Origin of the sequence: Dongia sp. (assembly GCF_041906375.1) — a bacterium.
GTDB lineage: Bacteria > Pseudomonadota > Alphaproteobacteria > Dongiales > Dongiaceae > Dongia.
On record NZ_JAYRJJ010000006.1, the window covers coordinates 228,938 to 286,608 of the forward strand.

The 57,671-nt window shown below is 60.1% G+C and carries 41 protein-coding genes, 1 tRNA gene and 1 pseudogene (2 of these 43 running past the window's edge); 15 read left to right on the forward strand and 28 right to left on the reverse strand.

From position 1 onward, the window contains the following. The 4 genes in view from ACE3OA_RS18430 to ACE3OA_RS18445 are tightly spaced (at most 58 nt apart) and all read left to right on the forward strand, a layout consistent with a single transcriptional unit that may run on beyond the window. A protein-coding gene (locus tag ACE3OA_RS18430; RefSeq protein ID WP_133613898.1) for a P-II family nitrogen regulator crosses the window boundary here: on the forward strand, nucleotides 1-269 show its 3' portion. The gene continues 70 nt to the left of window position 1, outside the view; 269 of the gene's 339 nt are visible here — the last part of the coding sequence; its start codon lies beyond the left edge, outside the window; its stop codon occupies nucleotides 267-269. Nucleotides 270-317: 48 nt separating this feature from the next. Next, complete coding sequence (gene glnA / locus ACE3OA_RS18435) at nucleotides 318-1,727, forward strand: type I glutamate--ammonia ligase (RefSeq protein ID WP_374313451.1); 1,410 nt, start codon at nucleotides 318-320, stop codon at nucleotides 1,725-1,727. Continuing rightward, nucleotides 1,658-3,559: a methyl-accepting chemotaxis protein gene (locus tag ACE3OA_RS18440; protein WP_374313453.1), complete on the forward strand. Its 1,902-nt coding sequence runs from the start codon at nucleotides 1,658-1,660 to the stop codon at nucleotides 3,557-3,559. The genes glnA and ACE3OA_RS18440 overlap by 70 nt, the downstream gene beginning before the upstream one ends. A 58-nt stretch (nucleotides 3,560-3,617) precedes the next feature. Then, complete coding sequence (locus ACE3OA_RS18445) at nucleotides 3,618-5,291, forward strand: methyl-accepting chemotaxis protein (protein WP_374313455.1); 1,674 nt, start codon at nucleotides 3,618-3,620, stop codon at nucleotides 5,289-5,291. Between the two features lie 45 nt (nucleotides 5,292-5,336). On the opposite strand, the gene ACE3OA_RS18450 is transcribed toward ACE3OA_RS18445, so the two are convergent. The 4 genes from ACE3OA_RS18450 to rplM all read right to left on the reverse strand — a co-directional run bounded on the left by ACE3OA_RS18450 (nucleotide 5,337) and on the right by rplM (nucleotide 7,850). Then, nucleotides 5,337-5,870 carry a gamma carbonic anhydrase family protein gene (locus ACE3OA_RS18450; RefSeq protein WP_374313457.1) on the reverse strand — a complete coding sequence of 178 codons (534 nt, stop codon included), beginning with the start codon at nucleotides 5,868-5,870 and terminating at the stop codon, nucleotides 5,337-5,339. A 2-nt stretch (nucleotides 5,871-5,872) separates the two neighbouring features. Continuing rightward, on the reverse strand, nucleotides 5,873-6,793 hold the full coding sequence (argC, locus tag ACE3OA_RS18455; protein ID WP_374313459.1) for an N-acetyl-gamma-glutamyl-phosphate reductase: 921 nt from the start codon (nucleotides 6,791-6,793) through the stop codon (nucleotides 5,873-5,875). A gap of 92 nt (nucleotides 6,794-6,885) precedes the next feature. Then, nucleotides 6,886-7,383 carry a 30S ribosomal protein S9 gene (rpsI, locus tag ACE3OA_RS18460; RefSeq protein WP_374313461.1) on the reverse strand — a complete coding sequence of 166 codons (498 nt, stop codon included), beginning with the start codon at nucleotides 7,381-7,383 and terminating at the stop codon, nucleotides 6,886-6,888. A gap of 2 nt (nucleotides 7,384-7,385) precedes the next feature. Further along, nucleotides 7,386-7,850 (reverse strand): 50S ribosomal protein L13, encoded by a 465-nt coding sequence (gene rplM / locus ACE3OA_RS18465; protein ID WP_374313463.1) that lies wholly within the window; start codon nucleotides 7,848-7,850, stop codon nucleotides 7,386-7,388. Nucleotides 7,851-8,089: 239 nt separating this feature from the next. Between rplM and ACE3OA_RS18470 the strand changes: the two genes are divergently transcribed. Both ACE3OA_RS18470 and ACE3OA_RS18475 read left to right on the forward strand, forming a co-directional pair. Next, nucleotides 8,090-8,962: an alpha/beta hydrolase gene (locus tag ACE3OA_RS18470; RefSeq protein ID WP_374313465.1), complete on the forward strand. Its 873-nt coding sequence runs from the start codon at nucleotides 8,090-8,092 to the stop codon at nucleotides 8,960-8,962. After that, entirely contained in the window at nucleotides 8,959-9,765 is an 807-nt protein-coding gene (locus ACE3OA_RS18475) for a class I SAM-dependent methyltransferase (protein WP_374313467.1), read from the forward strand. The genes ACE3OA_RS18470 and ACE3OA_RS18475 overlap by 4 nt, the downstream gene beginning before the upstream one ends. Here ACE3OA_RS18475 and ACE3OA_RS18480 read toward each other — a convergent pair. Beyond that, a complete protein-coding gene (locus ACE3OA_RS18480) occupies nucleotides 9,762-11,255 on the reverse strand; it encodes a M81 family metallopeptidase (protein ID WP_374313469.1) in 1,494 nt (497 codons plus the stop codon). The two genes, ACE3OA_RS18475 and ACE3OA_RS18480, sit on opposite strands and share 4 nt — an antisense overlap. A gap of 135 nt (nucleotides 11,256-11,390) precedes the next feature. Between ACE3OA_RS18480 and ACE3OA_RS18485 the strand changes: the two genes are divergently transcribed. Further along, entirely contained in the window at nucleotides 11,391-12,437 is a 1,047-nt protein-coding gene (locus tag ACE3OA_RS18485; protein WP_374313471.1) for a GGDEF domain-containing protein, read from the forward strand. On the opposite strand, the gene ACE3OA_RS18490 is transcribed toward ACE3OA_RS18485, so the two are convergent. From ACE3OA_RS18490 to ACE3OA_RS18540, 11 genes are all read right to left on the reverse strand, one after another. Further along, nucleotides 12,432-13,046, reverse strand: coding sequence for a TPM domain-containing protein (locus tag ACE3OA_RS18490; protein WP_374313474.1), 615 nt, complete (start codon nucleotides 13,044-13,046; stop codon nucleotides 12,432-12,434). The genes ACE3OA_RS18485 and ACE3OA_RS18490 overlap by 6 nt on opposite strands. Continuing rightward, entirely contained in the window at nucleotides 13,040-13,825 is a 786-nt protein-coding gene (locus ACE3OA_RS18495) for a YgcG family protein (protein WP_374313476.1), read from the reverse strand. The genes ACE3OA_RS18490 and ACE3OA_RS18495 overlap by 7 nt, the downstream gene beginning before the upstream one ends. 3 nt (nucleotides 13,826-13,828) lie before the next feature. Beyond that, nucleotides 13,829-14,449, reverse strand: a complete 621-nt coding sequence (locus tag ACE3OA_RS18500) for a LemA family protein (protein WP_374313478.1) — start codon at nucleotides 14,447-14,449, stop codon at nucleotides 13,829-13,831. Between the two features lie 21 nt (nucleotides 14,450-14,470). After that, nucleotides 14,471-15,115: a glutathione S-transferase family protein gene (locus tag ACE3OA_RS18505; RefSeq protein WP_374313480.1), complete on the reverse strand. Its 645-nt coding sequence runs from the start codon at nucleotides 15,113-15,115 to the stop codon at nucleotides 14,471-14,473. Between the two features lie 220 nt (nucleotides 15,116-15,335). Then, on the reverse strand, nucleotides 15,336-15,818 hold the full coding sequence (locus tag ACE3OA_RS18510; protein ID WP_374313482.1) for a PAS domain-containing protein: 483 nt from the start codon (nucleotides 15,816-15,818) through the stop codon (nucleotides 15,336-15,338). Further along, nucleotides 15,815-16,453: a hypothetical protein gene (locus tag ACE3OA_RS18515; RefSeq protein WP_374313484.1), complete on the reverse strand. Its 639-nt coding sequence runs from the start codon at nucleotides 16,451-16,453 to the stop codon at nucleotides 15,815-15,817. Before ACE3OA_RS18515 ends, ACE3OA_RS18510 begins: the two co-directional genes overlap by 4 nt. Before the next feature lie 103 nt (nucleotides 16,454-16,556). Further along, complete coding sequence (locus tag ACE3OA_RS18520) at nucleotides 16,557-19,208, reverse strand: valine--tRNA ligase (RefSeq protein WP_374313486.1); 2,652 nt, start codon at nucleotides 19,206-19,208, stop codon at nucleotides 16,557-16,559. A 126-nt stretch (nucleotides 19,209-19,334) separates the two neighbouring features. After that, nucleotides 19,335-20,078, reverse strand: coding sequence for a DUF2497 domain-containing protein (locus ACE3OA_RS18525; protein WP_374313488.1), 744 nt, complete (start codon nucleotides 20,076-20,078; stop codon nucleotides 19,335-19,337). A gap of 209 nt (nucleotides 20,079-20,287) precedes the next feature. Then, complete coding sequence (locus ACE3OA_RS18530) at nucleotides 20,288-21,622, reverse strand: TolC family outer membrane protein (protein ID WP_374313490.1); 1,335 nt, start codon at nucleotides 21,620-21,622, stop codon at nucleotides 20,288-20,290. Nucleotides 21,623-21,707: 85 nt separating this feature from the next. Beyond that, the gene (locus ACE3OA_RS18535) at nucleotides 21,708-22,040 is read right to left on the reverse strand and encodes a rhodanese-like domain-containing protein (RefSeq protein ID WP_374313492.1); all 333 of its coding nucleotides are present in this window, start codon (nucleotides 22,038-22,040) and stop codon (nucleotides 21,708-21,710) included. Nucleotides 22,041-22,047: 7 nt separating this feature from the next. Next, on the reverse strand, nucleotides 22,048-22,743 hold the full coding sequence (locus ACE3OA_RS18540) for a protein-L-isoaspartate O-methyltransferase (RefSeq protein ID WP_374313494.1): 696 nt from the start codon (nucleotides 22,741-22,743) through the stop codon (nucleotides 22,048-22,050). Nucleotides 22,744-23,045: 302 nt separating this feature from the next. Here ACE3OA_RS18540 and ACE3OA_RS18545 point away from each other — a divergent pair. Further along, nucleotides 23,046-23,119: transfer RNA gene (locus ACE3OA_RS18545), tRNA-Cys, on the forward strand. A gap of 178 nt (nucleotides 23,120-23,297) precedes the next feature. Here the strand turns inward: ACE3OA_RS18545 and ACE3OA_RS18550 are convergent. The 5 genes from ACE3OA_RS18550 to ACE3OA_RS18570 all read right to left on the reverse strand — a co-directional run bounded on the left by ACE3OA_RS18550 (nucleotide 23,298) and on the right by ACE3OA_RS18570 (nucleotide 40,475). After that, a complete protein-coding gene (locus ACE3OA_RS18550; protein ID WP_374313496.1) occupies nucleotides 23,298-24,686 on the reverse strand; it encodes a TolC family outer membrane protein in 1,389 nt (462 codons plus the stop codon). A gap of 148 nt (nucleotides 24,687-24,834) precedes the next feature. After that, nucleotides 24,835-26,163 (reverse strand): HlyD family type I secretion periplasmic adaptor subunit, encoded by a 1,329-nt coding sequence (locus ACE3OA_RS18555; RefSeq protein ID WP_374313499.1) that lies wholly within the window; start codon nucleotides 26,161-26,163, stop codon nucleotides 24,835-24,837. Nucleotides 26,164-26,168: 5 nt separating this feature from the next. Then, nucleotides 26,169-28,676 carry a type I secretion system permease/ATPase gene (locus ACE3OA_RS18560; RefSeq protein WP_374313501.1) on the reverse strand — a complete coding sequence of 836 codons (2,508 nt, stop codon included), beginning with the start codon at nucleotides 28,674-28,676 and terminating at the stop codon, nucleotides 26,169-26,171. Between the two features lie 351 nt (nucleotides 28,677-29,027). Beyond that, a complete protein-coding gene (locus ACE3OA_RS18565) occupies nucleotides 29,028-39,542 on the reverse strand; it encodes a DUF5801 repeats-in-toxin domain-containing protein (protein ID WP_374313503.1) in 10,515 nt (3,504 codons plus the stop codon). 282 nt (nucleotides 39,543-39,824) lie between these two features. After that, entirely contained in the window at nucleotides 39,825-40,475 is a 651-nt protein-coding gene (locus tag ACE3OA_RS18570) for a ribbon-helix-helix domain-containing protein (protein WP_374313505.1), read from the reverse strand. A 249-nt stretch (nucleotides 40,476-40,724) separates the two neighbouring features. On the opposite strand from ACE3OA_RS18570, the gene ACE3OA_RS18575 reads away from it, so the two are divergent. Beyond that, nucleotides 40,725-41,051, forward strand: a complete 327-nt coding sequence (locus tag ACE3OA_RS18575) for a hypothetical protein (RefSeq protein WP_374313507.1) — start codon at nucleotides 40,725-40,727, stop codon at nucleotides 41,049-41,051. Between the two features lie 45 nt (nucleotides 41,052-41,096). On the opposite strand, the gene ACE3OA_RS18580 is transcribed toward ACE3OA_RS18575, so the two are convergent. Next, entirely contained in the window at nucleotides 41,097-41,414 is a 318-nt protein-coding gene (locus ACE3OA_RS18580) for a hypothetical protein (protein WP_374313509.1), read from the reverse strand. A 357-nt stretch (nucleotides 41,415-41,771) separates the two neighbouring features. On the opposite strand from ACE3OA_RS18580, the gene ACE3OA_RS18585 reads away from it, so the two are divergent. The 6 genes and pseudogenes from ACE3OA_RS18585 to sseA all read left to right on the forward strand — a co-directional run bounded on the left by ACE3OA_RS18585 (nucleotide 41,772) and on the right by sseA (nucleotide 49,433). Further along, entirely contained in the window at nucleotides 41,772-44,843 is a 3,072-nt protein-coding gene (locus tag ACE3OA_RS18585) for an EAL domain-containing protein (protein ID WP_374313511.1), read from the forward strand. 138 nt (nucleotides 44,844-44,981) lie between these two features. Further along, nucleotides 44,982-46,691 (forward strand): adenine deaminase, encoded by a 1,710-nt coding sequence (gene ade, locus ACE3OA_RS18590; RefSeq protein WP_374313513.1) that lies wholly within the window; start codon nucleotides 44,982-44,984, stop codon nucleotides 46,689-46,691. A gap of 98 nt (nucleotides 46,692-46,789) precedes the next feature. Next, nucleotides 46,790-47,788 carry a cysteine synthase A gene (locus ACE3OA_RS18595; RefSeq protein ID WP_374313597.1) on the forward strand — a complete coding sequence of 333 codons (999 nt, stop codon included), beginning with the start codon at nucleotides 46,790-46,792 and terminating at the stop codon, nucleotides 47,786-47,788. Between the two features lie 70 nt (nucleotides 47,789-47,858). Continuing rightward, nucleotides 47,859-48,080 (forward strand): annotated as a pseudogene (locus ACE3OA_RS18600) (alanyl-tRNA editing protein); the annotation flags it as partial. Nucleotides 48,081-48,448: 368 nt separating this feature from the next. Next, entirely contained in the window at nucleotides 48,449-48,565 is a 117-nt protein-coding gene (locus tag ACE3OA_RS18605; RefSeq protein WP_374313515.1) for a hypothetical protein, read from the forward strand. 13 nt (nucleotides 48,566-48,578) lie between these two features. Beyond that, entirely contained in the window at nucleotides 48,579-49,433 is an 855-nt protein-coding gene (gene sseA, locus ACE3OA_RS18610; RefSeq protein WP_374313517.1) for a 3-mercaptopyruvate sulfurtransferase, read from the forward strand. 67 nt (nucleotides 49,434-49,500) lie between these two features. Here sseA and ACE3OA_RS18615 read toward each other — a convergent pair whose 3' ends face one another. The 6 genes from ACE3OA_RS18615 to ACE3OA_RS18640 form a co-directional block, all read right to left on the reverse strand. Then, nucleotides 49,501-51,525: a CocE/NonD family hydrolase gene (locus tag ACE3OA_RS18615; protein WP_374313519.1), complete on the reverse strand. Its 2,025-nt coding sequence runs from the start codon at nucleotides 51,523-51,525 to the stop codon at nucleotides 49,501-49,503. A gap of 10 nt (nucleotides 51,526-51,535) precedes the next feature. Then, nucleotides 51,536-53,125 (reverse strand): ABC transporter ATP-binding protein, encoded by a 1,590-nt coding sequence (locus ACE3OA_RS18620; RefSeq protein WP_374313521.1) that lies wholly within the window; start codon nucleotides 53,123-53,125, stop codon nucleotides 51,536-51,538. A gap of 61 nt (nucleotides 53,126-53,186) precedes the next feature. Continuing rightward, nucleotides 53,187-54,071: an ABC transporter permease gene (locus tag ACE3OA_RS18625; protein WP_374313523.1), complete on the reverse strand. Its 885-nt coding sequence runs from the start codon at nucleotides 54,069-54,071 to the stop codon at nucleotides 53,187-53,189. A 24-nt stretch (nucleotides 54,072-54,095) separates the two neighbouring features. Further along, nucleotides 54,096-55,064: an ABC transporter permease gene (locus tag ACE3OA_RS18630; protein WP_374313525.1), complete on the reverse strand. Its 969-nt coding sequence runs from the start codon at nucleotides 55,062-55,064 to the stop codon at nucleotides 54,096-54,098. Nucleotides 55,065-55,195: 131 nt separating this feature from the next. Further along, nucleotides 55,196-56,782: an ABC transporter substrate-binding protein gene (locus tag ACE3OA_RS18635; protein ID WP_374313527.1), complete on the reverse strand. Its 1,587-nt coding sequence runs from the start codon at nucleotides 56,780-56,782 to the stop codon at nucleotides 55,196-55,198. Nucleotides 56,783-56,989: 207 nt separating this feature from the next. After that, nucleotides 56,990-57,671, reverse strand: the 3' portion of a protein-coding gene (locus tag ACE3OA_RS18640; RefSeq protein WP_374313529.1) for an alpha/beta hydrolase. Its footprint extends 281 nt past the window's final position; only the last 682 of its 963 coding nucleotides appear in the window; the start codon falls outside the window, past its right edge; its stop codon occupies nucleotides 56,990-56,992.

Here is a 57,671-nt window from a genome sequence, read left to right on the forward strand (position 1 = left end):
GCATCCAAGGCATCACCGTGACCGAAGCCAAGGGCTTTGGTCGCCAGAAGGGCCACACCGAACTCTATCGCGGTGCGGAGTATGTCGTCGATTTTCTGCCAAAAATGAAGATCGAAGTCGTGCTTGACGATGCCCTGGTTGAACGCGCCATCGAAGCCATCCGCCAGGCGGCCGCCACCGGGCGCATCGGCGACGGCAAGATCTTCGTCACCAACATCGAAGAAGTGGTCCGCATCCGCACCGGCGAACGCGGTCTCGACGCCATCTAAGCCTGACCAGAAACACCTTTAAAAAACGACATCGCAAGGAAACATCCCATGTCTGACATCAAGACGATCCTCAATCTGATCAAAGAACAGGACGTCAAATACGTCGACTTCCGCTTTACCGACCCGCTCGGCCAGTGGCACCACCTCGCCCACCACGTCTCGACGGTGAATGAGGACCTTCTGACGGAGGGCGTCATGTTCGACGGTTCGTCGATCGCGGGCTGGAAGGCCATCAACGAGAGCGACATGACGCTGGCGCCGGACCTCAGCACCGCCGTGCTCGACCCGTTTGCCGCGCAGACCTCGCTGATCATCTATTGCGACGTACTTGAGCCGCTGACCGGCCAGAACTACGGCCGCGACCCGCGGTCGATCGCCAAGCGCGCCGAAGCCTTCGTGAAGAGCTCGGGCGTGGGCGACACCATCTACGTGGGTCCGGAAGCCGAGTTCTTCGTGTTCGATGACGTGCGTTACACTGTCTCGATGCAGAAGACTTCGGTCGAGTTCACCTCGGAAGAAGCGTCCTATGTCAGCGACAAGAAGTTCGAGGAAGGCAACCACGGTCACCGCATGAAGGTGAAGGGTGGCTACTTCCCGGTAGCCCCGCTTGACTCGGCCGGCGACCTGCGCGCCGAGATGCTGACCACCCTCGCCGCCATGGGCGTCGAAGTTGAAAAGCACCACCACGAAGTGGCGCCGGCCCAGCATGAACTCGGCGTGAAGTTCGGCACCCTCGTGGAGTGCGCCGATGCCATGCAGAAGTATAAGTACGTCGTGAAGAACGTCGCTCACGCCTATGGCAAGACCGCGACCTTCATGCCGAAGCCGGTCAAGGGCGACAATGGTTCGGGCATGCATGTTCACCAGTCGATCTGGAAGAACGGCCAGCCGCTTTTCGCCGGTAACGGCTATGCGGATCTCTCCGAGACCTGCCTCTACTATATCGGCGGCATCATTAAGCACGCGAAGGCCCTCAACGCCTTCACCAACCCGTCGACCAACAGCTACAAGCGCCTGATCCCTGGCTTCGAAGCGCCGGTGCTCCTCGCCTACTCGTCGCGCAATCGGTCGGCTTCGTGCCGCATCCCCTACACGGCGAGCCCGAAGGGCAAGCGCGTCGAAGTCCGCTTCCCCGATCCGACCGCGAACGTCTATCTCGCTTTCGCGGCGATGGTGATGGCTGGCCTCGATGGTATCGCCAACAAGATCCATCCGGGCGATCCGATGGACAAGAACCTCTATGACCTTCCGCCGGAGGAGTTGAAGCAGGTTCCGACCGTCTGCGGCAGCCTGCGCGAAGCCCTCGAATCTCTGGCAGCAGACAACGCCTTCTTGCTGAAGGGCGATGTCTTCACCAAGGACTTCATCGACTCCTATCTCGAACTGAAGTGGGAAGAGGTCTACGCCCTCGAGCACACCCCGCATCCGATCGAATTCCAGATGTATTACTCGTCTTAAGAGAATCCTTGCGGCAGTACCCACTGAGCGGCTGGGGGAACCCAGCCGCCTTTTTTTGTGCTGCGCTTCGGGTAGTATTCCTATGCAGATTTAAGGAACAATTCACGGAATTCGCCGAGAATGTTGAAAAGCATTCCGGGGGGGGTTCCATGAAGAGCAAGATTTCACTTCGCACCCGGCTATTGGTCGCAGGTGTCGCTGCCGTCATCGCGCTCATCATCACAGCAGGCTTTGGCCTGTTTGGCATGCTGCGCAGCAACGTCGGCCTCGACATCTCGATTACGTCAACGAGCGCCGTTCTCAGCCAAAAGCAGGCCGACATGATGCACGATGCCCTTCGCGGTGACGTGCTCTTTGCCCTGGTGACCGGCCCCTACGGGGCGCCCGAAGACCAAGATGCCATCAAGACGGATCTGGCCGACCATGTCACCTCGTTCGAGGAATCCATCGGTCGCCTGCAAGCCCTGCCCCTTGCACCGGAAATTCGCAAGGCGGTCGAGGACGTGGTGCCACCGCTCAATGCCTACATCGCTGCGGCAAAGGAAATTGTCCCCCTTGCGTTGGCCGATACGGTTGCCGGACGCGAGAAATTCCCGCAATTCATGATTACCTTCACAGATCTCGAAGGGCGCATGGAGGAACTGGGTGAACTGATCGAAAAGCTCGGCAATACGGCTGGGGTCGAGGCACAAGCAACAAATCACAATCTGATCCTCATTATTGCCGGCGTCGCGCTCTTCTCGACGGCCGGGCTCATTCTGATCAATTGGCTCATCGCCGGCAGCATCGCCGGCCCCATTCGCGGCATGATTGCCGCGATGTCCAAGCTGGCCGCTGGCGACAAGGATATCGACGTTCCGGGACTCGATCGCGGTGACGAGGTCGGGCAAATGGCGCAGGCTGTCCAGGTTTTCAAGGATAATGCCATTCAGGCTGATGGCCTTGCGAACAGGCAAGCACAGGATCAACAACGTCGCGAAGAACGCACCCGCCAAATAGAAACACTCTGCCAGGACTTCGATAGACAGGTGACGGAGCGACTTCAAAGCGTTGTTGGTGCGGTTGCGGAAATGCAGACGACCGCGCAGTCGATGACCCAGGTCGCCGAACAGACGGCAACCGAAGTCGGGCATGTCAGCACGACCGCTGAAAGTGCCTCTGGAAATGTAAACTCCGTGGCGGCGGCTACCGAAGAGCTCGCCGCCTCGATCGGTGAAATCGGGGCACAGATGCTGCGCTCACGCGAGATCGCGGGCCATGCTGCAAGCCAGGCTGTGGCCACCAACACGCAGGTCAAGCATCTCGCCGAAGCGGCGCAAAAGATCGGCGCGGTGGTACAGCTCATTACCGATATCGCCAGCCAGACCAATCTGCTGGCGCTCAATGCGACCATCGAGGCGGCCCGGGCTGGCGAAGCTGGCAAAGGGTTCGCCGTTGTCGCTTCCGAAGTCAAGAACCTGGCCAACCAGACCGGCAAGGCCACTGAGGATATCTCGCAGCAGATCAACAATATCCAGAGCGAGACCGGCCAGGCGGTGCAGGCAATCGAAACCATCGCCAGCACGATCGAGGAGATAAATCAGATAACGGGGAGTGTCGCGGCAGCCGTCGAGCAGCAGAATTCCGCCACCAAGGAAATCGCCCGCAGCATCGAACAGGCGGCAAGCGGCACACGCGACATGTCGACGAGCATCCAGACGGTCACCAATGCCGCAAGCCAGACTGGAAGCGCCGCAGGCCAGATGCTCGGGTCCAGCAATTCGCTTTCCGCGGAGGCCACTGCCCTGAGGCAGGAAGTTGAACATTTCCTCTCCGCGATCCGCAGGCTATAGTACCGCAGTCCTAGCGGGCTCAGGGTAGCCAAACAACCGTAAAATCAAGGCTGCATTCATGACCATCAAACAGAAACTTCTCTGGTCGGGCGTCATCGCCCTCATCCTCGTCTTTGTGGCGAGCGCTGTCGGCATTGTCGGCATGACACGCACGCGCGATGGCGCAACAGATGTGTCGGCGGTGGCCAGCGCCTTACGCAGCCAACTAGAATCGGACCTGATGCGTGCAGCGCTCAGCGGCGATGTGCTGGCGGCCTTGCGCGAAGGGCGGGCCGGCCACAAGGACATGCAGCCCAAGCTGGAGGCCGCTGCCGCCGAACACCTCGACCGGCTGACTGCGCGCCTGCAGGAAATGGCCGGCAACAAGCAATTGCCGGCCGATATCCAGACGGAAGCCGAGACTGCGGTTGCGACACTTACGGATTACGGAGCACAGGCCAAGGCACTGGTGACGCAGAGCTTTACGGAGAACTACAAAGCCAACGATCTTCTCGCACCCTTCCTGAAGCTGTCAGATGGCATCGCCGCGCAAATGGGTGGCCTGACCGAGAAACTGGATGAGGCTGCCCGACATACGGACGCGACGGTAGAACAGGCCTATCGCGGCCAACTGTGGCTCGCGGGTGGCATCTCCGGCGCCGCTGCCCTGATATTGGGTGTCTGCCTGCTGTTGACCGCACGGTCCATTGTCAGACCGCTGGCAGAAATGCGCGGCGCGATGGCACGCCTTGCCGACGGTGAAACGGACATCGCCATTCCGGCCCTTGGGCGCACCGATGAAGTCGGCGCGATGGCGAGCGCGCTTGACGTCTTCAAGGAGAACGCCGTGAAGGCCCAAGCCTATGGCCGGCAGCAATCGGAGGATCGCGAACGGCGCGAGAAGCGCTCTGCCAACATTGAAAGCCTGTGCCGCGACTTCGACCATTTGGTGACGAGACGGCTCGAAACCGTCGTCAGCGCAGTTGCGCAAATGGAGCAGACAGCACAATCCATGTCTCAGGTCGCTGAGCAGACCGCAGCCGAAGCAACCCATGTCAGCACGACTTCGGAAACCGCGTCGGAGAGCGTAAACTCCGTCGCCGCTGCGACCGAGGAGCTTGCCGCGTCGATCAGTGAAATCGGGTCGCAAATGCTGCGCTCCCGCCAGATAGCAGGCGATGCCGCAAACCAGGCGGTCGCCACCAACGCCCAGGTTCAACAATTGGCCGACGCCGCCCAGAAGATCGGTGCCGTGGTTCAGATGATTACCGATATCGCCAGCCAGACCAACCTTCTCGCTCTCAATGCCACCATCGAAGCGGCGCGTGCTGGCGAGGCCGGCAAGGGTTTTGCCGTCGTCGCCTCCGAAGTCAAAAACCTGGCGACGCAGACCGGCAAGGCAACAGATGACATTTCGCAGCAGATCAACAGCATCCAGGGTGAAACCGAACAGGCAGTGAAGGCGATCCAGGGAATCGCCGGCACGATTGAGGAGATCAACCAGATTACGTCCGGCGTTGCCGCGGCTGTCGAACAGCAGAGCGCCGCCACGAAGGAAATTGCCCGTAGCGTCGAACAGGCGGCCAGCGGCACAAGGGACATGTCGGCAAGCATCGTTACCGTTACGAACGCAGCCGGCCAGACCGGCAATGCCGCAGGCCAGATGGTGGCATCGAGCAATGCGCTATCGAGTGAAGCCAAGGCTTTGCGTCAAGAAGTGGAGCAGTTTCTGTCGAACATTCGGGCTATGTGACCAATGCGTCGCCAGCCCTAATGAGGGCACGGATGGCGGGCCGGATCAGCCCTTCCGGTAGGTCGCTGCGACGTCGCAATAGTGTTTGGCGGAATAGGTGAAATAGGCCATTTCTTTTTCCGTCAGGAGCCGCATCATTTTGGCCGGCGAACCGGCCCACAATTCACCCTTGCGGATACGCTTGCCGGGCGTCACGAGCGCGCCCGCCGCCACCATTGCGCCGCTTTCGACATGAACGCCGTCCATAAGACAGGCCTTCATGCCGATAAACGCCCCATCCTCGACCGTGCAGGCATGCAGCAGGGCCATATGCCCCACGGTGACATCGGCCCCGATCGTCGTCTTGGTGCCTGCGGCCCCTTCCCGCTCGTGATTGACGTGAATAACGGTGCCGTCCTGGATATTGGTGCGCGCGCCAATGCGGATGCTGTTGGAATCGCCACGCAACACGCAACCGAACCAGATTGAGGCCTCCGCACCGATCTCAACGGCGCCGATCACGACAGCGGTCGAAGCAATGAAGGCATCCCCGGCAATCTGCGGTAGGATTCCCTTATAGGGCATGACAATACCGGACATGCTCAGACCCCCAGCATTAGACGAATGTTCTGAACCGCAGCTCCGGAAGCCCCCTTGCCCAGGTTGTCGAGCCGCGCCACCAATACGGCTTGTCGCTCCGCCTCATTGGCGAAAACACGCAGTTCAAGCTTGTCGGTGTCGTTGAGCGCTTCCGGCTCCAACTTCCCGGCGGCTTCGGCATCGAGCACAGAAACCAATTCCGAGCCGGCAAAATGAGCAGCAAGCGTTGCCTTGAGTTCGGCCGCCTTGGGTCGCCCTGGCAACGTATCAAGATGGAGGGGGATCGAGACCAGCATGCCCTGACGAAAATGCCCAACGGAGGGGACGAAGATCGGTCGGCGGGTGAGCTTGCCGAACGCCATCAGCTCCGGCACATGCTTGTGCGAGAGAGCGAGGCCGTAGAGTTCGAAGGCCGGCCCACCTACCCGTTCATGAGCCTCGATCATCGACTTGCCACCACCGGAATAGCCGCTGACCGCATTGATGGTGACAGGATAATCGGCCGGCATCTGGCCCGCCTCCACCAGCGGCCGCAATAGGGCGATGCCACCGGTTGGGTAGCAACCGGGATTGCTCACCTTGCGTGCCGCCGCGATTGTTGCAGCGTGGCCAGCCATCATTTCCGCAAAGCCGTAGACCCAGCCTGGCGCCACCCGGTGCGCCGTACTGGCGTCGAGGATCTTGGGCGCCCTGTCGCCGAGGGTATCGGCCAGCGCCACAGATTCCGTGGCAGCGTCATCGGGCAGGCAGAGGACTACCAGATCGACTTCGGCCATCATGGCGCGGCGCGCGTCTGGATCCTTGCGCTTGTCGCCGGTGAGGCTCTTGAGTTCGATACCCGGGACATGCAACAGGCGTTCGCGGATACCGAGACCCGTGGTGCCCGCTTCGCCGTCGATGAAGATCTTGGCTGATTTTGCCATGTGGTCCTCTTTGAATGCGGTCGGATTTTGCCCAAAGAAAAAGGGGTGCGCAATGCGCACCCCTTTTCGCCAAACCTGGCTGGTAGACGCGCTTAGCGCTTCGAGAACTGGAAGCTGCGGCGAGCCTTGGCTCGGCCGTACTTCTTACGCTCGACGGTACGGCTGTCACGGGTCAGGAAGCCCTCAGCCTTGAGCGGACCACGGAGATCCGGCTCGAAATAGGTGAGCGCCTTGCTGATGCCGTGACGGACGGCACCGGCCTGGCCCGAAAGACCACCACCGACGACGGTGACGGTGACGTCGAACTGGCCAGCGCGGTTCACGATGCCGAAGGGCTGGTTGATCATCATGCGCAGCACCGGACGGGCGAAATAGACCGTCACGTCGCGACCATTGACCGAGATCTTGCCGGTACCCGGCTTGATCCAGACGCGGGCAATGGCATCCTTGCGCTTGCCGGTCGCATAGGCGCGACCCTGGGCATCGACCTTGCGCTCATGCTTCGGCGCGGCAACCGTCTCAGCGACGACGCCACGGGCGGCCGTGCGGAGATCCTTCAGGTCGGTAATCTTCTGCGGTTCTTGCGCCATGATTACGCAATCCTCTTGTTCTTCGGGTTCATGCCAGCGACGTCGAGCGTCACAGGCGACTGGCCCTCATGCGGGTGCGCCGTGCCGGCATACACGCGGAGATTTTTCATCTGGGCACGGCCGAGCGGACCACGGGGGACCATGCGCTCGACGGCCTTGATGATGAGGCGTTCGGGGTGCTTGCTGCTGAGGATCTTGCCCCAGGCACGCTCCTTGATGCCGCCCGGATGACCGGTGTGGTAATAGAACACCTTGTCTTCCAGCTTGTTGCCGGTGACACGGACCTTCTCGGCATTGATGATGATGATGTTGTCACCGCAATCGACATGCGGCGTATAGGTGGTCTTGTGCTTGCCGCGGAGGTGGTTGGCGACGATCGACGCCAGTCGGCCAAGAACGACGCCTTCGGCATCGATCAGAACCCACTTTTTCACTACCTCGGCCGGCTTGGCGGAAAAGGTCTTCATGACACTTCACTCAAGCGTAATTGCCGTCGAAGGGACCGCCCCTTCGCTCTCGCAGCGGGTGATAATGGGTGGGCCGGAATGTGTCAACGGGAATGTTCTCGATGGTGTCAATCCACCTGAACAAATTCAATGAGTTAACGTACGGTATCCCGCTACCGTCACACAGTCATATGAACTTCTGGACTTTTTTGGCGCGCCTGTCAATTATGCTGCAAATCAATCACTTAAGGTAGGGAACGGTGCCGAAAGTGGACTTTGCGGCGCTCTCGGACGAGGTGCTGAACCAACATTTTATGCCCAGAATCGCAGTACCGGACCATGAAACATGGTTGAACAGCGATCTTGCGACCTCAGACGGGATCCGCCGGAAGCTGGCCGCAGACGGTCGCGGGCAACTCGACCGCCGCTATGGCCCCGGCCCGCGCCAGCTGCTTGATTTCTTCCCTGCTTCGAAGCCGAATGCACCGATCCTCGTCTGGATCCATGGCGGCTACTGGCGGGCGCTGTCAAAGGAACATTATACGAGCATCGCCCCCACCTTCCTCCAAGTGAGCGCAGCCGTCGTCATCATCGGCTATGACCTCTGTCCAACCGTCACCCTCGCGGAATTGCTGGCCCAAACTCGTGCGGCCCTGCATTGGGTGCGTAGCCATGCGGCGGAAATGCAGGGCGACCCTGATCGTATTGTTCTTGCCGGCAATTCAGCCGGCGCCCATATCTGTGCCATGGCATTGCAACATGACTGGTCTGGCGACGCATTCCCTCCGGAAAGCCTTCGCGCCGCCGCTTTGATCACCGGCATCTACGATCTCACCCCCGTCCAGCGTCTACCCGTACAGGCGGAAGTGAGGCTTCTGCCTGACGACATCGCCGCCCTTTCTCCGCAGATGCAGCCAATCCGCAGCAAAGCGCGCTGTCTGGTCGCCGTTGGCGCCGATGAGCCTGCAATGTGGATCGCGCAATCACGGGACTATCACGACAAACTGGTCACCGCAGGGGTCCCGAGCAATCTGATGGTTGTCCCAAATCGACACCATTTTTCGATTACCCGCGACCTCGCCGACGCTGCGACGCCGCTGGCACATGCCGTGATGGATCTGTTGAACGCATGACCGACTACACGCGGAAAAGCACGGCGATCTACGATCGTATCGGCAGCGGCTATGACCGGACCCGACGCGCGGACCCAACGCTCGCCAGCGAGATCGCCAAGCTGCTGGCGGTCACCTTCCCTGATCCGGTGCTCGATATCGGGTGCGGGACCGGCAATTACACGATTGCGGTCGCAGATAGAAACGTCGTCACGATCGGCCTCGATCAGTCGACTCTCATGTTGCGGCGGGCACGCGTCAAGGAACCACGACTCAATTGGATTGCCGGCGACGCCGAGGCCCTGCCCTTTGATAGCCAGACCTTCGCCGGCGTCTTTTGCACCATGACGCTGCACCATTTGCGCGATTTCGACGCCGTGTTTTCCGAGATCGCGCGTGTTTTAAAGCCCGGGGCGCGCTTTGTGGCTTTCACGGCCTTGCCCGAACAGGCCGAACAATTCTGGCTCAACGCCTATTTTCCCGAGCTCATGCGTCGCGCAGTCGAGCGCATGCCGGGACGCTCGCGCATTGAGGCCTCGCTCGAGAAGGCAGGACTGCGTCTCGCCGATCTCGTCCCATTCAACGTGCCGGAGCGGCCGGTCGATTTTGTTCTTTATTGCGGCAAGCACCGTCCGGAACTCTATTTTGACGCCAAGGTACGCGGCAATATCTTCGCCTTCACGGCCCTCGATCTCGCGCAGGAAGTTGGTGAGGGCCTGGCCAAGCTCGATGCCGACCTCAACAGTGGTCGCTTTGCCGAGGCAACGGCAGCCTTCAGCGACGCTCGCGGCGACTACGTGCTCTTGGTCGCCGAAAAGGCCTAAAAGGCCTCGCCAAGGGGCATGAGGCGCAAGCCTTTGCGCAGATGCCGATAGGGCAATGCGCGATTATCGACCGGATTATCCCCGGCTGCTGCGACAATCAGGATCTCCTCAGCAATCGGCTGAAAGTCCGCGCGGAAGTGCACGGAACTTTTCAAGGCAAGTATCTTAGCCTCGGTGGGCTCTACGCCCAGATGCCTCAGCATCGCCTGATCCGCCGCCTGCTGCTTGCGGCTGGTCACCACAATCCTGGACCCGCCGATACCGAGCAGAGCCATGGGTCCCAATTGCATATGGTTTCCACGGTAGAATGGGCCGGTCGCTTTGAAGCTGCCGTCGCCAAGAGCCAAGACCTTGAAGCGGCCGCGAAACTTCTCCAGTCCCGGCGAGCCGCACCAGGCGCCAATGCCGCGTTCGAACGACCCATGCAAGCCGACTTCATGGGCGATGCGCGCCGTTTCCGGATCATAGAGATTGGCGAAGACGGCGCCTTCCGCCCTCAGGCTCACCAGGGATTCCAGCAGATCGACGGAATCTGAATTGCCGCCCGCACCGGGATTGTCCTGCGTATCTGCGAGGATGATCGGTCGGGTCGATGTAACGCTCTTGGCCATCGCATATCGAACGGCTTCATCCTTCTGCCAGATCTTGCCGGCAAATTCTCTTTCGGCTGCATTTACCATGCCGATGAGGCGGTCGGCTTCGCTTTCAGCCTGTGCCGGAGTCTCGGCATAGGCCACGACAGCCGGACCGCATTCGGCGATGTCCGCGGGCGGGAACCCAAAGGCAAAGGAGGCGCTTGCCACCCTGCCCGGCCCCTCCGCCTCGGCCACCACGCGATAGAGAGAGGCGGCCGGGTTGATCAGTGTGCATTGCCAGGGCAACGGAACCAGGAAATCGGCGCGGCGCATCGCCTTGGCAAGCGGGCCATGGCGCAACAGGCGATCCATGAGTTCCGCCGACCGGGCGCCCGTCTCTGCCAGATCGACATGCGGGTAGGTGCGGCAAACCACGAGTGCCGACGCATGCCGCAGCATGCGCTGGGTGAGATTGGCATGAAGATCGAGACTGACGACGATCGGAAGATTTGGCCCGACGATTGCGCGAATCCTTTCCAGCAGCTCGCCCTCGCCATCATCGTGATGCTCGGTGACCATCGCACCGTGGAGATCGAGATAGAGCGCGTCGAGCTTCGGCAACTGGCGGATCATATGAATAAGGTCCGCAGAAATTCGTTCAAAGGCATCACGCTCGACATGAGCAGAGGGCGACGCCGAACACCACAGGAGCGGGATCAGATCGTGACCCATTGCCTTGGCCTGATCAATGAAGCCCGGCAGCGGCAGATTGATGCCGCGGAAGGTCTCAAACAATGCGTCACCGCGCGTGAGACCCGGCCACCCATCCGCCTGCTCGAAATCCTGGTAGCTTGCCCTCACTGGCGCAAATGTATTGGTCTCGTGCTGGAAGCCGCCGATTGCAATTCTAGCCATGCTTGTTGCCCGCCTCGGTCCTCTCAAGTTAGCGCCACTACCCAAGAGCATTTTGGGAAGATAATCAACACTTGGCGCAGCAAAACCTTTGTGAAATCCTCGCCCGCCATGGGGAATAGGGGATAGCGACTCGCGATGGCACAAGCACCGATTTTTATGATCGAGGATGTCGACACCGCAACGCAGCACGCGGCCACCGCTATTGCCGAAATGGCGATGCGCGAAATTTCGCCAACCCCAGGCAATTTCTGTGTCTGGTACAACTACCTCTCCGGCGCGGTACCGGAACTGCGCCGAGATCTTGACACCCTTCTATTGAGCGGCAAGACCGTTTCCTCAAGCAACATTCAGGAACTCTTCGACAAATATTTCCGCGAACCGGGTGCTGAAGAACGCCTGCAGCAGACCGGCGATGACTTGCAGCAGACTTTGGCCGAGGTCATTCGCCAGGTCGCACAGGCCGGGCTCGACGCCAATGAGTTCGGCAAGACCTTGAACAAGGCCAGCGGCTCACTTGGCGCTGGCCGCATCGATGCTCCAGCTATGAAAGACCTGGTCGGAGAACTGATCAACGCGACCAAGCTCATCGGACAGCGCAATCAGGCGCTGGAAGCGCAGCTTAAGCAGAGTTCGACCAAAATCACTGCGCTGCAATCGCGCCTTGAATCGGCACGCCGCGACGCGCTTACCGATGCGCTGACCGGCATCGGCAACCGCAAGAGCTTCGACCTCGCCATCCAATTCCGGGCCCAGCAAGCGACCGAGCAGCAGGGAGACCTCTGCCTGCTGATCATCGATATCGATCATTTCAAGAAGTTCAATGATAGCTACGGCCATCGGGTCGGCGACCAGGTTCTGAAACTTGTCGGGGCTAAATTGAAACAGGCGGTGACGGAAAACGACAGCGCCGCCCGCTACGGCGGCGAGGAGTTCGCCCTTCTGTTGCCTCAGACCAAACTGTTTGAAGCGGCCGACCGCGCCGACAAATTCCGTACCGGCCTTGGCGCCCACTCACTGAAGAACCGGACCACCGGCCAAGTCTATGGCGCGGTAACGGTTTCAATCGGCGTTTCTCGTTACCAACCGGGTGAGCCACTGGAGAGCTTCATCACACGCGCCGATCAGGCACTCTATCGTGCCAAGAACGATGGTCGCAATCGCGTAGCCACGGAAGTGTTATAGTTCAATCAGCCGATTGCCAATCTCGTTACGTCCAACGCCAATAGCTGGAAAGTGAGTGGCCAGAAGTTCTCCCAATTCGGCAATCGCGCCGCGATAACCCTCTTCCACACGCCCATGTTTCACCTTGGCAGCAAATTCATCGACAATAGCCTGCCATTTCCCGGGAGACACTTTTCCGTCGATGCCACGGTCGGCGATGATTTCGACGTGATGTTCGGCCAGGCTGACGAAGAACAGGACCGCGTTGCGCTCCTCCGTGCCAGCGAGGCCCTGCTCAAGAAATATCGCGCGGGCCAAACGCCGCGCCGCCTCCACTTTGAAATGGCCGGGGGTCAGGATGTCCCCGAGAGGCGTCAACTCCAGCAGTGCCAGAACCAACACAAAGGTGCCGAACTCGGCCAAAAGCACTTCACTCGTGCTCGACCAAGGCAGTGACAACCACACTACAATACCGACGATAAATGCGGCAGCAACGGAGATCGCCAAACCGGTTGCCCGATATTCTCCGGCCCGCTTGGCGATGACGGCGACGAGTTCCGCCCGCGAAGATTTCTCGGCTAAAGTGATTGCAGTTTCGATACGGTCGCGCATGTCATCCGTGATCACCATTTGCCGCTTGCTCCACCCCCGCCGAATGACCCACCACCACCCGAAAACCCGCCACTGGATCTGCCGAATGATCCGGAGCTGGAGCTGGAGCCAGATCCTGTGCTGTGGGCTATGTACCAGACATAGCGGTTCCGCTTCTTGTCCCATCTCCGGCGGAGACTCATGACAATGCCGATGCCAACGAAAGCCGTGACAAAGAAGATCGGAACGAGCGTGTCGAAAATCGGTGCATAATGTGCACTGCCCTCACTGAGGGTCAGTGGTGACGGTTGATAGCTCCCACCCAGAGCAGCGAGGATCGCATCCAGGCCGGCAACGACCCCAGCTTCCATGTCGCCTTGCTTGAAGTGCGGTATGATCTCGGACTGGATGATCTCGTTGGCAGTCGCATCGGGTAGGCTGCCTTCCAGACCATAACCCACTTCGATGCGCAACTCGCGATCGTTGGGTGCGATCAGGAAGACGATACCGTTATCCTTACCCTTTTGTCCGATCCCCCATCCGCGGCCCAGCATCAACCCCCAATCCTCGATCGGGCGCCCCATCAGGTCCGACAGGGTAACAATGACAATCTGGTCCGTTGTCGCTTTCTCATGCGCCTCGATCTTGGCCGCAAGCGCTGCTTCTGTGCTGGAAGACAGGATATCGGCCCGATCAACCACCCGGCCCGTCAGCGTCGGCAGCGGTGGGTCTGCGGCCAGGAGAGCGCCCGCGGGCAGCATCAGCCATAGGAGCGTGGCCAGAAGGCGACATCCGAAGTTGAACCAAGCCACGCGCATCAGCTAGTTCCCGCTGGTCGAACTGCCTGTGGTTCCGAAATCCACGGTCGGCACCTCCTGCTTGGCCGGTTCCACCTGCAACTGCTGCATGGGTTCCCGGTCAGCATAGAGGATGCTTTTCCAGACGACGCCCGGGAACGTCTTCAGCTCCGTATTGTAGACCCGAACGGCCTCGATATAGTCCTTGCGCGCCACGGCAATGCGGTTCTCGGTTCCCTCAAGCTGCGCCTGTAAGGTCTGGAAACCCTGCGTGGCTTTCAGATTTGGGTATTGCTCGGCAACGACCATCAGGCGGGAGAGCGCAGATGTCAGTGCTCCCTGATTGACTTCAAAGGCACGCATGGCCTCGGGATTGGTGAGAAGGTCGGCAGGAAGCTGCATGGATCCGACCTTGGCGCGCGCCTGAACGACGGCCTCCAGGGTCGACTTCTCGAAGTCAGCAGCACCTTTTACGGTGGCCACCAGATTGGGCACCAGATCAGCGCGCCGTTGATACTGGTTGAGCACTTGCGCCCAGGCGGCGCTGGCGCCTTCCTCCTTGCTCGGAATTGCATTGATGCTGGTAAAGCCCCACACGAGGAAGGCCGCCAGAATACCCAGGATAACAAGACCAACCATGCGCATCGGAATTCTCCTCAGATAAGGTTACGCTTTCCAATGCGGCGGTATGGTTCGCGCATAGTATGGCAAGGCTTCGATGCGGCCCAGCCAAGCCTGGATTTTGGCTGGCATAGCTGCCCGCGCAACGCCAAAGCCGGGCGCCCGTTCATCGGCTCGCTGCGCCATGCGCACATATGGATAGGCCGCATAGTCGGCAAGGCCGAGATTGCCCGCCAGGAAATCGCCGGTCAGGCAGTTTGCCAGCCGATCGAGTTCCTCCAACATCTGCTTTCTAGCCGTGGCCGATTTTTCTGGGTCACGCTCGGCAGGTGTCAGATAGACGGCCTGTTCGACCAGCTCATTGCTGGCGGCGGCAAGATAGTTGTCCGCCTCGTTCACCATGCGCCGCACGGTGGCACGCGCTTTGATGTCCTCGGGCAGCAAGGGCTTATCCGGATAACGCTCTTCGAGATATTCAATGATGGCTGACGATTCCCACAGGGCAAAGCCATCATCCAAAATCGCCGGCACTCGGCCGCGCGGGTTGATAGCCAAGAATTCCGGTGTCTTCGTGTCGTTATTGTCGAAGCTCAGGCGCTTGGCCTCGAAGGAGATTCCCTTATGTTCGAGCGCCAGCCACACTTTCCAGGCGTAAGGCGAACCGGAACCGAAATAGAAAGTCAGCGACATGCACTCGTTCCTTCAAATATCTGCAAAACATGGAAAATGGCCTTGCCATCCAGCTGTGTGAGGACACCCTTTACAGCCGTTCCGACAATCTAGGCGATTTCGACTTGTCGACGCTGGCTGACGCAAAGCATTGAGTTGCGAACAGGATAGTCGCGCATATTACCTTGGGCTATGCCTTATTTCTGCATGCACCGAAGTGCATCTGAGTGAGTTCACTGCATCAGATCACCATCTTGCCACTATCGCCCGGGCGGCCACCGGGTATGACCGCGACCATCAGGCGCTGCACGCTGCCATTTTTGCCCAAGGGCAGAATGATGGTTTCTTCCGAAAAGGAGGCCTTATCGAACGCGCCACGCTTCCGGTAGGCATAGGGTGCCTGCTCGTCAACCACCTTGTCATAAGTTGCCGCGACAAAGGCGCAGTATTCCGGCATCCCGAGCTGGTCCAGATACTTCCCCGTATAGTCCATGCCTGAGAGCGACGCCAGAATGGATCCATCCAGCCGGAACAGATAGCGTCGCGGGGCGCTTTCAACATCGACCAGTGTCAGATATCCCAGAATGAACTTGAATTCGGCGGGATCAATATCGGATGGCGCCGGCATGCCGACTTGTCCGCTCTTTGCACGCCAATACTCCAGCAGGCGCGTCAGTCGCTGATCCTGGAGCGTTTCCAGGCAGGATTCTGGTATCGAGATCATGGAATGGCCGACGCCCATTCTGACTCGGGCGTCTGTATCGCGTCCGAAAGCGGCTGCAATGGCAATTGCATCAGATAGAAAACCGATACCGGCGACATGTCGCTGACAATGAAGCTGAACTCCGCTTGCTGTCCCGGTGCCACATCGCCACCGCTGAATCCGAGCGTATCTTCAGGCTCGTCAAAGCGCTGAATGTTGGCAAAACTGCTGCGCGTATAGTTGCTGCCAATGAAGGAGTTCTGCCCAAAGCTCAAACCATCGCCATAGGGCGAATGGCGTGTCGTCACTTCTCGAAGCTCCATCTGGTAATTCTTCCAGACGCGGTTGCTCTTGTTGATGACAATCTTCTTCATCGCAAAGGCCGCAACATGTTGCGAGCCAATGCGATTGCCGAAATCACGCCCGAAATTACGAATGGTAAGAGCTACGGCACGATCACCCGTAATCTCCTCCACAACAACTATGGGGTCATCAAGCGTGCCGGTACCGCTGACCGAGACCAGATTGAACCCACCCAATTCGTCGGAGAAAACGAGGCCGCCATGAGATATCGGCGCAGCCAATCCTGTGGCTGGAAGGGCCAGCAACAAAAGAAGGAGGGCCGCTGGGCCCTGGGCTAGGCTGAAGCGCCGCATGACGCCATTATGGCGGCTCAGTGCGGTCCGGCAAGCCCCTTGCCGCCCCCTCTTTCATGTGCCCTGGCCCCGCCCAGAAAGCGGCCAGTCGCCCTGACGGTCGCTAAATGGCCGCCAAACGGACCATTGCCTGGGCGAGTTTGTCGCGGGTCTGCTCGATTTCGACGAGTCGCTGACGCTGCTCTTCCACCACTTCCGGGTCCGCCTTGGCGACGAACTGCTCGTTCCCCAGTTTGCGAGCGATTTTGTCAGCCTCGCCCGCGGCCATATCCAGGTCCTTTTTGAGCCGCGCGCGCTCCTTCTCAACATCGATGACACCAGCCAGGGGCAGCAGGATCGTCGCTTCGTCGAGCACGATTTGAGCCGCACCCTTTGGGCCTTCCCCACTCAGGAACTCGACACGGTCGATGCGCGCCAGACGCCGGATCAGGTCACCATATGCTGCGAGGCGCATTTTCGTCCGCTCATTGGCATCGCGCAGCAGAATCTGCACTTGGGCGGCCGGCGGCACGTTCATTTCGGCCCGCAAAGTGCGGATCTCGGAGACCAGGCGAATGACCCAGTCCAGGTCTGCTCCAGCCTCCTGATCCAAGGGAAGCTTCGTGAAGTCGGGCCAGGGTGCTCCGATCAACAGACTGGTGTTGGCGGCACCGAGCTGCGGCCAGAGCTCTTCGGTAATGAAGGGCATGAAAGGATGCAGCAGATGCAGCAATTGCCCCAGCACCCAGGCGGTGCAGGCCCGCGTCTCGGCCTTCAGCTTCTCATCATCGCCTTGGATGATGGGCTTGGTGAATTCCACATACCAATCGCAGAACTCGTTCCAGATGCAGCGATAGAGAGCGGCGGCCGCATCGTTGTAGCGATACTGACCCATGGCCTGATCGATGGCTTGGGCACAAGCTGCAAGTCGACCGATCATCCACCGGTTGACCGACGACGACACCTTGGCCGGATCGAACGCCGGGTCCGCCTTGCATTCATTCATCAGGCAGAAGCGGGTCGCGTTCCAGAGCTTCGTCGCGAAGTTGCGATAACCTTCGACGCGCTGCTCCGACATCTTGATGTCGCGCCCCTGCGCCGCCAATGCCGTCAGGGTGAAGCGCAGAGCATCACAACCGTACTTGTCGATGAGGTCGAGCGGATCGATGACGTTGCCCTTAGACTTCGACATCTTCTGGCCATGCTCGTCGCGCACCAGGGCGTGAATATAGACCGTGCGGAACGGGACATCCCCCATGAAATGGATGCCCATCATCATCATGCGGGCAACCCAGAAGAAGATGATGTCGAAGCCCGTGACCAGCACGTCGCCTGGATAGTAGCGGCCGAGTTCAGATGTCTTCTCCGGCCAGCCGAGGGTCGAGAACGGCCACAAGGCAGATGAGAACCAAGTATCGAGCACATCGGGGTCGCGCACCAGATCGACAGCCTTGCCGTAATGCGTCAGTGCGGCCGCCCTGGCCTCCATCTCGTCATGGGCCACGAACACCTCGCCGTCCGGGCCGAACCAGGCCGGGATCTGATGCCCCCACCACAGCTGCCGCGAGATGCACCAAGGCTGGATATTGCGCATCCATTCGAAATAGGTGTTCTCCCACTGCTTCGGCACGAAGACGGTCTTGCCCTCCTCCACCGCCTTGATGGCCGGCTGCGCCAAGGTATGAGCGTCGCAATACCATTGGTCGGTCAACCACGGCTCGATGACGACCCCGGAGCGGTCGCCGTAGGGCAGCATAAGCGTGTGATCGTCAATCTTCTCGATGAGATCGAGTGCGCTCAACTCCTCCAGCACCATTTCGCGCGCCTTGAAGCGATCGAGGCCCTGATATTTCTCGGGCACATTCTCGTTCAGCTTCGCATCGCGATCGAAGATATTGATCATCGGCAGGCTGTGGCGCTTACCGACCTCGAAATCGTTGAAATCATGGGCCGGCGTAATCTTGACGGCACCCGACCCGGTTTCCGGATCGGCGTGCTCATCGGCCACGACCGGGATGAGGCGGTCGCTGAGCGGCAACCGCAAGTTCTTACCGATCAGGTCCTGATAGCGCGAATCTTCCGCATTCACGGCGACGGCGGTATCGCCCAGCATCGTCTCAGGACGTGTCGTCGCCACGACGAGGAAACGCCCCGGCTGCCCATCTACCGGATAGCGGAGATGCCACAGCTTGCCCTTGGTTTCCTTCTGCACCACCTCAAGGTCTGAGATCGCCGTGTGCAGCTTCGGGTCCCAATTCACCAGACGCTTGTCGCGATAGATGAGGCCTTGTCGATAGAGTTCCACGAATACTTTGCGGACGGCGTTGTTGAGCCCCTCGTCCATCGTGAAACGCTCACGCGGCCAATCCGGCGAGGCGCCCAGGCGGCGCAACTGGCGGGTGATGGTGCCGCCCGACTCAGCTTTCCACTCCCAGACCTTCTCCAGGAACTTCTCGCGCCCCAAATCCGTGCGCTTGATGCCTTTTTCGCCAAGCTGACGCTCGACCACCATCTGCGTGGCGATGCCGGCATGGTCGGTGCCCGGCTGCCAGAGGGCGTCCTTGCCCTTCATGCGCTGGTAACGGATGAGAATATCTTGCAACGTAAATGTGAGCGCATGCCCCATATGCAGACTGCCCGTCACGTTGGGCGGTGGCATCATGATGGTATAGGGCGCTTTGTTGGAGGTCGCATGGGCGGCAAATGCCCCCGACTTCTCCCACGCATCGTAGTGCTTCTTCTCAACCTCGGCGGGTTGGAACGTCTTTTCCAGCATCGCTGGGACAACCTCTATATCTGACGGATTTCAATCGTTGCCGGGAGTTATAACGATCCGGGCGTCCCAGTCAAATTGGGCCAAAAAGCTGGGAAAGTCTGGGAAATAAGCCGGAAAGCGGCTCGATCAGCTCAGTTCGGCCTTGCGGGAAAGCCGTTCGACTTCACGACGTACCAAGCGCTCGACAATTTCCTGCAGATGCTCGTCGAGCCAATCCTTCAGCATAGGCTCGATCGCCTGACGCACGAGGGTCTCCACCAGGAGGCCATCAATCGATGTGGCCCGGGACTGGCCCGATTGGGGCTTGCGGGCCACGAGCTGGGCCATGGTGGCGGCACTGGCTGCGGCAACATCCGGTGATACCAACTCGCCCTCCGACGGAATGTCGGCCACGGCAATCGGTTCGACCGGCATGCCATCATCCATCTGACTATCCTGGTCGGCCGCGGGCTCCGGCTCAGGCTCAGGCTCAGGCTCTGCCGTTTCGGGCTCGGCAACGTCGAGCTCGATATCCGCGGCACTATCCTCAGGCACGGTGATGGCAGGCTCCGGCAAAGTCTCCGGTTCCGGTTCCGGCTCTGGCTCCGATGGCGGGGCCGGCGGAACGACCGGCGCAGCGGCTTGGGGCGATGCCGGTGCAGGCATCGCGACGGGGGCCGGCTCTTCCTTGAGTTCCACGACATTGCTGTCGCCGACGACCATATCGGTCAGAACCAAGGCATCGTCGTCCTCGGGCTCTTCCGTGGCATGACCATTGACGGCCGGTGCCGCAGGTTCTTCCTTCGGCTCGCCGTCTTCGGAGATGATACGCCGAATGGAGGCAAGGATTTCCTCCATCGACGGTTCTTGATTGCCCTTGGCGTCCGACATTCACCAATCCCTGACCGGGTCACTCTTGCCCGGCGCTGCAGTTTCGATTGCTTGCAAGCAATCGTCGTGCCGAACCGAGTCGCCCCCAGCGATGTCGGCTATCGTAACGTCTTTATTGGTATTTCTCAAGAAATGGGAAAGCGCCGCGCAGGTTCCACTAGATATGGCCCGACAAAGCCCCTCAAGGCGGCCTCGCGCGGGCCTACCTTCTATTCCACCGACGGCCCGGTGCCGATGAACTTGTTGCGAACGGCATCATAATGCTCCTGGGGGTTATAGACTCCCACATTGAGCGCCAGGTCCGTCGCGGTCAGTCGGCCAACAGCAGCCAGTACCTGATAGCGGGCGACCACCAGATTGGTCTGGGCCTGAACCAAGCTTACCTTGGCGTTGAGCGCTTCCAGTTCGGCGTCCAGCACGTCGAGCACGGTACGGGCGCCAACCTGCTGCTCCTGCTTCACGCCATCCAGTGCGACTTCGGTGGCACGGACCTGTTCCTTGAAGGAATCGATCTGCGCCAGAGCCGTCTCATAGGTCTGCCAGGCATCGACAGCCGTCTGCTCACCGGCACGGATGGCCTCGTCGATCTGTCTGCGGGTCTGTTGGTAAAGTTGCTTGGATTGGCGAACCCGCGCATCGGGGGCGCCAGCCTGATAGAGGGGCACGCGCAGCACGCCGAGGATCTGGCCCACATCGTTCGACTGATCTTCCGAGCTCTGTTCCTCGCTCCGCGTCCAGGACCCTTCGATCGACACCGTCGGCAGCAGTTCGGAGAACGCGACGTCGATGTCGTCCTTGGCCGCTTCCGATGCGAACTTTGCCGCAACGACCGTCGGTGTGTTGATCGACTGCGCCACGGCCTCATCCTTGCTGGCCGGCAAGTCGAATTTCGGCTCCGGCATCTGCAGGTCGGTCGGCTCTTCGCCGATGACCTGGCGATAGACGGCGATCGATGCCGTCAGATTGCCTTCCGCAGCGATGCGATCCGCGATGGCGCCCTGCAGGCGTGATTCCGCCTGGGCAACGTCGGTGCGGGTAACTTCGCCGGCATCGAAGCGATCGCGCGTGGCTTGCAGCTGCTGACCGATCACATTTTCGTTGTTCCGATTGAGTTCGAGCACGGCGCGGTCACGTACGACCTGCATGTAGGCCTGTACCGCCTGAAAAAGGACCTGCTGCTCGGTATTCGTAAGATTGGCTCGACCGGAGAGCACGCGCTTTTCCGCGGCGGAGGTCGACGACACCGTTTCGAAGCCGCTGAAAACCGGCTGCGAGACGGTGACTCCGAATTCGCGCGATTCCAGGTTCTGATCCAACAGCAATGGCGTGTTCTGTTCGATCCAGGTCTTGCCGCCTTGAACCTGGCCGACGACGGTCGGGCGCCAGCCGCTCAGCGCTTCCGGGACGCGCTCGTCAACAGCGCGCAATTGCGCACGGGCTGCTTCGAGGGTTGGATTACCGGCATAGGCCTGCGCCAGCGCTTCATTGAGATCGACCGCCAACGCCGGCGTCGCGAAAGCCCCACACAGCATGACTGCGAACATAGCCGTTGCCGTATTTCCGAGATATCGCCGCTGCATGATCGTCAACCGTCCCTTCTTACCGAAGTGTCTTGATTTCGTGATGTACTCAATAACGCGCCATGGTGGGCTCGATTTCGCGCGCCCAGGCATCGATACCGCCAGCCAGATTGACGGCATTGTCGAAGCCGTTCTGCCGAAGCCACAGCGTAGCATGGAAGCTGCGCATACCGTGATGACAGATCATGACCATTGGCCTCTCGGCCGACAATTCTCTGCTGCGCTGCTGCAACTCACCCAATGGAATGGCGCGGCTGTCGGCAATGCGACAGATCTCGACTTCCCAGGGTTCACGCACATCGACCAAGTCGATCGCCGTGCCAGCCGCGATAAGATCGCGCAGCTTTTTGACGTCTATCTGTGCGCCGTCGCCGTCCGCCATCTGGATGTCAGAATGCGAAGGAAGGAGCGCGCTCGAAGCCCGGCAGCAGCGGCGTGTTGGCATCAAACAGGATGCGCGTGGCCGCGGCACCAGCATCCGCGCGCGTCATCAATACTGCACGGCCGACCGAAGCTTCGCTGTCGCGCAGAACCGTTACCAGCTTGCCACCCTGCTTTAACTGCTCGATCAGGCGTGCCGGCACTTCTGCGACCGCACCCTCAAGCAAGATCCCATTGAAAGGGCCGCTTTGCGCATGTCCATCCTTCAGCGCGCCCGTAACGACATTGACGGTCAGGCGGTCCCTTAGGCCGGCCAACGCTGCACGAGCCGTCTCAGCGAGTGCTGCATCGCTTTCCAGCGCGGTGACACTGGCGCCCAGCCGCCCCAGCAGGGCCGCTGTGTAGCCGCCGGCTGCACCGACCACGAGCACCTTGTCGCCCGGCTGCACATACAGCGTCTGGATCAGGCGCGCCTGCACCATCGGCTCCATCAGATGGCGCCCATTGCCGATCGGCAGATCGTCGTCGATATAGGCGCGCGACTGCAGTCCAGGCGCGACGAAGCGCTCACGCGGTAAATCGCTCAGCGCTTCGACCAGCCGTTCATCCGTCACCTTGTTGGTGCGAATCTGGCCATCGACCATGAAGCGCCGCGCCGCTGCGTAATCCTTCGCGGCCAAATTCATCGTTGCTGCCGTCGCCATCTGCTACCCCTGCATCCCTGAGACCGAAACCGACCAAGCCAGCCGAACGTCGGTCGCCGACACGCGATTCCAGCGTGCCGGCCACATGGTCGGTTTATAGCCGCATTGCCGCATTGCGACAAGCAGAGCCACCGCATCCCACCCATTAACCTTTTTGGCGTGGGTGACGAATCCTTGCGTCAAAACAGGTAGATGGGGGGCGCACTTTTACCGATCCCGAGGCTTTGCACACCCTTGACCCTGCCCCACTCCAGGCTCTATACGTGCGCTCGCCTTTCGGCGCGGCTCGGCCCGCACCCGCAGGCCCGGTGGCAGAGTGGCCATGCAGAGGACTGCAAATCCTCGTACGTCGGTTCGATTCCGGCCCGGGCCTCCAACCTTCCTCAAAGGCCTCAAATCCTCATCCAGCATGTCCGTGCGGGCGAAATGGGTCCGCTGTGGACCCCGTTTTACCCCGTTTTCGGAGTGGTTTCGGCGCGCCAAACCACGCAACAAAAAACCCCGCAGCCTCTGCTGCGGGGTTCTTCGTAGAGATACCCGAGGGTATCGATTGATTACTCGGCGTAAGAGACCTCGTCCGGGGTCGCTTCAACCGGCATCTGCGCACCGACATACTGCACCAGCTCGCCCTGAGCGGCGATGATACGGTAGTTGGCGAAGGTTTCGAGTTCGCGCGCCGAGATCAGATCGTCCTTGGAAAGGAACAGATCGTTGGCGGCATCGAGCAGATCGAGCAGGCCGCGCTGGCCGATGTCGAACTGCTGCTGGTAGACGTCCTTCGTCTGCTGGTTGGCATCGACCTGCTTCTCGAGGTTGGCGATGCTTTCCTGCTGGGTCTGACGATCGGCCCAGGAGACACGGACGTCTTCTTCGACGACACGCTCTTGCTGGCGGAGCTGTTCCAACTGCTCGTTGATATGCTCCTTGAACTCCTTCGAGCGGGCGATATCCGCGCCGCCGCGATAGAGGTTGTACTGGATGTTGACCAGTGCAGCCGCGTTGTAGGTGTTGTCTTCGCGGCCGTTGGCATGCTGGCTGGTGTTGCCGGTCAGCTGCAATTCGACCTGCGGCCAGAACACCGACTGTTCGATGTCGAGATCCGATTCCGCAACCTGGATGTCATGCTTCTCGAGCAGGACCTTCGGGTTGACCTGCAGACCGCGGGCGACCGACTGCTCCACATCCGCCGGGATCGGCAGATCGGAACCGGTTTCGACCGGCTGCAGATCCGTGGCCGGCTGACCGATCACGCGCTGGAATTCGGCCTGCGAGTTGCGCAGGTCGCCCTGGATCTGAATGAGGCTCGAGCGAGCCGTGGCAAGACGGGCTTCGGCCTGACGGACGTCGGCGATGTTGCCGCCGCCGAGTTCGGCACGCTTCTGCACCAGACCGAGGATTTCCTCGTGGGCGCGAACGTTTTCTTCGGCATTGGTCACGCGCTCGGTGTGACGCAGCACGTCGAGATAGACGCGCGCCGCTTCCAGACCCTGCACCTGGGCTTCATCCTGGATGCGCTCGGCCTGCGACTTGATGCGGCCGATCTGCTTTTCAACTTCGCTGTCGATACGACCACCGTCGAAAATCGGCTGCTGCAGGCTGATCTGGGCGTTCTGCGTGAACAGGACGCGGCCGTGATCATGCGGCCCCTGGTTCAGCGTCGCGTCCGGATGGTCCACGCCGCCGTTTTCCGAGAATTCCGGGCCGGCGTTGAATTCGGCATCGATCTGCGGGAGATACGCACCGCGCGCCTGGCGCAATTCATGGTCGATCGACCGGCGATTCTTGACCTGCTCGCCAACGGTCGGGTTGGTCGTCACAACAAGCTGGATCGCTTCCTTGAGCGACATGGCTTGCGCGCCGTTCACGCCAACGCCGAAGGTCGTACCGACAACGGCGCCCAGCAGCAGCGCTTTCGTGATGCGCGTCCGCGTAACTTCAATCATGCTCGCTACCCCCAAAGCTGATCCCGGTCAGACTTGATTCTGTCGATTCGACACCGGGAAGACAACAAGTTTACCTGTTAATCATATTTTAAGGCAATTCCACTCGAAGCTTTTACCTGATTTAGCCAATTGATGCAGCAACTTTTTCTTACCTTTCCGTTAGCGCTTGCTCGCGTGCTTTCAGGATCGGCTTCAGCAAATACTCTAGGACTGTTTTCTTGCCGGTCAGGATGTCGACCGAGGCTGTCATGCCCGGAATGATCGGCAGATCCTGGCCTTCCTTGCCGATCAACGAGTTCTTTTCAGTACGCAACCGCACGCGGAAATACAACTCTTTCTTCTCATTCTCGATGGCGTCGGCGCTGATATCCTCCACCGTGCCGTCGAGGCCGCCATAGATCGAAAAGTCATAGGCCGTGATCTTGATCTTGGCCGGCTGGCCGGGGGCGATAAAACCGCGGTCCTGGGGACGGATGTTCGCCTCGATGAGAAGATTGTCCTCGATCGGGACAATTTCCATAATGTCCTGCGCCGGCTGGATAACGCCGCCGATAGTGCGAATCTTGATGTCCTTGACCGTCCCCTTGACCGGCGAAAGGACCTCGGTCCGGCGCACCTTGGCGCCGGCATCCTTCATCGATTCCTGAACCGTCGACAGATCGGTCTGGTGCTTGGCGATTTCCTGGGCCGCCTGGGCGCGGTAGGTTTGCACCGCCTCGGCCATCTTGGATTGCGCCGCCTGCAGGGCCGCGAGGGCCGCCGGACGCTCAGCCTGGGCGTTTTCGATATCGGCCTGGAACTGCTGCACCTGCTGCTGGCCTTCCAGCACCTCGTTTTCGCCGGCACCGCCGGCGGCGCGCAGCTTGATGAGGTTGTCGAGGCGCTTCTGCGCCGTACCGATCAGGCTGCGGGCCGATTTGATCTTGGTATCGATGGCGCGCACTTCCTGTTGGCGCTGCGCGACTTCGTCGTTGAGGGTCGCCTGCTGCGAGCGGAGCTGCATCTGCCGGACGGTGAACTGGCCCTTCTCGGCTGCAACCTTCTCGGGATATTTTGCCACCAGATCGGCCGGGAATTTGATGTCGTCGACCGATTTCGTGCCGTCGATCTCCGCCTGCAGGCGGGTGATGGCGGCCTGGGCGATGTAATAACGCTGGGTCAGCTCGGCGAGGCTTGCGACCGCCGTGTCGTTGCGGATGATCAGGATCGGTTCGCCCTTCTCCACCGTCTGGCCGTCACGCACCTTCATTTCTTCCAGAATGCCGCCGTCGAGGCTCTGGATGACCTGGGTCTGGCTCGATGGCACGACCTTGGCTTCGCCGCGCGTGATCACGTCCAGCACGGCATAGTTCGACCAGACGACAAAAACCACGGCGATAATGAGAATCGCCAGCAGCAGGAAATGACCGAACATCCGGGTACCTTCCTTCTCGGAAGCAGCCGGATCGATCCACAGGTCCTTATTGGTAATCGACATATGCGTCAGCCTTCATTGGCGCGGATGCGCCCCTTCATGAGCGCGTCAAGCACGCCCGCTTTCGGTCCGTCGGCGACGACCTTGCCGCGGTCGAGCACGATCAGGCGATCGACCAGCGACAGCATCGAATTGCGATGCGTCACCAGCAACATGGTCTTGCCGCTGCTGATTTCGCCGAGCCGCGCCTTGAAGGCGTTCTCGGTCGAATTGTCCATCGAGCTGGTCGGCTCGTCGAGCAGCAGGATCGGCGGATTGAGCAGCATGGCGCGGGCGACCGCCACCGACTGGCGCTGGCCGCCGGAGAGATAGCGCCCGTTTTCACCGACCGGCATGTCGTAGCCGGATGGGTGCTGGCGGACGAACTGGTCGACGCCGGCCAGGGTCGCGGCGCGAATGACCGAGTCTTCGTCGACATAGGGCGCGCCGAAGGTGATGTTGTCCTTGACCGAGCCGAAGAAAAGATGCGGGTCCTGCAGCACGCAGCCGACACTCTGCCTGAGATCGGTCGGATCGAGCTGGCGGATATCCACGCCGTCGATCAGCACGGCGCCCTCGGTCGGCTCGAACAGCCCCAGCACCAGACGCTCGATCGTGGTCTTGCCCGAGCCGATGCGGCCGACGATGCCGACTCGCTCGCCCGGCTGGATGCGGAACGAGACACCGTCGAGGGCCGGCACCTGGGCATTGGGATATTTGAACTGGACGTTGCGGAACTCGATGGCGCCTTCGATGATCGGGCGGCGCAGGAAGACCTTGCCATGCGGCCGCTCGATGGGCAGCGCCATCATGCGGTTGAGGCCCTGCAGCGAGGTCCAGGATTGATGGAAGCGCACGATGAGGCCGGCGATCTGGCCCAGGGGCGCCATGGCGCGGCTGGTCAGCATCGAGGCGGCAACCATCGCGCCGGTGGTGAGCGCCGGGCTGTTCGAGGCCGGGTCATGGGTAAAGATCATGTAGCAGGCGACCATGATGACGCCGGCGAAAGCGAGATTCGACGACATCATCACGAAATTGACCGCGATGGTCGACCAGAAGCGCGAGGTCTTGGCCGATTCCGAGGACGCGGCCACGTAACCGTCCCAGTCGCGCTGCAGCTGGCCTTCGGCCGAGCTCGCCTTGATCATGTCGAGGCCGTTGATGGCTTCGACCAGGGTGGCGTGCTTCTGGGCGCTTTCGCGATAGGAGCGTTCGACGGCGCGCTTCATCGGGAACTGCACCAGGATGCTGACCGCGATGACGATCGGGATCAGCACGGCCGGCACGATTGCCACCTCGCCCGCGATCACCCAGACGATGATCAGGAAGATGAAGACGAAGGGCAGATCGATGATGGCCGAGAGCGTCGCCGAGGTGAAGAAGTCGCGCAAGGATTCATAGGATTGGATGTTGCTGGCAAAGGCGCCGGCCGATTGCGGCCCGGACGCCATGCGCATCGACAGCATCTGCTGGAACAGGGCCGACGAGACCTTGCGGTCGAGCGATTTGCCGGCCATGTCGAGGAAATAGGCGCGCAAGGTGCGCAGGACGAAATCGAAGACGAAGACCAGCAGCACGCCGGCCGCCAGCATCAGCAGCGTTTCCTCGGCCTTGTTGGGAACGACGCGGTCATAGACCTGCATCGAGAAGAGCGAGGTACCGATGGTGAAGAGATTGACCAGCAGCGCCGCGACGATGACTTCAAGATAGACCGGCGTGTAGCGCATAACGTTGGCCCAGAACCAGTTGCGGCCCTTGGCCTCGGTCATGTCCGAGCTGCGATTGTCGAGGCGGATCTTGGGGCGCACCACCAGCATCTGCCCCGTATAGAGCTCGGCCAGCGTGCTGATCGGCATGGAATGCGAGCCGTCCATCGTGTCCGGCGTCGCCACTTCGACCTTGCCGTCGCGCGGTGCCGACAGCAGCACGCAGGCCTTGCGGTCCTTGAGCAGCAGGACCGCCGGCAGGGTCATCGCATCGATCTTGTCGAGCTTCTTGCGAACCTTGTGGGCGGCGAGACCGATGCGGTCGGCCGCGCGCAGGAACAGGTCCGGCGTCAGCCCCTCTTCCGAAATCGGCAGCCCGTGCGAGATGGCCGCGGGCGAGCGCGGGTTGGAAAAGATGCGGGTCATGATGACCAGGCAAGAAAGCAGCGGATCTTCGCGCATCGCCGGGCCGGAATATTCCGCCGGCGGACCCGCCGGTGTGGTCGCGGCGACCGGGTTCGGATTGAGCTTCATGCCGGCCGGCAAGGCGCCGGGCGGGATGGCCCCGGCTGGAGTACCGCCTGCTGGTACACCGCTGGGCGGGGTCGGCCCCTTGGCACCGCCGCCACCGGCTTGCGCTGCAGGCTGGGTCGGCGCTGCGGCTGCTTGTGTTCCCGCTGCGGTTGAATGTCCTGTAGCAGCGCTGGTCACACCCGCCCCTGGTTGAGGTGCCGCGGCTGCCGGTGCCGGCTTCACACCCGGAGATGCCGTTGCGCTGGAAGTTTGGGCGGCGGGGGCGCCGGGCTGGCCGGCGGTGGGGCTCGATGACATCAGCTGAAGTCCAATTCTTTCAGACCGTTCGGCGCGCCTTTTACCATATTTTTGGCGGCGCGTAAGGCGGTGCTATGTGACCCAGGGCACGTATCGGGTAAAAAAGAACTGAGGCCACACCAGGGCGTATCAAAGCGTGTTGCGCCGCACCAAAGCGAGCATTTCCGCCATCGCCGACACCCGGCCAAGCCACAGCCCCTCCCCTGCCCGTAAACGCGCTGGTTCAAGAGCTTAGGCCGATTTGGTTAACTGGAGGTTTCAGGGCCGGTGACAACTGGCCGAATCCGAGCGGCCAAAAATAAAGGGGCGGCCCGAAGACCGCCCCATCCACTTCTAATTTTCCTCGATCGGTCAGGCGTTGTTGTCGACCTCGATCGTGGTCTGGATATAGAGAGTTGCCCCGCCATTGGTATAGGTCGTGAAGGTGAGGCCATTGATTACGTCGTTCGTCGGATCGTTGGCTGTGAAGGTCGAACCAACAGTCCAGTTACCGGAGAGTCGAACTTCATCGTCCGCGCCGGCGGCAGCACCATTGCCGTCACCAAGAATGTAGAGCGTGTTGTCGCCATCAGTCATGGTGATGACATCGTTCGCACTCAGGGCATTGTCCCCGCTGCCACCCTCACTGTTACCAAAATCATCGCTCGTCGACCCGTTACGCAGATCGATCGCTTCGATGTTATCGACCCGATTGATGAGGTCTGCGCTGTCGTCGTCAACGTTAAGGTCAACAGAGCTAGTGAACTTCAGGGTATCGAAGTGATTGCCGCCATTGAAGGTGTCGCTGTCATCATAGATTAGCCAGTCGTCACCGTCGCCACCATTCAGCGTATCGGTGCCACCGCCGCCGACCAGGATGTCATTGCCCTGGCCACCGTTCAGTGTCTCGCCGGTCCCATCACCAATGATGATATCGTCGCTGCTGGTGCCGTTCAGCGTGGTGTTGCCGCCAAAGCCGCTCGACGTCGACACATATTTGACGCTGACGTTCCCCGTGTCGCTGGCACCCTCCGGATCTTCGACCGTGTAGTTGAAGTTGGTCGATTCACCACTATCAAGGTAATTGTCGCCGATACCACTCCACTGGGTGTCGAGGTCAATTGCGACCGTGTCATTGCCACCGTTATGGCTCGGCGTGCTGCTTTCGAAGAAGCCCGACTGACCGCTCCCGGCAGCAACACCCGAGATGCTAAGGCTCGAGGGAGTTTCTGCGTCGTCGTCGTTCCGGAGCAACCAGGCGTCCGGCACCGTGAAGCCACCGGAGTTGCTGGTGATAATGTTGTCATTGCCAGCTTCCGGCGCCAAGTTGTCAGACACAATCGACAGGTTGACCGCCGCCACTGCCGTAAGCCCGAAGCTGTCCTGCATCGTGTACTGGAAGCTGGCCGGACCGTGGTAGTTGGGGTTCGGGACGAACTGCACCTGAGTGTTGCCGTTGATCAGTGTGGCCGTCCCGTTGACACCACCCTGGACGGACACGATCGACAGAGCATCGCTGTCGGGATCGCTGTCGTTGCCGAGCAGCGTCGCGACATCGATAATGATCGGATCGTTTTCCGAGCCAAGGATGACACCATCATCATTGGCCACCGGCGCGTGGTTCACGTTGTTGATCGTGATGACCAGGTCGGCACCGCCCGCCGCGTTGTCGCCGTCCACGCCACCACCGACATCGACGTCGCCATCCGCATCCTTCGTGCCGTAATGGAACACGACGTTCTGTGTCTGAGTGACCGAGCCCGGGGTGAAGGTGTAACCACCGGTCTCCATGTTGAAGACCATGCGACCGAACTCGGTATCGAAGCTGACCACATGGCCCACGATCGAGACGTTCGTACCGGCACCGCCGACCGAGAGCGCATTGGCCGAGACACCATCCCAGCTAAAGGCGACGTCGAACGCGCTGCCGTTGCCGTCATGCGAGAGGGTATAGATGTGGTTGGCACCGTTGCCGTTGGCATCCGGGGTCGTGTCAGCCACACCATTGTCACCCACACCGGACGTGTCGACACCCGTCAGCACGTTGCCGGTGATGTCGCCGGCACCGATCGTGCCTTCGAGTTCGGCCGCGAGGTCGTTCTCGTTGGTCACAATGATCACTTCGTTGACCGGATTGTTGTTGCCGTCCGGATTTGCGACATCGATCAGATCCTGATCCGATGCGTCGAGGCCCGGGCCGACACCAACCGCGTAGACCTTGGTCACGCCGTTGCTCTCAAGCGCATTGTCCCACGCCGTCTTCTGAGCGCCGGTGAGCGAGTGGTCATTGCCCGAGTCACCGTCGACCGTCGGCGTACCATCCGAGAGGAAGTAGACCGTGGTCGGCGCACCGGGGATCTTGCCGTCATTGTCGGCAAGACCCGCACCACCGAAGGACACGGCGTCCTCATAGCTGGTGTTCTGGCCTGCCGGGTCGTTGCTGTTGATGTAGTTCATCGCCTCTGCAGGTGTGCCCCAGAAGTCCATGCGCTGGCCGTCTGTAGCGAACTGCACAACCAAGACCTTCACGTCGCCGAGCTGGTCATACTTGTTGAGCAGGTTCTCGATCGCCGCACGGGCCAGGTCGAGACGCGTCTCGCCATTGCCGCCGACGACGTCATCCATCGAGCCGGAACGGTCGAGGATGATCATGACGTTGTTCTGCTGCGCACCGTTCTCGTCGCCCGAGTTGGCGTCGTTGTAGTTGATCGGCGCGATATCGGCTTCCTGGTGAACGCTGACCGAGAAGTCCGCGCTGTCCGTGTCGCCGTCGCCGTCCGTCACCTTGTACGAGAAGTCGTAGGTGTGCGGATCGACGTCCTGCGAGGTCTGGTTGAAGCTCCAGGAGCCGTCCTCGTTGACGGTCAGATCGCCATGCGGCGTCGAGACAGTCACCGAGCCGTTGCTCAGATTGTGCTCCTGACCGTTGAAGGTCACCGAGGTGATCTTGCCGCCGTCGGCGCCGAGATCGTCATTGGCGAGCAGGCCCGGGGCCGCAACCACCAGTTCCGCACCGCCGCCTTGCGAGAAGCTCGGCACCGCGGTGAGACCGTCATCGACCGCCACCGGCAGATCGTCGTCGATCTGGATGTTGATGAAGGCCGAGGCATGGTCGTTGTTGCTGTCGGTCGCCAGCACCGGAACGCTGAGGCCCAGATTGTCTTCGGTGTCGACCGAGGAGTGCTGGAGCGGCTTCAGCAGGGTGAAGGTCCAGGTGCCATCGCCGTCATTGCTGGGGTTCAGGCCCGAGAGAGTCAGCGTGAAGTACTGGTTCGCCGGATCGGTCGGGTCGGTCCCTTCGAGGTAGCCGACGATCGAGGTCGCGCTGACGACATGCCACAGGATGTTGCCGCCGGCCAGGTTGTTGACGCCCGTGTCGGAGCCTTCGCCCGCCGCCAGGGCAACCGTGCCTGGAGCATCGCCAAGGAAGTCGGCATTGTAGGTGCCCGAGCAGCTGGCGCTGGTGCTTCCGATGTCGTCACCGACGGACGGAGCCGGCAGATCCTGGTTGCCGCCACCCACGAAGTCCTCGTCGACGAGGCCAGTGTTGGTCTGAAGCTCCTGGTCGTAGCCGATGGTCAGCGTGGGCACGTCGTTGCTGTCGACCGTGATGGTGACGCAGCCGTTGACATAATCGCCGTCGGCATCGGTCACCTTGGTGTCGAAGTGCAGCACGGCGTCCTCGTTGCCATCGATCTTGCCGTAAAGCTCGAAGTCGTACTCCTTGGTTTGGTCGTTGAGCGTGATCTTCCAGATCACCTCGTCACCGGCCTTGCCGATGATGGTGTTGCCGCCATCAGCCAGCGAGTTGATGATGCTGATGCCATTGTGGTCGTAGCCGCTATCGCCCGTGGTGATGAAGGCGATGTCGCCGGCGCCATCGGCACCGAAATCGGCGCAAATGGTCCCAGCGATTTCGGTCGGCAGGAGCACTTCCTCGACCAGGTTCAGCGTGACCTGCTTTACATTGTAGTCGGAGCTGTCGCCGGCATTGTTGCCATTGCCGTCCGTGGTGCCCGGGAGAGCCGCGAAGCGGATCTCGTCGAAGCCGCCGGCCGGACCGTCGATGTGCAGGTTGAAGTTGCCGCTGGTGCTGGTCGCGACGAAATTGGTCGGACCGGCCACAAGGACGCCGTCCTTGTAGAGGCTGTAGGAACCGACTTCGTTACCGACTGTACCTTCGGTCGAGTAGAAGACGTTGATCTCGACATCCGCCGAGGTCGCCCACTTGCCTTCGGCAGCTTCGCCTGCGTTGTTCTGCAGCTCGAAGATCATGACTTCCGACGTGGTGTCGCCTGCTTCGCCGTTGCCGAGATAGTTGATCTCGTTATAGCGCGAGCCGCTGCCACCATCGACCGAGGAGGTGATGCCAAAGCCCGGCACACCCGGCAGGTTCTCGTTCTCGTTGAGCGTGGCACCAGCATCGCCCGGAACCGAGACGCGGATCTCGATCAGGCCCGACTGAGCCGGGTAGTTGCCCGGATTGACGGTCACATGACCCGCATCGACAATCGCGGTTTGCGACGGTTCATCGATGTCGCCTTCGACACAGCAAGCTGTGGGCGCGTCGTCATCGACCGTAACCTTGATGGTCGCGGTCTTGGTGTCGCCGTCACCGTCGGTCGCCTTGACGCCGAATTCGAAGTTCAGGTTGTCTTCGTAGCGGGTTTCCGGACCGTTGTTCTGGTTGTTGGCATCGTTGAAGGGATGCTTCAGCGCCTGATAGAGCGTGAAGGCCCAGTCGGCGCCACCGGCGGTCGGGGTCAGCACCAGTTCGAAGACCTTGACGTTCGGGTTGTCGTGGCGGACGCCGACGATCTGTCCGTTGCTCACGGTCACATCGACCTTGACGCCGTCAGCAGTCGTGAGGTTGCTGAGATTGACGGTGTCGCCCTTGCTGTTCTTCACCGAAACGCTGGTGAGGGACAGCGAACCGCCATCGGCACCGAAATTGACTGCCAGCGAACCACCGGCCGTCGTGCCGTTCGGACCGTCGCCATTGCTGGCGGCGTTTTCACCATTGTCCGGGTTGGTATCGTTGTCCTGCTGGCCGTTGGCGAAGTTGGTCGCCGTGGTCAGGAAATCTTCGTCGACCTTGGCATTGTTGCCGCGGACCTCAATGTCGGACGGAACGTCGTCCTTGATCTTGATGGAGAAGCTGTCGCACGAGCTGTCGCCATCCGAATCCGTTACCGTCGCAGTGAAGTTGACCGTCTTGTTGTCGCTGCCCGGATTGTCGTGCTTGATCGACTGCACCATGTCGAAGGTGAACGAACCGTTGCCGTTCTTCGTGACGGTGAAGTAGACGTCGCCCGGATTGTTGACGTTTACGCCGTTGTAGCCGCCCGCACCATTATCGACCAGCACGATGGCTTCGCCAGCGAGGTTGGTGATGGCCGTGTCGAGGCTGAGCGTGGTCGTGCCCGGCTGGTCGGCACCGACGCCGCCGAAGAAGCCGAAATCGAGATAGAAGGTGGTATCGTCGCCGCTGTCGCTGGCGATACCGGATTCCTTCACCTCATTGTCGTCGCCCTGCTTGTTGTAGAACTTGACTTCGAAGCCGTCGGGGCTGTCGTCATCGACGCGCACCACGATACCGGCCGTGACTTCGTCGCCGTCGCCGTCCTTGGCGCCGATGGTGAAGCCGAGGTCGATGTCGTTAGCATTGTCGTTGTTCTCGTTGCCCGGATGACCGTGCTCGAGCGCCTGGTAGAGATCGAAGCGGAAATCGCCCGTATTCGTATCCAGCGTGAGCTTGAACACGATGTTGGCCGGGTCGCTCGGGTCGCCACCGACATAGCCGACCACTTCGCCAGCGCTGTTCTGGTGCAGGAAGACCGGGGCATTGTCCGACGAGCGCAGCACGCCCGCCGACATGTCCTGGGCCAGCAACTTGATCGCGAAGCCGCCATTGCCGTCGGCACCGAAATCAACATTGACCTTGCCGGTCGCATAGCTGAGACCGACGAGATCGCTGTTGGTCGGCCAGGAACCATCGGCGTCCTGGTTACCCTTGTTGATCCAGTCTTCGTCGACGATGGCGACATCAGAACCATAACCGACGTCATGGCCGAAGAACTTGAAGTAGCTGGTGTACTCGACGCACTGCACCTTGGGACCATCATCCTCGAAGGTGACCTTCGAGCCGATATCCACCGACTTCGAGGCCACGTCCTGGTCGAAGTCTGTCACCGTGACAACCGCCTGCAGGGCGCCGTCATTGAGGCTGATGCCTTCATCGTTGTCGTTGGTATCCGGGTGCTTCAGCGGGATGTACTGCGCAACCGAGACTTCACCATCCTGATCGATTGACAGCGCGAAGGCTACCGGACCGGCCGGGCCACCGACACGACCAACCACCAGATCACCCTCGTTGTAGAGCAGGATAGCATCGCCATTGAGGTTGGTGATGCCGGAGTCAGTGCCATTGGTCGTCTTGAGCGTCAAGACGATCGAGGCCGGCTCGTCGGCATTGGCGTCGCCGCCGAAGGTCACAACCGGGTTGCCCGATTCACCCCAAGCGATGATCGAACCGAGATCCTTGAAAGCTTGCGGCGCCAAGTGATTCCAATTGTCGTCGTTCTGCAGCCACTTCGTTTCGTCGATGGTGACGTTGTCGGTGTGGCACTCGCTGATCCAGGCGCAAGGCAGATCGTCGATCACGGTCACCGACAGGTGGCCATTGACGCTGTCATTGTCGCTGTCGGTCGCGGTGAAGTTGACGACGATGTCTGTCGTGTTTTCACCATTGCCAGCCGGGTGATCGAGCTGGTCGATCAGAGTCAGCTTGAAGTTGCCGTCGTACTTACCATCGGTCTTTGTGAATTCGACCTTGAAGACATCGCGGCCATCGCTCGACGTCGCCATGGCGACGCCGTTGGCGTCGGGCTGGCCGAGCGTCACGGCAAAGCCCATCGACGTCAGCGCATTACCGAGGCTGAGATTGCTGAAGGCATTCTCAGCCGGACCGTCGGCACCGAACTTGACGCCGGTGGCGCCGGAAACCGTCAGGCTCTCCTTCGAGAAGTCGCTGCCATTGGCGAGATCGTCTTCGTTAAGCGTGTTCACCTTGCACAGCGAGACGTTGTCGATATACCCGCCCAGGCTGTCACTCTTACCGACCGCACGGAACTCGAGCCGCGAGAGATCCGGCGTGCCGTCGCCTTCGCCCGCCTGAACTTGGTAAGTGAATTTCACCCACTGGCCCGGGGTCTGGCCATTGCCATCGAGGGTCGCGATCAACTTGCCATCGAACCAGACTTCAATGCCGTCGGTCGAGGTGTCGCCGACGCGCGGGGTATACCAGACGCTAAGGTCATAGAAGTTGCCGTCCTGGGTCGTAACGTCTTGGATGATGTTCGAGTTGTTGTTGGAGTCGAGCTCCACCAGTTGCTGGCCATCCTGCGGATTGCCGGCGGCATGGTCCTGGATCTCGATGCCGTCGCCGGAGGTCGAGCTCCAGCCGTCGATGTTCTTGAAGATGCCATAATTGCCGGGGTTGACGTCCGGGCTCTCGAAGCTGCCGTTGACCAGCAGGTTGTCGCACTCGCAATCGACGAAGACGGGGGTGTCGTCGTCCACATTGATCTTCAATGTGCCATTTGCGGTGTCGTTGTCGACATCTTTCACCTGGTAGTTGATGGTGATGTCGAGATTGTTTTCATCGTCGCCGTCGGCATGCTTGATCGCCGCCAGCTGGGTGACCGTGTAATTGCCGCTTTCGTCGTCGCTGAGCTCTACCTTGAGCACCTCGACACCGTTCTGCGAGATGATCAGCGTCGTGCCGCCATTGCTGACGGCCGAGCTGAAGCCCATGCCAGCCGGGAATGTTGCGCCGGTCAGCAGCGTCGTTCCCGGGACATCGGTCCCGTAATTGTGCGACAGCGTGCCGGTCAGGTTGGCCGTATCCGGCACCACGTCGCCCACGCCACCGGGGTTGCCGTTGGCAAGCGCGTCGTCGTCCAACTGCACCAGGGCATTGCATTCAACCGTCGGGCCGTCATCCTGCACGCGAACGACCAGCGGCGCATCGACATGGTCGCCGTCATAGTCGGTGCCGCGGAAGTTGATCGATTCCGGCGTCGTGTCTTCATGCACGATGGTCATATGATCGATCAACAGACCCGGATCGACATCTTCGTCATCCTCGTTCATGACGCCGAAACCGATCTGCGTCGGACCATCCGTCGTGAACGTGTAGGTAAAGGTCAGGTAGCCAGATTCTTCATCCCAGCTGAAGAAGCCGTTGCTGGCACCGGACCCATTGTTCGCCAAGCCCACATCGCTAAGCAGGAAGACCTCTCCCCCAACCACGATGAACGCGAAGTCCTGGTAGAAGGGGCTGGTGCCGCCTTCGCCGCCGTCGCTCTCGTTCTCGAGGAAATTGAACTTCACGGTCAGCGTGTCCCCGGCGGTCACATTGACGATTTGCTTGATCGCCGTGCCGTCCGTCGGTTCTTCGCTATCATCCGACGGGTCGCCGTCATTCATGTTGTCATTGCTGGGATCGCCATCATCGACCAGAGCAGCAAGCGCACCGCTCGACAGCCCGAAAAAGGATTCGATATCTCCGGCCGACGAACCACCCTCGCCGCCTTCGCCAGAGGCAATCAATAGCGCCTGATTGTCGGGATCCGGCTGGCCATCGATGGTGCCAATGTGGCCCACGATCTCGGCATTGCCACTACCGAGGACAGTCCAGGCATCAAGCGTGTCGAAATTGTCTTCAAGAACAATACCGCCCGCATCACCTTCGCTGAACACCACCAGCGGCGGCGTCATGTCGTCGGCATTGGTCGGATCGCCCTGATTGATCTGGTGCAGCTGAACCATCGTCAGCTCGCCCGAACTCGGGTCGAGATGCAGCACGAACACCGGCACGTCGCCATTCTCGGCGACGTCCTCAACGGCAATCGCCTGATCGCCGCCCTGATTGTCGAGTTCGCCGTCGCCGTCAACGTCGCCCGGATTGGCGACACCAATGATGGTATTCGCATCGATCTGAATGGCGCGCACGGTGACTTCGACGCCGTCGATCGTCACGGTCCAATTGGTGGCGCCCGCGGTCAGCGGCGCATCGGCCGAGCCGACATAAAGCTGGTAGGCGGTCGCATTGGCATTGCCGTCGCCGGTAAACACCGTCTCGCCGGCCTCTTTGTTACCGACATATTGCCAATTGCCGCCTTCGCCTTCTTGCCAATTACCGGCCTTGCCGTCGGCGCCGAAGCTGACGTTGAGCCAAGTCTGCGCAGCGCCGATCGGCTGTAGGCCAGACCAGCCGGCCGCTTCCAAGCTATCTGCAACACCAGAGTTGGATTCAGAATCCACGTCGTTTTCAGCCGTCGTTTCCTGGTCGGAATCCGGATCGCCAGGCTGGCCACCAACGCCACCCTGCACGCCGTCCGTTTCGTCATGAACGATGCTGGTATCAGTCGGATGGACGGTGACCGGGACGTAGGCCCAATTGGGTCCTTCCTCGCCTGGGCCTTCACCGTTATCGTTGAGATCGACCCAATCGTAGCAGAGAGAACCGAGCGCCGGCACGTCGTCGATGTCCTGGAACACCAGCGCGCCATCGGGAACGCCGGTTACCGAGCCATCGGAATCAACGGCAAAGAAGGGAACATTGAGGTCGAAAATGTCGGAGATGTCGCCATCGGCATCATTGACGCCCGGGATGTTGTCGATAACGCCGTAAATGGTGAAATCCATATTGAAGTCGACGGGATTCACCGAGCCATCATACTCGCGCAAGCCAATGGTAAATACCACAGTCGCGTACTCGTAAGTCTCTTCGCCGTAAGTATAGGTTTCGACATAGTAGGCGACGAGCGTCTCGCCGTAGCTGTTGTCGATGTTCGGATCAGGGTCCGTATCCGGCGAGCCCGGCAGAACCAAATATTGCAATTCATTGCTGTGCGAGGTCAGGTTCATCGCCTGAAGTTGGTCGATGATCGGCGTGCTGCCGCCATTGACAAAGGTCAGATGGCCGGGGACATCACCGAAGAAGTCGACTGAGATGACTGCAGTTGTGGTGGTCGGCTCACGGTCCTGGTCGATGCCATTATTGTTGTCGTCCAGGCCCGGCTGCTGCGAACCGTCTTCGTGGTCATTCGTGTCAAACGGATCATTACCCTGGCCATTGGGGTGGCCCCAATAGGAGCTACCCAAGCCGCCGAGTGAGTCGCTAAGACCATCGAGCACATGCGAGGGGAAATCGTCATACTCCTTGGCCGCCTGCAGCGATTCATTACCTTCGCCGCCGGTCAGATCGTCTTCGTTGACCGGATTGCCGGGGCGGATGCTGACAATAACTGGGGAGGTGTCGACCTCATCGGCTTCGATGAGTTCAACGAACTCACGCTGGATCAGATTGTAGTTGAGAGCCGTCGGATCGAGGCCGCCGACGGCATTGAGGCCGCCGATGCCGGCCTGCGGATCGAACGGGCTGAAGAGGCCGCCGTTGTTGTCCGGGCCAGCGCCCTGGTCACCGGCGCCGGGACCGGCTGCCGTCTGGATGTCGAGGTTCGGATCGGTTGCGGCGAGCACGGCGGCCACGTCGACCGGCTTGCCATCGTTACCAACGATGTTGACTTCACCCTGCCCGACCGCATCGGCGTAGCCAACCAAGATAACCGTGACGTCACCAACCTTGACCGCGAGGTTGCCGTTGTCGCCGAGGCGCGCCACCAGGCCATCGGCCGGGAAAGGCAGTTCCACCGTCTCGCCGGGGGTCACCTGGACCCGCACGACATTCTCACCCTGCGGCACCTGCACCTGCACCGGCGTACCGGACTGCGTCAGGTGGGCCTGCTCGACATCGCTCTCATGGATGGATGAGGCGTTGTTGGCAGCTTCGGTCTGATTGATGGTGTTGTCGGTGGCCATGGCTCGCTCCAATCGGTCGGTTAACTAGGAGGCGGGAGGGGCGGAAGAATTTCACGAAAGGCGGAATAATTCCGTGCCCCCTGCGTGATGAACAGACAATAAGAGCGCCGACGGTCACGCTCAACGCCCACTCCGTCGCAATCGATATACGATCGTGTGCGCAGATTTGTTTTTTGGGAAAATTTGGAATAATTGCGTCTTGTAAAAGCACCGCTTTGTCACGGACCAGCTTCTACAAGCGGCGGTTGCTCATGTCCGAGGCATTTGTTCCTTCGAGCAAAATCAAGCGATTTCAATCATTAAGACGTAAGCGAGATCACCCTCTGCACGGCGCAGAATCGGGCAGATGTTGGCCTTGGCCATAATCAACCTACCCGGGCGCAAACAGACGATGCGGGCCGGGTAAACCTGATTTCTACCCTGCGCAAACTGCTCGACAATTTGCCCCAAAGGAAGTGAGGATTTTACCTGGAAATACTGATCGAGAGGCTTACCAACAAGAGCCGATTCGCCCAGCCCCAACCACTTTTGCGCAGCACTGTTGGCCTTGAGCATCACGCTCTGGCCGTTGGCGACGAACGCCGGCACCGGACAGGCATCGGCGATCAAGGAGGCAGAAACACCCTGCCCCGACATGGATTGCTGCCGGACCCGGTCTTCAAGGTCGGATATCTGCTGCTTCAACTCGGCAAGGCATTGGGCGCGAACGGTCGCGGAAAAATTGCCCTCGTGGTTGGTCGCGGTCGAAAGCTCGTCAACAAGCTGATTGAGGCGCATCCGGCGACGCCCGGCCGCCTGTTCCAATGCTGCCCAGGAAGCCTGATCAAGCTTCAGCGAATAGCGCCGGCCGCGGTATTGAACGACGCGATGTACCAGCTTCGGATCCGGCAGCGACTTCGCCAATGCCGCCGTCGATTCACGTTGCAACTCCATACGAAGCAACCCCTCGTTTACTGGCTGATCAGGCTGTGACAGAACTGTAGCGTGCGTTGAAAAATTGCCCGAGCACGCGGCCTGCTCCCCACAATGGCCACACACCGCAGTGTGACACAAATGAGGGGGGGCTGACTAGTGCCTCATTTCCGCTTTCAGCGAAGCGGCGCAACTGGCTAGAATAGCGAAACATTCTGCCTTGGGGGTTCGGTTATGCCTTTTGTGATGCGCGACGGGAATGGCCAGATCATGGCCATCTACCGTGAGATGAGTGCTGGGGCAGAAGAATACCTGCCGCCGACCCATCCCGCGGTTCAGGAATTTGTTCAGCATAACGTTGCCGCGCTGGCGAACGGGCATGGCGAGAAGCCTGCGATGTTGCAGTCCGACCTCGACATGATCCGCGTCTATGAGGATCTGACCGACATTCTGCTGAGCAAAAACGTCGTGATGCTGACGGATTTCCCCCCCGCCGCGCAGGACAAGCTGATGCGGCGCAAGCGTCTGCGTTCGTCGCTCAGTCCCATCACGGAATTGCTGGATAGCGGTGATGAGGACGAGCAGGAATTGCCTTGATGCGGGCCTGCTTCAGGCGGAGAAGCCCTGATCAGCGCGCTGGGTTCAGACGAACTGGTGCTCGACCGAAATGCTGAGGCCAGGCGAATAATAGAGCTTGGTGCCGTCCTCAAAGACCCAATACTGCAGACCCTTCACCTCGATACCGCCATCGGTCACGTGCGATTCGGCAATGCCGCTCTCGAGCAGCCGGAGGTCGGTGACAATGTTCAGGCAGGGGTCGTCACCTTCGTTAAGGATGACGATCTCCCCATTCGCATCGGGCAACAGATCGGCCAGATTGAGCGTGAACTGTGCGCCGGCGCCTTGAGTCGCAGCGTCGATCGCCTCGGTACTTTGGCTATTTGTTTCGATGTCACTCATGGCTGCGCTCATCCCTTGCGCTGCAATTCCTAAAATGCTGCATAAAAGCTAATCGAATCGATTCCATCCCGCAATCCCTGAACCCGAATTGCCCCACCCCTCATTTTCCTATATTCTTACATTAAAGTTTCTTTGTACTATTTTGTTTATAAATGATTATATACATCCTGTTGCGGTATAAATTCTTTCTTAACCATACCCTTAAAATGTGAGCTCGCACCGATTTTTGAGATAAATACCTGATTCAACGAGTTGAATTCTCCTCGCGAACAAGGCCATTGTTCGGAAACCTTGCGCAGGGAATCGGCCGATTTGAACGAGAATTCGCAGTCAATCGCCATCCGGCCGGATCGCCCAGTGGCCCCAAATAGCCCCCGTTTCGGCTGGCGCAACAGCAGCCTCATCGCTGCGGTACTGGCGTCGCTCGCGGTCTTTCTCCTCGCCTTGATTGCCCCCGACCAATTGGAGCGCATCGAGCGGCTCACGCTCAATTCGCGTTTTCTGATCAGAGGACCGGAAGTTCCCAGCGGTGATGTCGTCGTGGTCGGCTATGACGAAGCATCGAACAAGGCGCTCGGCCGATGGCCCGTCAGCCGGCGTGTTATTGCGCAAGCCATCGACCGCGTTGCGGCTGGTGGAGCCAAGACCATCGCCATGGACTATCTGTGGCTGGAGCCGGAACTCGATCTGCCACAGGATATCAGAGCGCAGCTGGATGGATTGGCCCGGGCATTGCCGGCAGATTCTGCGCCCGCACAGCAGGCACGCTCACTTGCCGAAGCAAGCGCCGCCGATATTGTCCTTGCAGATTCGATGCGGCAGGCCGGCAATGTCATCCTTCCGTTCGCCTATTCGACCGACAGCGGCAGCCGCGAGACGCCGAATGCGATCGTCCCCTGGGCCTTCGTCCGCACCAAGCCAGCTTGTTCGCCAGATCGCGTCGCCGAATTCGGCAACGGATTGCAGGCGCCCCTGCCCTCACTCGCCGCAGCGGCAGCTTCAGGCGGCAATGTGAACATCAATCATGATGTCGACGGGGCTCCACGGTCAGAATATCTCGCCACCTATTTTGACGGCGATTGCTTTCCCTCAATGACCCTGGCCGCAATCGCACATTATCTCGGTATCGACTGGCAAAGCGTGCAGATCGATCTCGGCGCGGCCATCCGTCTCGGCAAAGACCGGGTCATCACTCTCGATCCCGACAACAGTGTCATCGTCAACTATTTCGGCGATGCCGCGACGATGCCCACAATTGCCTTCGCCGATGTCGTCAGCGGCAGATTTGAGCCCGGAACATTCAAAGACAAGCTGGTCGTGTTCGGCACCAATTATCAGGGCGGTTCCGATTTCGTGCGCTCGCCGTTCGACTATCAAATGCCCGGGGTAGTGCGCAACGCGACGATGGCCGAGCGCCTGATCCATGGCGGCAATCTGGCCAGGCCGAGTTGGGCCACCTATGCCAGCTTGTTGGCCGTGTTGATTTTGGGCAGCGCCAGTGCGCTGGTCGCCCGCTTCCTGCCGATCAGTGCCGGCATCCTCGGTAGTGTTGGCCTTGCCGCCAGCTGGTGCGTGCTGACCTATTTTGCCCTTTTCCCCGGCGGGGTCTGGATCAACCTGCTCTATCCGGTTCTGTCGATCCTCCTCAACGCCGTAACGCAATTGGCGCTGCGCAGCCTCAGCGAAGAGCGTGAACGCCGTCGTGCCGAGCAGAGCTTGCGCGAAAGCGAAGAACGCTACGCCCTGGCTGCCCGTGGTGCCAATGACGGCCTGTGGGACTGGGATCTTGTCAACAACACCTTCTTCACCTCAGGCCGCTGGCAACAGATGCTGGGCCTGCGCGCAGACCGCCTGTCCGGCCAGCCAGGCGACTGGTTCGATCGCGTCCACCGTGATGATATCGATATGATGCGCGCCGCCATCGACGCGCATCTGAGCGGCAGTTCGACGCATTTTGAGCAAGAGCTCCGGATGCGCCATGGCGAAGGCAACGACCGCTGGGTGGCGATCCGCGGCATGGCCGTGCGCAACCAGGATGGTAAGCCGACACGGTTTGCCGGCTCGATGACTGACATCACCATTCGCAAGAAGGCCGAACAGGATCTTCTCTTCAATGCCTTCCATTCGCATCTTACTCGCCTGCCCAACCGCGCTCTGCTGGTCGAGCGTACCGACCAGGCGCTACAGCTATGGGCCAAGGATCCGCAGGCAGACGTCGTCCTGGCTATCCTCGATATCGACCGGTTCGGCCATTACAACGAAACGCTCGGCCAGAAGGTCGGCGACGACATTCTGATTACCCTGGCACGAAATCTCGAGGAGCATGTCCGGCCGGAAGACACCCTGGCGCATCTCGGGGAAGATGAATATGCGGTCACCCGCTTCGTTGCCGGCAATGTGGAGGAAGGCGTCGAGGAATTGATCGTCATGTTGAAGACGGTCCTTGCGCAGCATATGGAAATCCTCGGTCGCCCAATCGAGATTGAGGCGTCAATTGGCTACGTCCTCGCCTCGCAGGCTGCCGGTGCGGCCGGAGACGAATTGCTGCGCGATGCAAATCTGGCGCTGTACCGGGCTAAAGCACAGGGGCGCGGACAGGTCGTGCGTTTTGAACCCAGCATGCATCAATCGGCCATGAAGCGCTTCGGCCTCGAGGCTGATATGAAGCGCGCCATTTCGGCCGGCGACCAGTTCGAACTGTTCTATCAACCGATCATCGACCTCAAGGACGGCCATCTCCATGGCTTCGAGGCCTTGATCCGCTGGCGCCATCCAGAACGCGGGTTGATCTCGCCGGTCGACTTTATCCCGCTGGCCGAAGATACCGACATGATCATCGATATCGGCCGTAAATCGATCATGGACGCCGCCCGACAGATTGCTGCCTGGATGCCGGCCGAAGGCGATCCGCCACAGATCGCCGTCAACGTTTCCGGTCGGCAATTCGCCGCCGTCGGATTGGTCGAGGATATCGAGCGCGCAATCAAGGTGGCGGGAATTCCTGCGCATGCGCTGAAGCTGGAAATCACCGAGAGCCTGATCATGGACAATCCGGAGCGCACAAATGAAGTGCTGCGCCGGATCATCGCCCTGGGATGCAAGGTTTCTATCGACGATTTCGGAACCGGTTATTCATCTTTGAGCCATCTGCACCGCTTTCCCTTCCACACGCTCAAGGTCGATCGTTCCTTCGTGATGCGCATCAATGACAGCCGTGAGGGTCTGGAGATCGTGCGCGTCATCGCCAGCCTCGCGCATATTTTGGAACGTGACGTTGTCGCCGAAGGCGTCGAAACGGAAGAACAGGCAGTGGAACTCACGCGTCTCGGCATCCAGTTCGGCCAGGGCTATCTCTATTCAAAGCCACTGCCGGCCGGAGAAGCGTCGGTCTTCCTGGCACGCAATCGCGAAAAGCATCGCAAGGGATGAGCGGCCCGTAACCAGAGGTCGGTCCCAACAAAATCTATTGTTGCGAGGCGCTTGCATTCAAGCCCCTATATAGCTCGTCAGCCGCCGGTGGCCACCGACGGGCGCACATGCTAGGCTTCTCCGCCACAGGAGTGTGGCATGACGGAACTGCGACATCGGATCGAAAACAGCATTGATCAGGGCCTGGGACGCGAACCGGCCGATCTGGTCATCAAGAACACCCGCTTTCTCAACGTCGCAACCGGCGAGGTTGCACAGGGCGATATCGCCGTGTGCGGCGACCGGATTGTCGGGACCTATGAAAGCTATCGCGGCAAGCGGGAAATCGACGGCCGAAACTTTACCGTGGTGCCGGGTTTTGTCGATTGCCATCTGCATGTGGAATCAAGCCTGGTAGGCCCGGCGGAATTCGATCGTTGCGCCCTGCCGCGCGGCACCACCACAGCCATCTGCGATCCCCATGAGATGTGCAACGTCCTTGGCAAGGATGGGCTGGAGTTCTTCCTCGCCAGCGCCGACCAAACGGCGATGGACCTGCGGGTCCAGCTCTCCTCCTGCGTGCCGGCGACGCATCTTGAGACGGCCGGTGGGCGACTGACTGCGGCGGATCTTGTTCCCTATCGTCACCACGCCAAGGTCATCGGCCTCGCTGAGTTCATGAACGCACCCGGTATCTTTCACAAAGTGCCGGAGGTCATGGACAAGATCGAGGCCTTCTGGGGCGGGCATATCGACGGCCACGCGCCATTGATGAAGGGTTACGAGCTAAACGCCTATCTCTCCTGCGGCATCCGCAATTGCCATGAAACGACGAGCGCGCAGGAAGCCTGGGAAAAATTGCGCAAGGGCATGCAGGTTTTCATTCGTGAAGGCAGTGCCTGCAAGGACCTCGCGGCACTCGCCGGTATCATCAGCACCACGACCGCGCCGTTCCTCGGCTTCTGCACGGATGACCGCAATCCGCTCGATATCGCTGAGGAAGGCCATATCGATCACCTCATCCGCGGCGCCATCAAGGCCGGCGCCCCGATGGCCGATGTCTATCGCCTCGCCTCCTGGTCGGCAGCGCGCGGCTTCGGCCTCACCGATCGCGGCCTGATCGCGCCAGGTCAGCGGGCTGATCTCGTGCTGCTCAACGACCTCGAAACCTGCGATGTCGCCACCGTCATTGCCGGTGGCAAGTTGGTCGATGACGCCCTGTTCGATACACGGGCGATGCCGGCCCCTGTCGGCTACCGCTCGATCAAACTGGCCAAGGTCGACCCCGGCATTTTCCGCGTGCCGGCGAGCGGCCCGACCGGTCCGGTGATCGGTCTGCGCGAGGGCCAGGTGCTTACCGATTTCCTCACCATGAGCCTGCCCTATCGGAATGGCGAGCGACTGGTCGATCTCGACAACGATGTCATCAAGGTTTGCGTCCTGGAACGGCACGGCAAGAGGGGGTCCGTGGGGCGCGGATTTGTCAAAGGCCTCAAGCTGCCGCGCGGCGCCATTGCGTCATCGATCGGCCATGACAGTCACAATATCTGTGTCGTCGGCAGCGACGACGCGGACATGGCTGTCGCCGTCAACCGCCTGATCGAACTGGAAGGCGGCTTCGTGTTGGCCGAGGGCGGCAATGTGCTGGCAGAAATGCCGCTGCCACTTGCCGGCCTCATGAGTGATCGGGATTTCCGCACCGTGGCGCGTGAAATCAAGGCCCTCCGGGTCGCGGTGCGAGATCTTGGCTGTCCTCTGGCGGAACCATTCCTGCAGATGGCTTTTCTACCCCTGCCTGTCATTCCACACCTCAAAATCACAGATTTGGGCCTGGTGGATGTGGATAAGTTTGAGCTGATTGCGGCCTGAAACGCCCTGGCTCAGCCCATAAAATCCGTCTGGCCCTTGATTGGCGGCTGCAAAGGACCTAGATTTCACACCAACTGATGAATTCTACGAGGAATATGATGGATTTCCGGCAAGGCTTCGTCGATGCGATCGGCAACACGCCCCTGATCAAGCTGCGGAAAGCTTCGGAGCTGACGGGCTGCACCATCCTGGGCAAGGCGGAATTTCTCAATCCCGGCGGGTCGGTGAAGGACCGCGCAGCCTTGGCCATCATTCAAGACGCGGAAGAAAAGGGTCTCATCCGCAAGGGCGGCCTGATCGTGGAAGGCACCGCCGGCAATACAGGCATCGGCCTCGCCCTCGTCGGCAATGCCCGCGGCTACAAGACCCTGATCATCATCCCTGAGACGCAAAGCCAGGAAAAAAAGGATATGCTGCGCCTTGCTGGCGCTGAACTTCGCGAGGTACCGGCCCTGCCCTACAAGGACCCCGGCAATTACGTGCGCGTTTCCGAAACAGTCGCTGAGGAACTCAAGGAGAGCAACCCGAACGGTGTCATCTGGGCCAACCAGTTCGACAATGTCGCCAATCGCCAGGGCCATTACCGCACCACAGGGCCGGAGATCTGGAAGCAGACCGATGGCAAGGTCGATGGCTTCGTATGTGCGGTCGGTACGGGCGGCACGCTGGCCGGCATCTCGATGTTCCTCAAGGAACAGAACCCCAAGATCAAGATCGGTCTCGCCGACCCGGAAGGTGCTGCGCTCTACAGTTATTTCAAGACGGGCGAACTCAAATCCTCCGGATCATCGATTACTGAAGGCATCGGCCAAGGCCGCATAACCAAGAATATTGAAGGTACGCCGGTCGATTTCCCGTTCCAGATTCCTGATGCCGAAGCGCTGCCGATCGTCTTCGACCTGTTGCGCGAGGAAGGCCTCTGCCTCGGCGGCTCCAGCGGCATCAATGTCGCCGGTGCAATCCGCCTCGCCAAGGAACTGGGGCCAGGCCATACCATCGTCACGGTCCTCTGCGACTTCGGGACGCGGTATCAGTCAAAGCTGTTCAATCCGGCCTTCCTGCTCTCGAAAGGCCTTCCGACTCCCGGCTGGCTCTAGTTTCGGCAGGTTGTAAGGCGAATAGCGCGCCATTATGATCAGCGCCTAACAACAAGAAGCGTTGATCGGGATGGAAGAACTCTTTCGCCAGGATTCCTATTTGCGCAGCTGCGAAGCTGAAGTGACGGCCGCCGGTGCCGAGGGCATCGGCCTTAGCCGTACGGTCTTCTATCCGATGGGTGGCGGCCAGCCAGGCGATGTCGGCCGACTGCTTCTCAGTGACGGTACAAGCATCGATATCATCGACACACGCAAGGGCGCTGCTCCCGGCGAAATCCTGCACATTCCGGCCGAGGGAAGTGCGCTAACGGCGGTTGGCGCAAAAGTGACGGCGGCGATCGATTGGGACAGGCGCCACCGCCTGATGCGCATGCACACCTGTCTCCATCTGCTTTGCGCCATCGTAAAGGGCGACGTGACGGGCGGCCAGATCAGCGACGGCAAGGGCCGGCTCGATTTCAATCTTGCGCCAGAGACCGTGCTCGACAAAGCAGCCCTGACTGCTGTTCTCAATGCGCTGATTGACGGCAATCATGACGTGACACCGCGCTGGATCTCCGACGCAGAAATGGCCGCCCATCCGGAATTGGTGCGCACCATGTCGGTGAAACCGCCCAGCGGCCAAGGCAAGGTGCGCCTGCTCGACATCCCGGGATCGATTTGCAACCCTGTGGCGGCACGCACGTCAAAAACACATCGGAGATCGGGCCGGTCGAGATCGTCAAGATCGAGAGCAAGGGCAAGATGAACAAGCGCGTCAACATTGCATTCAAATAGGTACGGACTTTCCATGACCGGCAGCTACGCTAACCCGCAATATCTCGTTCCGACCGACTGGCTGCAGGCCAATCTCAATCAGCCGGATCTGCGCATTGTCGACGCGACCTACTACTTGCCCATGCAGAACAAGAACGCCCGCGCGGAGTATGACGAGCGGCATATCCCCGGTGCCGTATTCTTCGATATCGACGATATCGCCGACAAGGACTCCACCCTGCCCCATATGCTGCCGGCGCCGGAGAGATTCGCCTCGCGTGTGCGCCGCCTCGGCATCGGCGACGGCAATCGCATCGTCGTCTATGACGGCGCCGGGATGATGAGCGCTGCCCGCGTGTGGTGGATGTTCCGTATCTTCGGCGCCAAGGAAGTGGCTGTCCTTGATGGCGGCCTGCCAAAATGGCTGTCGGAAGGGCGGCCCGTCGACGACCTGCCGCCCAATCCGCGTGAACGCCATTTCAGCGCCCGGCTTGACAATACCCAGGTGCGCAGCAAGGCACAGATGCTGGCCAATATCACCAGTCAGCGCGAACAGTCACTCGATGCGCGGGCCAGCGGCCGATTCAATGCGACCGACCCCGAAGTCTGGCCCGGCCGCCGCTCCGGTCATATACCGGGTGCCAAGAACCTGCCTTATACGCAGCTTCTGAAGCCGGATCAGACTTTCCATGATGGTGACACGCTGAAGGCCAGGTTTACCGCTGCGGGCATCGATCTCAAGAAGCCGGTCGTGACTTCCTGCGGCTCTGGGATCACCGCCTGTGTCCTGGCGCTCGGCCTCAGCCTCATCGGCCACCGCGACGTCGCGGTCTATGACGGCTCCTGGGCCGAATGGGGACTGCCCGGCGATACGCCGGTCGAACCATAGAAGCTGGCGACTTGCCAATTCGCCGTGCCAGGAGCGTCGCCCGGGCACCACGAATGAGGCAAGGAACCTACAGCAAATCGCGCTTCACGACTTCTCGCCAGTTTCGGCTGGCAAAGCGCTCGCCGTTTTCGAATGCATCGAGTTCCGCGGTCATGATTAAATCGTCATGGGTCGAACTCATGCGGCAGGTAACGTCGATGCGAATATCCCAGCCTGGCCGCGACTGCACATGGCTCTGCTTGCAGGTATAGGACGCACAAAGTGGGTCATTTGGCGCGATGTTCAACTCCCGACGGATATTGTGCAGGACCTCGATGCCGATCTCGTCGAATCGCTGACGACCTTCGCCAAACACGCCCTCTCCGTCCGTCACATAGCGCATCGCACCCGACACAAGGTCGAAGATTGCTTCGCGTGTAACGCTGCCCGCGGTGACCTGCGAAATCGGTGTCGCCGGTCCGGCAACCGGTTTTTCAAAGGGCTCAATGCCGTCGGTCGATTGCGGACGGCGGTGCGGCAACGAAAGGCGGCTAACACCAGCCACGATACCCAGTGTCGCCACCTCTGGCGCCGGCCAGATCAGCGGCCAATAGGCACTCGTCAATGAGATCCGGATACGATGCCCGGATGCAAAGCGATGGCCGCAGGCATTCATGGTGAGCTTGAAGCGATAGCGTTTGCCTGGTTCGAGCGGCGTCGGATTGGCATGGCTGTCGCGATGGGTCAGGTTGATGACCTGATAGCTCACACGTAGCGACTTGCCGTCCGGCGCCACATCGCAGAGACGCGCACAGAGCTGTGCCACCGGCTTGTCGCTGGTGAATTCGAGGTCAAGTTCCGGGGCTCCCAGAACCTGCATAGCCTCCTTGAGCGGCGCGGAATCGAAGACCAGGGCCCCGACGTCATCCAGGCGTTGGTCGCCCGGCAGTTCGCCGACGCAGCCAGCCCCCATCCATTCGCCGCCCACCATGCCGACATGTTGCGGCGAGCACAGCGGCAGGCTTTCCTCCGCCCCACCAATCGGCGAAAGGCCATCCTTGTTGAGGTAGAGGACTTCCGGTGCGATGCCGGTCGATGGATAGATTTCCTCGGCCACCCAATGACCAGGGTGCATCTGGCGCGTGGTTTCCGGCGCCGTGTATTCCTGCATCCAGGCACGCAGCATCGGCCCCTTGTCGGCGCCGTTCTGCTTGCCCTTCAACCACCGATCCCACCAAGCGACCGCGTCCTGCAAGAACCCGATCGCCGGTCCCGGCGTGCCATCCTGCGGATAGATATGCGCCCAAGGACCGATGATGCCTTTGCGCGGCACTTTGAGGTGCTGCAGCATACGCGGCACGGCATTGGTATAGGAATCGACCCAGCCGCCGATCAGGTAGACCGGCACCTGGATGGCATCCCAATCCTCGCAGATCGAGCCATGCTGCCAATAGGAATCGCGGCGCTGATGCTTCAGCCACAGGGCCGGCCAAAAGGGCATGTTTTCCAGCCGCTCGCGCCACTGATCGCGCCAGCCGGCACCGACCAGTTCTGGATCGGCCGGCCGCCCCTGATAGGCCAGCATGATTGTGCCCCACCACAGATTGTCGTTAAGCAGACATCCGCCCATATAGTGAATGTCGTCGGCATAGCGATCATCGGTCGAGCAGACAGAGACTACGGCCTTCAGCGCCTTCGGTCTACGTGCGGCGACCTGCAGGCAATTGAAGCCGCCCCAGGACTTGCCCATCATACCGACATTGCCGTCGCACCATTTCTGCGCCGCCATCCAGTCGATCACTTCGAGCGCGTCGTCCTGCTCCTGCTGGATGTATTCGTCCCACAACAGCCCATCGCTCTCACCGGAACCGCGCATATCGACGCGCAGCACCGCATAGCCATGGCCGGCAAAATAGCTGTGCATCGGCTCATCGCGGCCGCGCGTGCCATCACGCTTGCGATAGGGAATATATTCGAGGATGGCCGGCACCGGCTTCGCGGCGGCACCTTCCGGCAACCACATCCTGGCCGCGAGGCGACAGCCATCCTTCAGGGTGATCCACAGATGTTCGGTGACTTCGACTTTCAGCGGCAACTCGACGGCTTGGGCCATGAAAAAGTACTCACTTGGCTTTGGCCTGCCGTTTATGCAGCAGAGTGGTCAACCAATCCGGATCCATTTCCGGCACGGAAGACAGCAGCAATTCGGTATAGGCCGGATAAGGCGGTGACAGAACCTTGGTCTTGAGGCCTTGTTGTACCACTTTGCCTTGGTTCATGACCACAATCTCGTCGGCAATTGCGCGCACCGTGGCGATATCGTGGGTGATAAACAGATAGGAAATATCGAACTCCGCCTGCAACCGCAGCAGCAGCTTGAGGATTTCCTCCTGCACGATCTGATCCAGCGCCGATGTCACCTCATCGCAAATGATCAGATCAGGTTCGGCCGCAAGAGCGCGCGCAATGCAGATGCGCTGCTTCTGACCACCAGACATTTCACCCGGCAATCGATCAATATAACTCTCATCGAGTTCGATCATCTTGAGCAGTTCGATGATCCGCGCTTCCAGCGCCTTGCCGGTGAGATTGTGGTAGAAGGTCAGCGGACGGCCGATGATGTCATAGACCCGGTGGCGCGGATTGAGCGCCGTGTCCGGGCTTTGATAGATCATCTGGATACGCCGCAGGCTCTCCTTGTCGCGCTGGGCAAGCGCCGGTGGCAGATCGGCGCCGTTAAACTGGACAGAGCCTTTGCTGGGCGGCAGCAGGCCGGTGACGACGCGCGCCAGGGTCGATTTGCCGGAACCGGATTCTCCAACGACGGCGACTGTTCGTCCGCGCGGTACCGATACCGATACGTCATCCAGAATTTTTACGGCATTGCCATATGCGGCATCAATATGGTCGACCTTGAGGATCAGATCCTCGGTGGTAGATTCCTGCTTGGCAAGGCCGCGCACGGCCCACAAGGAGCGTGTATAGGCTTCCTTCGGCGCGGCCAGCATCTCGCGCGTGGGCGCCTCTTCAACCAGCTTGCCGTGACGCAGCACCATAATGCGATGCGCCATCTGCGCCACAACCGCCAGGTCGTGGGTGATGTAGATGGCTGCCGTATGGAATTCTTCGACAATGGCTCGGATCGAGGCCAGCACCTCGACCTGTGTCGTCACATCAAGCGCTGTCGTCGGCTCATCGAAAATGATGAGGTCCGGCCGGCATGTGATCGCCATCGCCGTCATGACGCGCTGTAGCTGACCACCCGACACCTGATGCGGATAGCGCGAGCCGATATTGTTCGGGTCAGGCAGGCGCAATCGCCCGTAAAGATCCTTGGCATCGGCGATCGAGGCAGCGACATCGCGAATGCCGTGCTGCGTCTCGGTCTCGATGGTCTGGTCGATCAGACGATGGGCCGGATTAAACGAAGCAGAAGCGCTCTGCGCCACATAAGCGATACGCGAGCCGCGCAACTTGCGACGCTCTTCATCCGTGGCCTTCAGCAGATCCATGCCGTCGAACGTCACCGTGCCACCGTTGAAGCGGCAACCCGGCCTGGCAAAGCCCATGGCGGCAATACCGAGGGTCGATTTGCCGGCACCTGACTCACCGATCAAACCCAAAACCTCGCCACGGCGTAACGTGAGATCAACGCCTTTCACAATTTGATGCCAGACGTCGTCGCTCTCGCCCTCGATCATCACGCCGCGCATCTCGAGGAGAACGTCTCCCTTAGTACGCCCCGGCTGTTTCGCGGCCGACTGTTTCAAATTGTCATTGCCCATCGCGCAACCCGCTTGTCTTGTGCAAGAACCAATCGACGACGAAATTGATGGCAACTGTCAGCAGCGCGATCGCACCGGCCGGCAGCAGTGGCGTGATATCGCCATAAATGATCAGCGTCGCATTCTCCTTCACCATCAATCCCCAATCCGCCGTCGGCGGCTGCAGGCCAAGGCCAAGGAATGAAAGCGAGCTGATGGTAAGGAAGACAAAGCAATAGCGCAGGCCGAATTCGGTCACCAGCGGCGGCATGATGTTCGGGACGATCTCGCGGAAGACAATCCAAGGAAGCCTTTCACCGCGCAATCTCGCAGCCTCGACAAAGTCAAGGGAAACGACGTTCATAGACACGGCACGCGTCAGGCGGAAAACGCGCGTTGCGTCCACGATGCCGATGACGATGATGAGGTTGATTGCTGTCGGCCCCAAGATCGAGAGCATCATCAATGCGAAAATGAGACTGGGAATAGCCATCAGCGCGTCGATGAAACGGCTCACCACCTGGTCGAACCAGCCGCGCAGGATCGATGCCATGATGCCAAGGATGCCGCCGGTCAGGAACGAGAACATGGTCGCTGCGAAAGCGATGCCCATCGAGTTTCGTGCGGCGTAGATCATGCGAGTCAACATGTCTCGGCCCAGTTGATCGGTCCCCAGATAATAGGGCGCCTCCCAAGGCATGTAGGAATCGCCGACGACCTCGGCTTCCTTAAACGGCGCAATCTGGGAGGCGAACAACGCGACCAGAATGTAGGCAGACAGCACGATGAGGCCGAACCAAGCACTCCATGGCGCCTTCTTCAGCGCCTTCATCGACGCACTAACTTTCGAGCGGCGCGCCCGTGGGACCTTTGTTTCTGTCATTGCTTCAGCCATTTTGTGGTCCCCTCCCCCTCATTCTCAGCGCGGATGCAGCAAACGGGGGTTCGTCGCGATCGAAATGATGTCGGCCGTCAGATTGAGCAGGATGTAGGTGGCGGCAAAGATGAGCGCGCAGGCCTGCACGACCGGAATGTCGCGCGAAGTGACCGCATCAACCATCAACTGGCCGATGCCTGGATAGGTGAAGACCGCTTCGACCACCACAACGCCGACCACCAGATAGGCGAGGTTGAACGCAATGACGTTGACGATGGGCGCCCAGGCATTCGGCAGGGCGTGGTGCAGGATGACCCGGCTCTTGCTGAGGCCTTTGAGGCGCGCCATCTCGATATAGGGACTGGCCAATAGATTGATGATGGCGGCGCGCGTCATGCGCATCATATGCGCCACGATGACCAGCGTCAGCGTCAGTGCGGGCAGCGCACAGCGGATCAGACGCTCGCCGATCGCCGTGTCGGCATCGACCGAGGCGAGGCTCGGAAACCAATGCAGCTTCACGGACAGGAACAGCATCAACAGATAAGCCATGAAGAATTCGGGCATCGAGATGGTCGTCAAGGTCGCCGCATTGACGACACGGTCGAAAATCGAATTGCGATAGAGCGCCGCCATGATGCCGAGGAACAAGGCCAGGGGCACGGCGATGATGGCGGTGAGGCTGGCCAGAAACAGAGTATTTGCCAAGCGTGGTTCGATCAAATCCGCAACGGTACGGCGGTAGTCGACGCGGCTGGCGAAGGACTCACCGAAGTCGCCCTGTGCGACATCAGCGATCCAATTGATGTAGCGGGTCACCGGTGGCTTATCGAGACCGATTTCACGCTCGAAGGCGGCACCGGTTTCCGGGGTCCAGGCCTGGCCCAGAATGGCCTTGGTGAAGTCGCCGGGCAGAAATTCAACCAGTGAAAAGATGACGATCGAAACGATGAACAAAGTCATCTGACCCAGTCCGAGTCGCTGCAGGATCGTTCTTGTGATTGGATGCATCACGTCCCCACCGCGCCCTCGCGATGTCCCCTGGTTAAGTCGAACTGCAATTTCGCGAGCAAATCTTTAAACAAGGCACGATCGGGCCGCCACCTTGCGGTGGCAGCCCGATTGCATTCACTAGCTGGGGATTAGGCCATCCACCAGCGCGAGCAGATCTTCATGCCATCGACGTCCCAGTTCGACAGCAGATCACCGTGGGCGACCGCCTTGGAGTGGGCCGAGACGTAGTTGTTGAAGACGATGTTGATCAGGCCACCATCGTCATGCACCAACTGCTGCATTTCGGCATACTGCTTGGCGCGCGTCTCGGAATTAGTTTCCGAACGGGCCGCAACCAGCAACTCGTTGAAGCGCGGGTTCTTCCAGAAGGTGTCGTTCCACGGCGCCTCGGCCGCATATGCGGTCGTGAACATCCAGTCGCAGGTCGGACGGCCATTCCAATAGGAGGCGCAGAACGGCTTCTTCAGCCACACCGCGTCCCAGTAGCTGTCGGCCGCTTCGCGGATGACATTGATGTTAATGCCTGCCTTGGCCGCACTTTCCTTGAACAGGGTCGCGGCGTCGACGGCACCCGAGAAAGCGGCATCGGAGACGGAGAGATCGACCGTGAGGCCTTCCTTGCCCGCCTTCTTCAGCAGTTCTTTGACCATATCCGGGTTGAAGGTGTGGATCGGTTCCGGGTTGATCGCGTACTGCACCGACGGAGCAATCGGATTGTCGTTGCCGGCAGTTGCATAACCATGGAACACCTTCTTGGCGATTTCCTCGCGGTCGACGGCGTTCTTCAAGGCATTGCGCACGTCGGGATTGTCGAACGGCGCCGCAGTCACGTTCATGACGAAGATGTAGTGACCGTAGCCGGTCACTTCCGTGACGTTGATGTCCGGGTTCTTCTTCAGGAGGTTGACGGTCTTGAGATCGCAACGGTCCATGAAGTGAATTTCGCCCGAGGTGAGCGCATTGGTGCGCGCCGCGACATCGGCGATGACCTTGATTTCGACATCATCGAAATAGGCCTTGCCGTAGAAATTGTCGTTGCGCTTCAGCTTGGCGCTGACGCCTGGATCGAACTTCTCGATCATGTACGGGCCGGTGCCGATGCCCGATTCCCAATCTGCCTTGCCGTCGGCCTTGGCTGGCATCGTCTTCAGGTGGTAGTCGCTGGCATAGAAGGGGAAGTCAGCGTTGGCGCCCTTCAGCGTAAAGACGATGTTGTCGCCATCCGCCTTGATGTCCTCGATTGTATCGACGACCGATTTCGCCGCCGACTTCGAATCCGGCCCCATATGGTGCCTGAACGAAGCAATCACGTCCTCAGCGGTAACCGTCTTGCCATTGTGGAAGGTCACGCCCTTGCGGAGCTTGAAGGCCCACTTCTTGGCGCCATCCGACGGCTCGAAGCTCTCGGCGAGGTCGCCGACGATGTTACCGGCTGTGTCCATTTCGGTAAGGCTGTTGCCGGTGGCACCCCAACCCACGGTACCGGTCATCTGGTCCGGATAGGTCGCCGGATCTAGCGAATCCGTTGTGGCACCGTGGCCCAGACCGATCTTGAAGCTGCCACCCTTTTTCGGTTCCTGCGCATAGCCGGCTCGGCTCAGCACACTAGTGGCCAAGGCCGTCGAAATACCCAACGCCGCGGCCCGCACCATGAAATCACGCCGCGAGACACGCTTGGCGAAAGCGGCCTGCTGCAACTCTTCCCATTGGTTCATTCTTGTCTCTCCCTAACGGCCGAACCGACCGACCCCATGCCGACCGGCGGCAAAACCCTGCGTGATTGGGCCTCTTGCTCTTTGGCAGAGGCTCCGTTCGTTTCTTCTAGTTAAGTCATCATTAGGGCGACGCGGCAAGAATTCTTGATGAATTACGACATCCCGTCATTGCTATGCGACACAATCACCGGATCGTGCTGCATTTTTTCACGCTGCCCGAACTTGCTGCAGCGCCAAAGCCGCGTTGATCGCAGCGCAGCAAACACTAAGCTCACGCGCTGCTGCCGGCGACAGATGAACGAGACGCAGATAAGTGTGCGGAAGCCCCAATCCACAAGTATAACCGCACGGTATGCCAGCATGACGCAAACGCTCAATGTAGCTTTCGCCATGCGGCAGAATAGGGTCCATTTCCGCGGTCGCAATGAAGGCCGGCGGCAATCCGGCAAATGATTTGGCAGAAAGCGGCATCGCGTATGAATTTTCTGCCAGCTCCTGCCCGCCGAAATAGGCACGCACATAGTGGCTGACGGATTCCGCCGAAACGCCGCCGGAAAGGCCGGCTGCGATTTTTGTTGTGAGCGCCGGATATATTAGCGTCTGATGCCAAATCCGTGGCCCGCCATGATCCCTGATCCAGTGGCAGAGGCCGGCCGCCAGATTGGCACCTGCGCTGTCGCCGGCGACCCCCAGGCGATCCTGATCTAGCCCATATTGGCGCCCGGCAGACGCAACCCAGTTCACCGCCGCCAGGCAATCCATCAGGGCGTCTGGAAAGACGTTCTCCGGCGCCAGCCTGTAGTCGAGGTTAAGCACCGCAACCTTCGCCTCGGCGCAGATCCGCGCCACGGGCAGGTCATGACTCTCCGGCGAGCCCAGAATCCAGCCG

What these genes read in the sequence shown, in the direction of transcription:
- glnA (WP_374313451.1), top strand. Translation starts at nt 318, where the DNA reads ATGTCTGACATCAAGACGATCCTCAATCTGATCAAAGAACAGGACGTC.
- ACE3OA_RS18445 (WP_374313455.1), top strand. Translation starts at nt 3,618, where the DNA reads ATGACCATCAAACAGAAACTTCTCTGGTCGGGCGTCATCGCCCTCATC.
- ACE3OA_RS18450 (WP_374313457.1), bottom strand. Translation starts at nt 5,870, where the DNA reads ATGTCCGGTATTGTCATGCCCTATAAGGGAATCCTACCGCAGATTGCC.
- argC (WP_374313459.1), bottom strand. Translation starts at nt 6,793, where the DNA reads ATGGCAAAATCAGCCAAGATCTTCATCGACGGCGAAGCGGGCACCACG.
- rpsI (WP_374313461.1), bottom strand. Translation starts at nt 7,383, where the DNA reads ATGGCGCAAGAACCGCAGAAGATTACCGACCTGAAGGATCTCCGCACG.
- rplM (WP_374313463.1), bottom strand. Translation starts at nt 7,850, where the DNA reads ATGAAGACCTTTTCCGCCAAGCCGGCCGAGGTAGTGAAAAAGTGGGTT.
- ACE3OA_RS18475 (WP_374313467.1), top strand. Translation starts at nt 8,959, where the DNA reads ATGACCGACTACACGCGGAAAAGCACGGCGATCTACGATCGTATCGGC.
- ACE3OA_RS18480 (WP_374313469.1), bottom strand. Translation starts at nt 11,255, where the DNA reads ATGGCTAGAATTGCAATCGGCGGCTTCCAGCACGAGACCAATACATTT.
- ACE3OA_RS18485 (WP_374313471.1), top strand. Translation starts at nt 11,391, where the DNA reads ATGGCACAAGCACCGATTTTTATGATCGAGGATGTCGACACCGCAACG.
- ACE3OA_RS18490 (WP_374313474.1), bottom strand. Translation starts at nt 13,046, where the DNA reads ATGGTGATCACGGATGACATGCGCGACCGTATCGAAACTGCAATCACT.
- ACE3OA_RS18495 (WP_374313476.1), bottom strand. Translation starts at nt 13,825, where the DNA reads ATGCGCGTGGCTTGGTTCAACTTCGGATGTCGCCTTCTGGCCACGCTC.
- ACE3OA_RS18500 (WP_374313478.1), bottom strand. Translation starts at nt 14,449, where the DNA reads ATGCGCATGGTTGGTCTTGTTATCCTGGGTATTCTGGCGGCCTTCCTC.
- ACE3OA_RS18505 (WP_374313480.1), bottom strand. Translation starts at nt 15,115, where the DNA reads ATGTCGCTGACTTTCTATTTCGGTTCCGGTTCGCCTTACGCCTGGAAA.
- ACE3OA_RS18510 (WP_374313482.1), bottom strand. Translation starts at nt 15,818, where the DNA reads ATGATCTCGATACCAGAATCCTGCCTGGAAACGCTCCAGGATCAGCGA.
- ACE3OA_RS18515 (WP_374313484.1), bottom strand. Translation starts at nt 16,453, where the DNA reads ATGCGGCGCTTCAGCCTAGCCCAGGGCCCAGCGGCCCTCCTTCTTTTG.
- ACE3OA_RS18520 (WP_374313486.1), bottom strand. Translation starts at nt 19,208, where the DNA reads ATGCTGGAAAAGACGTTCCAACCCGCCGAGGTTGAGAAGAAGCACTAC.
- ACE3OA_RS18525 (WP_374313488.1), bottom strand. Translation starts at nt 20,078, where the DNA reads ATGTCGGACGCCAAGGGCAATCAAGAACCGTCGATGGAGGAAATCCTT.
- ACE3OA_RS18530 (WP_374313490.1), bottom strand. Translation starts at nt 21,622, where the DNA reads ATGTTCGCAGTCATGCTGTGTGGGGCTTTCGCGACGCCGGCGTTGGCG.
- ACE3OA_RS18535 (WP_374313492.1), bottom strand. Translation starts at nt 22,040, where the DNA reads ATGGCGGACGGCGACGGCGCACAGATAGACGTCAAAAAGCTGCGCGAT.
- ACE3OA_RS18540 (WP_374313494.1), bottom strand. Translation starts at nt 22,743, where the DNA reads ATGGCGACGGCAGCAACGATGAATTTGGCCGCGAAGGATTACGCAGCG.
- ACE3OA_RS18550 (WP_374313496.1), bottom strand. Translation starts at nt 24,686, where the DNA reads ATGATTGAAGTTACGCGGACGCGCATCACGAAAGCGCTGCTGCTGGGC.
- ACE3OA_RS18555 (WP_374313499.1), bottom strand. Translation starts at nt 26,163, where the DNA reads ATGTCGATTACCAATAAGGACCTGTGGATCGATCCGGCTGCTTCCGAG.
- ACE3OA_RS18560 (WP_374313501.1), bottom strand. Translation starts at nt 28,676, where the DNA reads ATGTCATCGAGCCCCACCGCCGGCCAGCCCGGCGCCCCCGCCGCCCAA.
- ACE3OA_RS18565 (WP_374313503.1), bottom strand. Translation starts at nt 39,542, where the DNA reads ATGGCCACCGACAACACCATCAATCAGACCGAAGCTGCCAACAACGCC.
- ACE3OA_RS18570 (WP_374313505.1), bottom strand. Translation starts at nt 40,475, where the DNA reads ATGGAGTTGCAACGTGAATCGACGGCGGCATTGGCGAAGTCGCTGCCG.
- ACE3OA_RS18575 (WP_374313507.1), top strand. Translation starts at nt 40,725, where the DNA reads ATGGCCATCTACCGTGAGATGAGTGCTGGGGCAGAAGAATACCTGCCG.
- ACE3OA_RS18580 (WP_374313509.1), bottom strand. Translation starts at nt 41,414, where the DNA reads ATGAGTGACATCGAAACAAATAGCCAAAGTACCGAGGCGATCGACGCT.
- ade (WP_374313513.1), top strand. Translation starts at nt 44,982, where the DNA reads ATGACGGAACTGCGACATCGGATCGAAAACAGCATTGATCAGGGCCTG.
- ACE3OA_RS18595 (WP_374313597.1), top strand. Translation starts at nt 46,790, where the DNA reads ATGGATTTCCGGCAAGGCTTCGTCGATGCGATCGGCAACACGCCCCTG.
- sseA (WP_374313517.1), top strand. Translation starts at nt 48,579, where the DNA reads ATGACCGGCAGCTACGCTAACCCGCAATATCTCGTTCCGACCGACTGG.
- ACE3OA_RS18615 (WP_374313519.1), bottom strand. Translation starts at nt 51,525, where the DNA reads ATGGCCCAAGCCGTCGAGTTGCCGCTGAAAGTCGAAGTCACCGAACAT.
- ACE3OA_RS18620 (WP_374313521.1), bottom strand. Translation starts at nt 53,125, where the DNA reads ATGCGCGGCGTGATGATCGAGGGCGAGAGCGACGACGTCTGGCATCAA.
- ACE3OA_RS18625 (WP_374313523.1), bottom strand. Translation starts at nt 54,071, where the DNA reads ATGGCTGAAGCAATGACAGAAACAAAGGTCCCACGGGCGCGCCGCTCG.
- ACE3OA_RS18630 (WP_374313525.1), bottom strand. Translation starts at nt 55,064, where the DNA reads ATGCATCCAATCACAAGAACGATCCTGCAGCGACTCGGACTGGGTCAG.
- ACE3OA_RS18635 (WP_374313527.1), bottom strand. Translation starts at nt 56,782, where the DNA reads ATGAACCAATGGGAAGAGTTGCAGCAGGCCGCTTTCGCCAAGCGTGTC.